Here is a 55,831-nt window from a genome sequence, read left to right on the forward strand (position 1 = left end):
CGATCCAGCACCTGGCCGGCATGAAAGACTCCAAGGTGATCGTTGCGATCAACAAGGACGAAGAAGCGCCGATCTTCCAGGTGGCCGATTACGGCCTGGTGGCAGACCTGTTCGAAGCCATCCCTGAGCTGGAGAAGCTGGTCTAATCCGGCGGCTTCACTTATAAAGAGCCCGACCTTTTGGTCGGGCTTTTTTTTGCCTTTCCTGTACCTCTAGGGGCTGGCTTGCCAGCGAAGAGGCCGTCACATTCAACATCATTGTTGCCTGTGACACCGCCTTCGCTGGAAAGCCAGCTCCTACAGGTATAACCGGACATGAGTGGGAGTGTATTGCCATGGATCTGCGTCGCGTGTGTAGCTGGTCATTGCTATTGGGGCTGACGGTATTCCCGGCGCTGTCCAATGCCGCTGGCAAATGCGAACGCCTGGTAGTCACCGGCAGCCCGGATGCGCCACCGTACCTGTGGCAAGACCCGCAAGATCCCAAGCACCTGATTGGCGCCAGTGCCGACTTGTTGCAGCAGGTAGCGGGGCAGCTGGGCATCAAGGTCCAATTGCTCTACGCCGGCAAACGCGCCCAGGCGCTGGACGAAGTACGCAGCGGGCGCATGGACATGCTGGCCGACGCCCCGTTGATGGTCGGCGAGCTGGAATCCCTGGACTACATTCATCCAGCGTTGCTGGAGAACGATTATCTGGTTTGGACCCGCAAGGATTCGTCGCTGGTCTACAACGAAGTCGCGGACCTGCACGGTCATCCCGGGGCGTTGTCGGAAAAGTCTCGATTGACCTCGCAATTCGCCATTTTCGCCGAGCAGCAATTGACCCTCACCCGTACGCCAAACCTGACCCAGGCCTTTCAGAGATTGCTCTTGGGGGAGGTGGAGTTCGTTCTGGCAGGGCGCTACTCCGGCATGGCGATGACGCAGGCACTGGGCATGGCCAATGACCTGGTCGCCCGCGCGCAACCAGTCGACAAACCGGGACTGTTTCTGGCGGTTTCCCACAACTCCGCCTGCAACGATCCGTGGTTGCGCGGACAGTTGGCCAAAAAGATGACAGAATTGCCCGCGTCCGGACTGACGGAGGCCGTGCTGTTGCGCAATATCGAGCGCTGGAACGCACAACTTTCTCAACGGCAGAAACAACCTGTCAGTACCCCAAAACAGTAGGGATTTTTAGTGAGTATTCGACCTCTTTTCGCTGCCCTGGCCGTTCTGGCTCTGGCGGGTTGTGCAGCCGATCCGGCGCCGAATGAACAAATGCGCCTGACCGCACAGGCTGTCGATCAGGCCAGGGCCGTGGGAGCCACTGCCGATGAAGTGCCGCAAATGAAACTGGCCGAAGACAAGTACAACCGGGCCAAAGGCAGCATGGCTGACCAGTCTTTCAGGAATGCGCGGATGCGCGCCGAGCAGGCCGAGCTGGACGCGCGCCTGGCTGAAGCCCGGGTCCTGACCCTCAAGAGTGAAGAACAACTGAACGTGCTCAATACCCGCATCGCCCGCCTGCAAAAGCAGTTGGGAGCTGCCCAATGAGCCTCAGGTCCAAGTTTCTCGGCGCTTTGATCCTGGCGGGTACTGTCAGCCTTGTCGGCTGTGCCGGCCAGCAAGGCGAAGCGGCGCTGCAACAGGCGGGCGCCGACTTCCAGAAGGTCAAGGAAGATTCCAACGTGCTGCGTATCGCCCCCAAGGACGTGATTCGCGCCGGTGAGTCCCTGGCCCGCGCCGACCGTTTGTCTACCTATTGGGGCAGCGGCTCGGATGTGGTGCATTACGCTTACCTGAGCCAGCGCTACAGCGAAATCGCCAGGGAGCACACCAATCTGGTGCTCAACGAAGAGCGCGCCGCCAAGCTTGAGCTGGAACGCCAGCGCCTGCAACTGGCCCTGCGCGAATCCAAGTTGCTCAGCGTGCAGCAGCAGGGCAAATGGCTGGAAGAACAGATCCTTGCCCTGGCCACCACCCAGACCGACCGTGGCCTGGTGATGACCCTGGGCGATGTGCTGTTCGACACCGGCAAAGCAGAGCTGAAAAACTCGGCCAATCGCGTGGTGCTGAAGATTGTGCAGTTCCTGCAGCTTAACCCCAAACGCGTGGTGCGCATCGAAGGCTACGCCGACAGTACCGGCGGCAAGCAGGAAAACCTCAAGCTGTCCCGCGACCGGGCGCAATCGGTGGCGGATGTGCTGATGGACCTGGGCATCGACGACAAGCGCATCCGGGTTGAAGGCTATGGCGACGAGTATCCGGTTGACGCGAACGCCTCCGAACGGGGCCGGGCCCAGAACCGTCGGGTGGAAATTGTGTTTTCCGACGAAAAAGGCCAGCTCGGCGCTGCCCGCTAAAGGGTAGCGTCTCTGGAAAGCCCGGCCTGCCAGACAGCGCCGGGTTTTTTTTCGCCTGCCGATTACCGCACAAAACAGTACAGTTTTTGCTGACACTGCACTGTACTGTCGACTATTGTGGCAACTGTCCCCGTACACTTCTAAACTGTTCCGGTATTGTTTCACACAAGAATAAAATGCCCGTGAAATCGAGTGCTGCGTCATGACCAACCTCTTGCTCTACCAACGTATTGCTCAGCAACTGGCCGAAGACATCCGCCGTGGTGTCTATCAACCGGGAGAGCGCGTGCCTTCGGTGCGCAAGATGAGTTCGCAGCTCAATGTCAGCCATGCCACGGTGCTGCAGGCGTATGCCAATCTTGAAGATCAGGGGCTGATCCGCGCGCGGCCGCAGTCCGGTTACTACGTGCACCAGACCCCGGCGCTGACTGCGCCGACACCAGATATTGCCCGGGTCGAACGTCCAGGCCTGGTCACCCGCAGCAGCATCATTCAGCAGGTGTTGGTCGAATCCCGTCGCGAAGGCGTTTTTCCGCTGGGTGCCGCGGTGCCCAGCGTCGACTATTTGCCGGTGCGGGCCCTGCATCAGCAACTGGCCAAAGTCACCCGGTTCCATAGCCCGCGGGCTTTCAGCTACATGTTCAGCCCCGGTTTCGAACCCTTGCGCCGACAGGTGGCGATCCGCATGCGCGATGCCGGCGTGGTGGTCGACCCTTCGGAAGTGGTGATCACCCACGGCTGCGTCGACGCCTTGCAGATGTCACTGCGGGTGCTGACCCGGCCTGGTGACCTGATAGCGGCCGAGTCGCCGACTTACTACGGGTTGTTGCAGCTGGCCGATCTTTTGGGTCTCAAGGTCATCGAAATCCCCAGCGATCCGTCCACCGGCATGAGCCTCGAAGCCCTGCAATTGGCGGCCAACCAGTGGTCGATCAAGGCGCTGGTACTGACCACTCGTCTGAGCAATCCGTTAGGCGGCACCATGCCAGAAGAGCGGCAGAAGCAGTTGCTGCGCCTGGCGTCGGACTTCGACATCCAGGTCGTCGAAGACGATATCTACGGCGAGCTGATGTTCGAGCAGGGCCGCACCAAATCGCTCAAGGCCTATGACCGGCTGGACCGGGTGATCTATTGCTCGAGCTTCTCCAAGACCCTGTCGCCGGGGGTGCGGATCGGCTGGATGATTGCCGGCAAGTACCAGCAGGAGATCCAGCGCCTGCAGACTTTCAGTACCCATTCGGCCTGCAGTGTCACGCAGATGGGCATTGCCGCCTATCTGGAAAACGGTGGTTACGACCGTCACTTGCGTTACATCCGCCAGGAGTACCGCAAGAACCTCAGCGCCTTCCAGCTGGCGGTGCAGCAGTATTTTCCCGAAGGCACGCAGATGACCCGGCCTACCGGCGGTTTCATTTTGTGGGTGAGCCTGCCGGGACGGGTCAACACCCAGGAACTGCATGTGCGGGCGTTGCAGCAGGGCATCAGTATCGCGCCGGGGCTGATTTTCAGTAACACCGAGCAGTTCAACCACTGCATCCGGCTCAATTGCGGGATCCCGTGGAACCGCGAAGCCGAACGTGCGTTGATGACCCTGGGCATGCTCGCCACACAGCTCTGCCAGGAGATGGCTGGCGGCTTTTGACCGGGCAGACTCTGTCCGTGCTTGTCACGGGGCGTGCAACAGGCGAGCATATGCACCTCTGTCGTTTTCGCCGTTTGCGTCGTTGGGTACATGAAGCCGATTTTTCCTGCCGTCTGGCTGTTGATCTGCCTGTTAGCGAGTGTTCAGCCGGCGTCCGTGAAGGCCGAATCCGCGCAGGAAAAACCCGCCGCCAGCGCTGCCAAGGCAACCCCGAAAAAAACCGCACCAGTCAAAAAGCCCGCCGCGGTAAAAAAGCGCGCACCGATTGCCTCCAAGTCCAAACCGGCCAGCGAAGTGGTGAAAACCCCGGTGCCTTCAGCCGACCTGGATTTGAGCCTGCCCAAGGACATGGTTGAAGAGCTGAAACCGGTCGGTACCGTTCCATTGCCCAAGCGTGAACCGGTATTGCCGCAAATGTTCGGTGACAAAAGCAGCCAATTCCAGCTCAACGGCAGGCTGATCAACAACGAAATGCAGTTGCAAATGCGTAACGAAGAGCGCCGTGAAGTCGAAGGCGCAGCGCTGGAATTCGAGTTCAAGCGGTAAATCCCGTCGTTAGCAGACCTCCCAGTCAGACGCTTGGTCGGAGACTGGTCGGTCACGCCCGTTTACAGGCAAATACCCAGTCCAGGGTAATTTAAAACAACTGTTTTAGCGGTTACTCTGTGCCCCGTCCTTTAACACATTGCACGTCGCGAGGAGCTTTTCGTCATGAAATGCCGTGAGGGCTGTGGCGCCTGCTGCATTGCCCCTTCCATCAGTTCACCGATTCCCGGTATGCCCCATGGCAAAGCCGCCGGGGAACGTTGCCTGCAATTGTCAGCTGAAAATCTGTGCAACATTTTCGGCAAACCCGAGCGCCCGGCGGTGTGTTCGGCCTTCGAGGCTGACATCGAGGTGTGTGGCAACAGCAGCGAAGAGGCTATCCGCTTGATTGGTTGGTGGGAGCAGATGACCGCGGCGTGATGTGTTCAGAACGGAACTTCAACAATAAGGAATAAAATTATGGGTTCGCTGCATCGTATCGCTGTGTTGTGTGGTTTGACGGCTGTACTGGCCACTTCGGTCGCCCAGGCCGAAGACTGGAAAGTCGCCAAAAACGAAGACGGCATCAAGATCTCGCTGAGTGAAGTGGCCGGCTCCGACTACAAGGCCTACCAGGGCGTCACCCTGATGAAGACCACCGTGGCCAAACTGCGCGCGCTGCAGGACGATGTGGCCGGTGCCTGCGCCTGGATTCACGAGTGCAAGACCCAGAAGTTGCTCAAGCACGAAGGCGACCAGAGCTGGACCTACACCCAGTTCAATACGCCATGGCCGGTCACCCCGCGTGATTCGGTGCTGCACATCACCACGATCACAGGCGCCGATGGCAGCCTGACGCGCAAGCTCGAGGGCGTGCCGAAATACCTTCCTGAAGAAAAGGGTTTTGTCCGGGTCGCCAAGGTCGATGGTTTCTGGAAGTTCGTCCCCAAGGGCGATCAGGTCGAAGTGACCTATCAGGTGCATACCGAGCCGGGTGGTAGCGTGCCATCGATGGTGGCCAACAAGTTTGTGGTGGATGCGCCGTTCAATACCTTGAAAAACCTGAAGGCGCTGGCCGAGAAATAAAAGCGGGTGCCACCCATTCCCTGTAGGAGCGAGCCGGCTCCGGGCGCCGTTCCGACGAAAAAACTGGGAGCGCCGCGGGGTGCCAGATACCCCGCGTTAACTTTGGCCTCCATCGCGACCAAGCATCGCTCCTACAGAAACCTTTATTGTGTTTCCGAATATTCGTTGCACAAAATTTTCACAGAGCCTCCAAGACAATTCCCCTCCCGCGAGGCCATCGACGATCAGTAATCAATGGCAATGCCGCGTTTGATCGTGCACCATTTGCGCACCGCGCAAACCCCGGGGCCGAGTACTGGCCAACAGAGGGCAGGGCGCAGCTGTATTTTCGAAACTTCAACTTCCAATGGGTCCTAAAAACGACATGGCAATTCCGGACGCCCTGAGCCAGAAGCGAGCAACGAGTCGCTTGCTGCAACCGACCGTCAAATCGCATCTGGCCTACACGCTATTTTGCGCTCTGGTCATGATGGTGATGTTTTCCGTGCTGCGCCTCGCGCTGCTGGTCTACAACCGCGAAATGATCCTCGATACACCGGCCGCGACCTTTCTCGAAGCATTCGCCAATGGCTTGCGTTTCGATCTGCGCCTGGTGGTCTACCTGAGCGTTCCGCTGGTGCTGGCGCTGTTCAGTGCCCGGGCCATGGCGGCGCGGGGAATTTTCCGCCTGTGGCTGACAGTCACCTCCAGCATCGCGCTGTTCCTGGGCCTGATGGAGATGGACTTCTACCGTGAGTTCCACCAGCGCCTCAACGGGCTGGTCTTCCAGTATGTGAAGGAAGATCCGAAAACCGTGATGAGCATGCTCTGGTACGGTTTTCCGGTAGTTCGCTACCTGCTGGCCTGGGCCCTGGGTACCTGGATCCTGAGTCTCGCGTTCAAGGGTGCAGACCGTGCCACGCGTCCTCGTGGCCCTTTCAGCGGCGGCAGTATCAGTACCCGGCAAGTTGCCCCCTGGTACTCGCGTGCGATGGTGTTCGTGGTGTGCCTGCTGATCTGCGTGGTCGCGGCCCGCGGTACCTTGCGTCAAGGTCCGCCCATGCGTTGGGGTGATGTCTATACCACCGATTCCAACTTCGCTAACCAACTGGGTCTCAACGGTACCCTGTCCCTGGTGGCTGCGGCGAAGAGCCGGATGTCCGAAGATCGCGACAACATCTGGAAAGCCACGTTGCCTCAACCGATGGCGCAGCAGACCGTGCGCGACCTGCTGGTGATGAAGGACGAAAAACTGGTGGATGCCGACACCGCCGCCGTGCGTCGTGACTACATGCCGCCGGCGGACAAGACCTTGCCAATCAAGAACGTCGTCGTGATCCTGATGGAAAGCATGGCCGGTCACTCGGTGGGTGCACTGGGCGCACCGGGCAATATCACGCCGTACCTCGACAAACTGTCGAAGGAAGGCCTGCTGTTCGACCACTTTTTCTCCAACGGTACCCACACCCACCAGGGCATGTTCGCCACCATGGCCTGCTTTCCGAACCTGCCGGGTTTCGAATACCTGATGCAGACTCCGGAAGGCAGCCACAAGCTGTCCGGCCTGCCGCAGTTGCTCAGCGCTCGTGAGTACGATGACGTGTATGTCTACAACGGCGATTTCGCCTGGGACAACCAGTCGGGTTTCTTCAGCAACCAGGGCATGACCAACTTCATTGGGCGTAACGACTTCGTTAACCCGGTGTTCTCCGACCCGACCTGGGGTGTGTCCGACCAGGATATGTTCGACCGTGGCCTGGTGGAGCTCAAAGCCCGCGATGGTAAGGACAAGAAACCTTTCTATGCCTTGCTGCAAACTCTGTCCAACCACACGCCCTATGCGTTGCCGACCCCCTTGCCGGTCGAGCGCGTAACCGATCGTGGCAGTCTGAATGATCATTTGACCGCCATGCGCTACTCGGATTGGGCGTTGGGTCAATTCTTCGAAAAAGCGCGCCTGGAGCCTTACTTCAAGGAAACCCTGTTTGTCATCGTCGGCGACCACGGTTTCGGCAACGAGCGTCAGATCACCGAAATGGACCTGGGCCGTTTCAACGTGCCGATGCTGATGATCGCACCGGGCATCCAGGAAAAGTTTGGCACGCTCGACCACACTGTTGGCACTCAAGTCGACATCGTGCCGACCATCATGGGCCGGATCGGTGGCGAAGTGCGTCATCAGTGCTGGGGCCGTGACTTGCTCAACCTGCCGGAAGGCGACACCGGTTTCGGTGTGATCAAACCGTCGGGCAGCGAGCAGACCACCGCGATCATCACCGCGGACCAGATCCTGGTCTTGCCCAAGGACAAGGACATGGCGCCGAAGATGTACCAGTACGAACTGGGCGCTACGCCTCGTGCCGTGGTTGTTCCTGATGCACCGCGTACCGCTGAGCTTAAAACCAAGCTCGAAGCGTTCCTGCAAACGGCGACCAAGAGCCTGATCGACAACACCGCCGGTGTGGTCGACGGCAAGCCGGATTAAACTGGCAAGACCGAGCAAATAGCGATGCAATAAAAAAGAGGCTCTTGTAGAGCCTCTTTTTTTTGCCGGTCAGAACTTCATATCTTGCCGAGCAACAACAGGATCAGGATCACCACCAACACCACGCCGATGATACCGGACGGGCCATAACCCCAACTTCTGGAGTGCGGGAAGACCGGTAGACCACCGATCAGTAACAGGATCAGAATGATCAGAAGAATTGTGCCCATGTCTGTTTCCTTGCTTTAAGTATTCAGGAATGACCTAGCCGTTATCAGTCAGCGGGAATGTCATTTATTCGAGCTGCTTAAAAAATCCGACCGCAGCGCAGGGCAGAAAATTCCAAGTTTTTTTGCTGTTTTTAGAACTATTGCCTATTCCGTCTGATGTTGCGTTAGTTGGTTGAGCCGCGCCGGCGGTTTGCTCGGGGCATTCAGCAATCTGATAGAGCGTGGGACGGCCAATATCCTTCGCTACACTCGACGCATCTTCCCCGGAACAACAAGGCTGTTTGCTATGCAAAATCGCATGATGATCACTGGTGCGGGCTCCGGCCTGGGTCGCGAAATCGCGCTGCGCTGGGCGCGCGAAGGCTGGCAGCTGGCCTTGTCGGACGTCAGCGAACCAGGCCTGCAGGAAACCCTGAAACAGGTGCGCGAAGCCGGTGGCGACGGTTTTATCCAGCGTTGCGATGTGCGTGATTACAGTCAGCTGACCGCGTTTGCCCAGGCCTGCGAGTCGAAGTTCGGTGGTATCGACGTCATCGTCAATAACGCGGGCGTGGCCTCGGGCGGGTTCTTCAGCGAACTGTCCCTGGAAGACTGGGACTGGCAGATCGCAATCAACCTCATGGGGGTGGTCAAGGGCTGCAAGGCTTTCCTGCCGTTGCTGGAGAAGAGCAAGGGCAAGATCATCAACATCGCGTCGATGGCGGCGTTAATGCAAGGCCCGGCCATGAGCAACTACAACGTGGCCAAGGCCGGCGTAGTGGCGTTGTCCGAAAGCCTGCTGATCGAACTCGGGCATCAGGAAGTCGGCGTGCATGTGGTTTGCCCGTCGTTTTTCCAGACCAATCTGCTGGACTCCTTCCGCGGCCCGACGCCGGCCATGAAAGCCCAGGTTGGCAAGTTGCTTGAAAGTTCGCCCATCAGTGCCGCCGATATTGCCGACTATATCTACCAGCAGGTCGCCGCCGGCGAGTTCATGATCCTGCCTCACGAACAGGGCCGCCAGGCCTGGGCGCTCAAGCAGAAGAACCCGCAACTGCTCTACAACGAAATGACCCTGATGGCCGACAAGATGCGCGCCAAGGCCAGGCAATCGGCAAGCTGAACTTGCCCGCACGTAACAGCCTCGCTAGGGTGGCCGCCATCGGCCATCCTCGCGAGACGTTCGCATGCTCAATTACCTGTGGTTTTTCCTCGCCGCGTTGTTCGAAATCGCCGGCTGCTTCGCCTTCTGGATGTGGTTGCGCCAGGGTAAAAGCGTCTGGTGGGTTGTGCCGGCGTTACTCAGCCTGACGTTGTTCGCGTTGTTGCTCACGCGAATAGAGGCGACTTACGCAGGCCGTGCCTATGCCGCTTATGGCGGTATCTACATTATTGCTTCGATTGGCTGGCTGGCGGTGGTCGAGCGGATTCGTCCACTGGGCTCCGACTGGCTCGGCGTGGCGCTGTGCGTGATCGGGGCAAGCGTTATCCTGTTCGGCCCACGCTTCTCGGCTTCCTGACGAATCGGCCTTCGATTGAGGTGCGTGTCAGGCATTTCCTTCAGCAAGGCAACCCAGTGGTTGTAGGTTCGGTCTGGATTACCCTGGCTGTCTTGTAGGCCCGTCGTGCACCGGGCATCTTCAAGGCCCGGTAACCCTGAAGGACCAAAGCCATGCTTGTACTGAGTCGCGTAGTCGGCGAATTGATTTCCATCGGCGACACCATTTCGGTGCGCATCATTGCCGTCAATGGCGGTAACGTGCGCTTCGGCATCGAAGCCCCGAACCATGTCAACGTGCACCGCAGCGAGATCTACGAGCGAATCCAGCGCAAGCTGGCGCGCAACAAGAAATCAGTCGAATAGATGCTTGGGCACCTCGTGCTTGAGCATCAACTGGCATTGCTCGCTCTCCGGATCGAAGACAATCAGGGCCTGGCCCTTGATCAATGCCTGGCGAACACGCAATACACGGGTCTCCAGCGGCGTGTCATCGCCATTGTCGGTACCGTCCCGGGTCACGAAGTCTTCGATCAGGCGGGTCAGGGTATCGACTTCAAGTTGGTCGTGGGGAATCAGCATAGGCACCTCGGTCAAATCAATGGCGCGATGCTACGGCGGTTATGAAAACATCACCAGTAGGAGCTGGCGCATTCCCTTACCTGTCGTTGCGTTGGCCTACGAGGCTATCCACCGAAGGCACCCGCGTATCGCTTTCCATCTGCGTCTCGTGTTCGATCTGGTGACTGAACCGGTCCAGCGAACCCTTGGCCGGTTGCGCGTCGCTGGCGAACACCGGCGGGCTGAGGATGTAGGCGCCGAGCAGGCGGCTGAGGGCGGCGAGACTGTCGATGTGGGTGCGTTCGTAGCCGTGGGTGGCGTCGCAGCCGAAGGCGAGCAGGGCGGTGCGGATGTCATGGCCGGCGGTGACGGCCGAGTGAGCGTCGCTGAAATAGTAGCGGAACAGGTCACGGCGAACCGGCAACTCGTTATCACTGGCCAGGCGCAGCAGGTGTCGCGACAAGTGATAGTCGTACGGCCCGCCGGAATCCTGCATCGCAATGCTCACTGCGTGCTCGCTGGAGTGCTGGCCGGGCGCGACGGGCGCGATGTCGATGCCGACGAACTCACTGACGTCCCAGGGCAACGCCGCCGCGGCGCCACTGCCGGTTTCCTCGGTGATGGTGAACAGCGGATGGCAATCGATCGCCAGCTCTTCGCCGCTGTCGACGATGGCTTTCAACGCGGCCAGCAACGCCGCGACGCCGGCCTTGTCGTCCAGGTGACGGGCGCTGATGTGCCCACTTTCGGTGAACTCCGGCAACGGGTCGAAGGCGACGAAATCGCCGACGCTGATGCCGAGCGAGTCACAATCGGCGCGGGTGGCGCAATAGGCGTCCAGGCGCAGTTCGATGTGATCCCAACTGATCGGCATTTCATCGACCGCGGTGTTGAACGCGTGTCCGGAGGCCATCAAGGGCAGCACACTGCCACGGATTACACCGTTGTCGGTAAACAGGCTGACGCGGCTGCCCTCGGCAAAACGGCTGGACCAGCAACCCACGGGGGCCAGCGTCAGGCGGCCGTTGTCCTTGATGGCGCGCACGGCGGCGCCAATGGTGTCCAGGTGCGCGGAAACGGCACGGTCCGGGCTGTTTTTCTTGCCCTTGAGGGTGGCGCGGATGGTGCCGCGACGGGTCATCTCGAAGGGAATGCCCAGCTCTTCGAGCCGTTCGGCGACATAGCGCACGATGGTGTCGGTGAAGCCGGTGGGGCTGGGGATGGCGAGCATTTCCAGCAGGACTTTTTGCAGATAGGTCAGGTCCGGTTCCGGGTATTGGCGAGTCATGGAAACTCCTGATGAGTTGGGGGATCGTTTTCACGCGCAGCAAAGGAATGAATCAACGGACGCTCTGCGTTCGGCTCCTGAGGGACGCGGAGCGTCCCGGGCTGCATTCCCACGCAGAGCGTGGGAGCGATCGGGCGCTACACGGCCGGCTGACTGTGCGGAAACAACAGATCCACAAACCGCTCGGCCGTCGGTTGCGGTTCATGATTAGCCAGTCCGGCGCGCTCGTTGGCTTCGATAAACACGTACTGCGGTTGATCGGCGGCAGACACCATCAGGTCGAGGCCGACCACGGGAATATCCAGCGCCCGCGCCGCGCGCACCGCGGCGTCCACCAGCGTGGGATGGAGGATCGCGGTGACGTCTTCGAGAATCCCGCCGGTATGAAGATTCGCCGTACGCCGCACGAACAGATGCTCACCCGCCGGCAATATGCTGTCGTAGTCGTAACCGGCTGCCTGCACGGTGCGCCCGGTCTCAGGGTCCAGCGGGATCTTGCTTTCGCCGCCTGTAGCCGCCTGGCGCCGTCGACTCTGGGCTTCGATCAGCGCGCCGATGGAGTGCTGGCCATCGCCCACCACCTCGGCCGGTCGACGAATCGCCGCGGCAACCACTTCAAAGCCGATCACCAGAATCCGCAGGTCGAGGCCGTCGTGGAAGCTCTCCAGCAGCACCCGAGTGTCGAATTGACGGGCGGCTTCGATGGCGTTCTGGAGCTCTTCGATGGTCTGTAGATCCACCGCCACCCCTTGCCCCTGTTCACCGTCCAGCGGCTTGACCACCACCCGCTGGTGTTCGTCGAGAAACGCCAGATTGTCATCGGCATTACCCGCCAGTTGTTGCGCGGGCAGGTTCAGGCCGGCGGCCGCGAGCACTTTATGGGTCAGGCTTTTGTCCTGGCACAGGCTCATGCTGATGGCGCTGGTCAGGTCCGTCAGCGACTCGCGGCAACGTACCCGCCGTCCGCCGTGGCTGAGGGTGAACATGCCGGCCTCGGCATCATCGACCTGTACATCAATGCCGCGACGATGGGCTTCCTCGACAATGATCCGCGCGTAGGGGTTGAACTCGGCTTCAGGACCGGGGCCGAGAAACAATGGCTGGTTGATGCCGTTCTTGCGCTTGATCGCAAAGGTCGACAGGTTGCGAAAACCAAGCTTGGCATAAAGGTTTTTTGCCTGGCGATTGTCGTGCAGCACGGACAAGTCCAGGTAACTCAGGCCACGGCTCATGAAGTGTTCGATCAAATGCCGCACCAGCACTTCACCGACGCCGGGCCGCGAACAGTGCGGATCGACCGCCAGGCACCACAGGCTGCTGCCGTGTTCCGGATCGTTGAAGGCCTTGTGATGATTGAGGCCCATGACGCTGCCGATCACCGCGCCGCTGTCGTCGTCCTCGGCCAGCCAGTACACCGGGCCACCCAGGTGACGCGGGGTCAGCAAACTGGCGTCGATCGGCAACATGCCGCGCGCCTGATACAACTGATTGATCGCCTGCCAGTCGGCATCGCCTTGCGCACGACGAATGCGAAAACCGCGAAACACCCGGGTTGCCTGGCGGTAATCGCTGAACCACAACCGCAAGGTGTCAGAGGGGTCGAGAAACAGCTGGGCCGGCTCCAGCCCCAGCACTTGCTGGGGCGCGGCAACATAGAGAGCGATGTCGCGCTCGCCCGGTTGCTCATTGAGCAATTCATGGGCAAGGCTCACCGGGTCGGGGAACGTATGGCCGATCAGTAACCGGCCCCAGCCGCAATGCACGGCAATCGGCGCGGTAGCGAGTTCGCTGCCGTCTTCGGCCAGACGCGCCTGCAAGCGTTCGTAGGAGGGCGCCTGACCACGCAATAGGCGTTGGCTGTACGCCGTGGCTTGAGGTTTCATCGATCAGATTCCTTGTTCACTGAGCCACAGGTTCAGCGCCGCCAATTGCCACAGCTTGGAGCCGCGCAACGGGGTCAATTGACCTTGTGGATCGGTCAGCAAACGGTCGAGCATCGCCGGGTTGAACAGGCCACGATCCTGGCTCGGATCCAGCAGCAATTCGCGCACCCAGTTCAGTGTGTCGCCCTGCAAATGCTTGAGGCCCGGCACCGGGAAGTAGCCTTTCTTGCGATCGATGACTTCGCTCGGAATCACCAGGCGCGCCGCTTCTTTCAGTACTTGCTTGCCGCCATCGGGCAGTTTGAATTTGCCCGGCACCCGGGCTGACAATTCCACCAGGCGATAGTCGAGAAACGGCGTGCGCGCTTCCAGGCCCCAGGCCATGGTCATGTTGTCGACGCGCTTGACCGGGTCATCCACCAGCATCACCGTGCTGTCCAGGCGCAAGGCTTTGTCCACCGCCGCATCGGCGCCGGGCTGTGCGAAATGTTCCTTCACGAAGTCGCCGGCGGCGTCATTCGCGGTCAGCCATTTCGGCTGTACGGTGGCGGCGTAATCCTCGTAGCTGCGGTCGAAGAACGCATCGCGATAGGCCGCGTAGGGATCGGCTGCGCCATCGACCTGCGGATACCAGTGATAACCGGCGAAGAGCTCGTCCGCACCCTGGCCGCTTTGCACCACTTTGCAATGCTTGGCCACTTCGCGGGATAACAGATAGAAAGCGATGCAGTCATGACTGACCATCGGCTCGCTCATCGCGCGGAAGGCGGCGGGAAGTTGCTCGATGATCTCTTTTTCGTCGATGCGCAATTGGTGGTGCCGGGTGCCGTAATGCCTGGCGATCAGGTCCGAATACTGGAACTCGTCACCGCGCTCGCCGCCGGCATCCTGGAAACCGATGGAGAAGGTCGACAGGTTTTCCACGCCGACCTCACGCAACAGGCCGACGAGCATGCTCGAATCGACACCGCCCGACAGCAGCACGCCGACGTCCACCGCCGCCCGTTGACGAATCGCCACCGCCTCGCGGGTGCTGTCGAGGACGCGGTCGCGCCAGTCTTCGAGGGTCAGATTCTTCTCATCCTCGTGTGGGCCGTAGGGCAGGGTCCACCAGGTTTTCTGCTCGGTGGCGCCGTCTGCTTCGATGCGCATCCAGGTGGCGGGCGGCAGTTTTTCGATGCCGGCCAGCAGGGTGCGTGGCGCCGGGACTACGGCATGGAAATTCAGATAATGATTGAGGGCCACGGGATCGAGGACCTGGTTGATGTCACCGCCCTTGAGCAGCGCCGGCAAAGCGGAAGCGAATCGCAGGCGCTGGCCGGTGCGCGACAGGTACAGCGGCTTCACGCCGAGACGGTCACGGGCGATGAACAGGCGCTTGGCGTCGCGCTCCCAGATAACGAAGGCAAACATGCCGTTGAGCTTGGGTAACAGCGCCTCGCCCCAGGCGTGATAGCCCTTGAGCAGCACTTCGGTGTCGCCGCCGGAATAAAAGGCATAACCGAGGCTTTCGAGTTCGCTGCGCAGTTCCGGGAAGTTGTAGATCGCGCCGTTGAAGGCCAGGGACAGGCCCAGTTGCTGGTCGATCATCGGCTGCGCCGAGCCGTCCGACAGGTCCATGATTTTCAGGCGGCGATGGCCCAGGGCAATCGGCCCCTGGCTATGAAAACCCCAGGCGTCAGGGCCTCGAGGTGCCAGGTGATGGGTGATTCGCTCGATGGCTGCAAGGTCTGCAGGTTGATTGTCAAAACGTAACTCGCCAGCTAATCCGCACATAAGTTCCTTACCGGTTTTTCCGTTGGGGAGGGGAATCCGTACCGCGCCTGAAAGGGCGGGTACTCAGAAACTGACCCAGTGAGATCGTGGGAGTTTTAGATCGATAAGTTATATGCGTGATGGGTGGGCTAGCGCTGAAATGCCACCCGTATGGATTTTCTCGATATATAGAAGACCGTTTTCACTCTCGAATGAGTGACTCAAGTCTTGCCCCGGATCAACCGACGCAAGACAAAGCGATTCGGATGACAGGCCTCAGCCACGGCTCTGGGCAGCGGCAGCGGTTCGTCATCCAGCCACGCGGCGATCAGTTCGCCTGACAATGGTGCGGTGATCAGCCCTCGCGAACCGTGGCCGCTATTGACGTACAACCCATCCAGCCAGGGGCAAGGGATGTCCGGGGTTTGCCGGGCATCCTTGCTCAGTGCACTGTAGGCGTCGACGAATGCCTGGCTGTCGGCCAATGGCCCGACAATCGGCAAGTAATCCGGGCTGGTACAGCGAAACGCTGCGCGGCCTTCAAGCTCATCGGCTTGCAGGGTGCGCGCGCCGAGCCGAGCGACCAGGTCTTGCGAGATTTCTTCGAGCATCTGCAAGTTGCCCAGATGCTCGGCAGTGGTCGGAGTCAGGTCGTCGCTGTTGAAATCGAAACTCGCTCCCAGGGTGTGTTCGCCCAGGCGTGCCGGCGCGACATAGCCTTCGGCGCACACCACGGTACTCAGCGCCCGGCTTGAAGGTGTTTGCGGCAAGCGGGTGATTTGTCCGCGAATGCGCTTGAGCGGCAAGTCGCTGCTGAAGGTGAATCGCTTGATCTCGGCAGCGCCGGCCAGCACCACGGCGGGCGCGTCGGCCAGCAACCTGTCGCCCTCCCACGCTTGCCAACTTCCGTCCACACGGCGCAGCTCCAGCACATCGTGATGGGTCAGCAACTCGATGTTCGATTGCGCAGCCTGCCAGTGGCATAGCGCAGGCGGATGTACCCAACCGCCTTCGGGGTAAAACAGGCCCCCCGCGGGCAGTGCGATACCGGCGCGGGCCTCGGCGTGTGCCTGATCGAGTGTGTGCAGCAAGTCCCTGGGAAACGCCGTCGCCAACTGCGCCTGACGCTCGGCCTCCCTGGCATTGAAGGCCAGTTGCAAGACCCCGCAATCGTCCCAGTCAACGCCCCGTTGCAAATGCTCAAGCAAGCGCCGGGTGTAGCCGAACCCGCTGACAATCAATTGCGACAATGCTGTGCCGTGGGAGGAAAGCTTGAGGTACAGCACACCCTGGGGGTTGCCCGAGGCTTCCTGCGCCAGCGCAGCATGACGCTCCAGCAAGCTCACCTGCCAGCCGCGTGCAGCCAGGCTGGCGGCCGTCGCACAACCGGCCAGCCCGGCGCCGATCACCAGCGCGCGACGCTCGCCGGTTGGAGAGGTCGGGCGGGCAAACCACGGTTTCGCCACAGTGGGCATAGGGGTTTCTGCTGGCCAACCGAGGAAGGTACCTCGCAGGATTTCCCATTTGTGGCCGATGCCGGGCGTGCGTTTCATCTTGAAGCCCGCGGCATTGAGCAGCCGGCGCACCCAACCGGTGCTGGTGAAGGTGCTGATGGTCGAGCCGGGCGCCGCCAGGCGGGCCAGCTCGGCAAACAATTCGGCGGTCCACATCTCGGGGTTTTTTGCCGGGGCGAAACCGTCGAGAAACCAGGCGTCGATCTGCGCATCCAGTTGCGGCAGTTGCTCCAGTGCATCGCCGATCAGCAAGGTGAGCGTGACGCGGCCGTTATCCAGGACCAGGCGCTGGAAACCCTGGTGGATTGCCCTGTATTGCGCCAGCAGTTGATCGGCGAACGGCTTGAGTTCCGGCCACAACGCCAGCGCCCGTTGCAGGTCGGGCAGACTCAGCGGGTATTTTTCGACACTGACAAAATGCAGTCGCGCACCCGCTACAGCGTGCTGCTCGAACAACTGCCAGGCGCACAGGAAATTCAACCCGGTGCCGAACCCGGTTTCGCCAATCACCAATCGCCCGCCCGCCGCAAGCGCGGCGAAACGTTCACCCAAAGCGTTCTGTTCCAGGAACACATAGCGGGTTTCGTCCAGCCCCGACAGGTCGGAAAAATAAACATCATCGAACACCCGCGAGCGCGGGAGCCCTTGGTCGTCCCAGTCGATCTGGGCGTGGGGCATTACAGGTTTCATGGCAGGCTCGGTAACGGCAAGGTCGCCATTCTATCCGATCGCGGCAGGGGGCATGACCCATGGCAAGGCCTGCAACGGCCAAAGCGATGAAAATGGGATTTCTGCCCCGCGGGAGCGGTCAATCCACTAGTCTTGCTCACATCTGCCAGGGAGCCGCCCATGTTCGAATCCGCTGAAATCGATCACGCCATCGACAAAGAAACCTACGACGCCGAGGTACCGGCCCTGCGTGAAGCCTTGCTTGAAGCGCAATTCGAACTGCGCCAGCAGAGCCGGTTTCCGGTGATCATCCTGATCAACGGCATCGAAGGCGCCGGCAAGGGCGAGACGGTCAAGCTGCTCAATGAATGGATGGACCCGCGTTTGATCGAGGTCCGCACCTTCGATCAACAAACCGACGAAGAACTGGCGCGGCCCCCGGCCTGGCGCTATTGGCGGATGCTCCCGGCCAAGGGTCGCATGGGGGTATTCTTCGGCAACTGGTACAGCCAGATGCTGCAGGCCCGGGTGCACGGCGTTATCAAGGACCCGAGGTTCGATCAAAGCATCAACGCCGCCGAACGCCTGGAGAAAATGCTGTGCGACGAAGGCGCACTGATCTTCAAGTTCTGGTTCCACCTCTCCAAGAAACAAATGAAGGCGCGCCTCAAGGCGTTGGCCGATGACCCGCTGCACAGCTGGCGGATCAGCCCGCTGGACTGGCAGCAGTCCGAAACCTACGACCGCTTTGTGAAGTACGGTGAACGCGTCTTGCGCCGTACCAGCCGTGACTATGCGCCGTGGCATGTGATCGCGGGAAAGGATGCGCATTATCGCAGCCTGGTGGTGGGGAAAATTTTGCTCGAAGGCCTGCAGGGCGCCCTGAAACGGCCGAAAATCCACCCGGAAAAAGTCAACGCCGCACCCGTATTCCCAAGCGTCGATCAACTGAACCTGCTGGACAGCCTCGACCTGACCTTGAATCTGGCCAAGGGCGATTATGAAGAGCAACTGATCACCGAACAGGCCAGGTTTTCCGGGTTGATGCGCGACAAACGCATGCGCCGACACGCGTTGATGGCAGTGTTCGAAGGCAATGACGCGGCGGGCAAGGGCGGCGCGATTCGCCGGGTTGCCGCGGCACTGGATCCGCGCCAATACAACATCGTACCGATTGCCGCGCCCACCGAAGAGGAACGGGCGCAACCCTATCTCTGGCGTTTCTGGCGACATGTTCCCGCACGGGGGAAATTCACCGTGTTCGACCGCTCCTGGTATGGCCGGGTGCTGGTGGAACGCATCGAAGGATTCTGCACCCCGGCGGACTGGCTGCGCGCCTACAGTGAAATCAACGACTTTGAGGAACAGATAAGCGACGCCGGGGTGATTGTGGTCAAGTTCTGGCTGGCCATCGACAAACAGACGCAACTGGAACGTTTCCAGGAGCGCGAAGAGATCCCGTTCAAACGCTTCAAGATCACCGAGGACGATTGGCGCAACCGCGACAAGTGGGACGACTATCGCACCGCCGTCGGCGACATGGTTGACCGCACCAGCACGGAAATCTCGCCCTGGACCCTGGTGGAGGCCAATGACAAGCGCTGGGCGCGGGTCAAGGTCTTGCGCACCATCAACCTTGCATTGGAAGAGGCGTTCGAAAAGTCGGACAAGCGCAAGGGCAAGTAGCCAGGCGATGGTTACGCATACGCGAGGTGAATGATTGTCGCGGTCGGTTATTGGGTGGGCTTATGCTCGGTCCACTCTCAACCGACAACAACAATGAGGTATGCCATGCGTGAAGTGGTGATCGTCGACAGCGTGCGGACCGGCCTGGCCAAATCCTTTCGCGGCAAGTTCAACATGACCCGTCCCGACGACATGGCGGCGCATTGTGTCGACGCCTTGCTGGCGCGTACCGGCATCGACCCGGCCAGCGTCGAGGACTGCATCGTCGGTGCCGGCTCCAACGAAGGCTCCCAGGGCTATAACATCGGGCGCAACGTCGCGGTGTTGTCGCGCCTGGGCATCGGCGTCGCCGGCATGACCCTCAACCGCTTCTGCTCGTCGGGCCTGCAGGCGATCGCCATCGCCGCCAACCAGATCGCATCCGGTTGCAGCGATATCATCGTTGCCGGTGGCGTCGAGTCCATCAGCCTGACGATGAAAAGCATCAACACCGATCACCTGATCAATCCACTGCTCAAGGAGCAGGTGCCGGGGATCTACTTCCCGATGGGCCAGACCGCCGAAATCGTCGCTCGACGTTACGATGTCAGCCGTGAAGAACAGGACCTGTACGCCCTGCAAAGCCAGCAGCGCACTGCCAAGGCACAAGCGGCTGGGTTGTTCGACGATGAAATCGTGCCGATGGCGGTGAAGTACCGGGTTGAAGACAAGGCCAGCGGCCAGGTGCAGATTCTCGAAGGCGTCGTGGATCACGATGACTGCAACCGTCCTGATACCACCCTGCAAAGCCTGGCCGGGTTGAAACCGGTGTTCCTCGAAGATGGCTCGGTCACCGCCGGTAACTCGTCGCAACTGTCCGACGGCGCCTCCATGACCCTGGTGATGAGCCTGGAAAAGGCCCTGGCGCTGGGCTTGCAGCCCAAGGCGTTCTTCCGCGGATTCACCGTGGCGGGCTGCGAACCGGACGAGATGGGTATCGGCCCGGTGTTCTCGGTGCCCAAGCTGCTCAAGGCCAAGGGCTTGCACCTGGGCGACATCGATTTGTGGGAACTGAACGAAGCCTTCGCCTCGCAGTGCCTGTACGCGCGTAATCGACTGGAAATCGACAACGACAGGTACAACGTCAATGGCGGCTCGATCTCCATTGGCCACCCGTTCGGTATGACCGGTTCGCGTCAGGTCGGGCACATCGTTCGCGAGTTGCAGCGGCGCAATCTGCGATACGGCATCGTCACCATGTGCGTGGGCGGCGGGATGGGGGCTACCGGGTTGTTCGAGGCGGTGCGCTGATCTGACACTTATGCATGAACCCCTTGCGCGGCCTGATCAGCTGAGCGGCGGCGTCTCGCCAGAAAATGGTTGCGACCTGCACAGTTTCATTCGCGGCCAAGCGTTAACTGTCCCTGTGTGCCACCCGGCTTAACGCCTAGAATGACGCGACTTGTTTTCCGGATTGGGGTTCGCATGCACGTTTCATCGGGTCGCTGGGTTTATGGGCTGTTCCTGGCCTTGCTGACCGCGCTGTTGTGGGGAATCCTGCCGATCAAGCTCAAACAGGTGCTGCTGGTGATGGACCCGGTCACGGTGACCTGGTTTCGTCTGATGGTGTCTGGTGGCTGCCTGTTCATTTACCTGGCGGCGACCAGGCGCCTGCCGAGCCGCAAAGTGCTCGGGCCGCGGGGTGGCTGGCTGGTGCTGATGGCGGTTCTCGGCCTGGTGGGCAACTACGTGCTGTACCTGATGGGGTTGAACCTGCTCAGCCCCGGCACCGCGCAACTGGTGGTGCAGATGGGCCCGATCATGTTGCTGATCGCCAGTGTGTTCGTGTTCAAGGAACGGTTCAGTCTGGGGCAGGGGATTGGCTTGCTGGTGTTGTTGATCGGCTTTGCGTTGTTTTTCAACCAGCGCCTGACTGAGCTGCTGACCTCGTTGAGCGACTATACCGCCGGTGTTTTGCTGGTGTTGCTGGCGTCCACGGTCTGGACCTTTTATGCGCTGGGGCAGAAGCAGTTGCTGACGGTGTGGAATTCGCTGCAGGTGATGATGGTGATCTACCTGTTTTGCGGGCTGCTGCTGACCCCTTGGGTGCATCCACTGCAAGCCCTGCAATTGAACCCGTTGCAAGGCTGGCTGTTGCTGGCGTGCTGCATGAACACCCTGATTGCCTATGGCGCATTTGCCGAGGCGCTGGCGCATTGGGAGGCGTCGCGGGTCAGTGCGACATTGGCCATTACACCCTTGGTGACTTTTGCTGCCGTTGCACTGGCTGCCTGGTGGTGGCCGGAGTACGTGCACGCCGAAACCATCAACGGTTTGGGTTATGGCGGGGCGGTGTTGGTGGTATTGGGGTCGGCATTGGTGGCGTTGGGGCCGTCGATGATTGCCGGGCTCAAGGCGCGCAAGGTGCGGATGGCGGCCAGTTAGATCGCGTTATCGTTCTTCGCGAGTAAGCCCGCTCCCACATTTGACCGAGTTCCTTCAGGGAAAACACAATCGAATGTGGGAGCGGCTTGCTCGCGAAGACTGACTGTCAGGCGCTACAGGAGCTCAACCCTTGGCCCCAGCCTCCAGCATATTCTGCGGCCTTACCCAGGCATCAAACTGCTCATCGGTCAGATACCCCAGCTGCAACGCCGCCGCACGCAACGTCAGCCCTTCGCTGTAAGCCTTCTTGGCGATCTCTGCCGATTTGTCATAACCAATGTGCGGGTTCAGCGCCGTCACCAGCATCAAGCCTTGTTCCAGGTGTTCAGCCATTTTTCCGGCGTCCGGTTCCAGGCCGGCGATGCAATGCTGCTGGAAGTTGCTGCAGCCATCGGCCAGCAGGCGAATCGATTGCAGCAGGTTGTGGATGATCACCGGCTTGAACACATTCAGCTGCAGGTGACCCTGGCTCGCCGCGAAGCCGATGGTCACGTCGTTGCCCAGCACCTGGCAGGCCAGCATCGACAGCGCTTCGCACTGGGTGGGGTTGACCTTGCCCGGCATGATCGAACTGCCTGGTTCGTTGGCCGGCAGTTTGACTTCGGCGAAGCCGGCGCGCGGGCCGGAGCCGAGCAAGCGCAGGTCATTGGCAATTTTCATCAGCGTCACAGCGAGGGTTTTCAGCGCGCCGGATAAGGTGGTCAGCGGCTCGTGGCCGGCCAGCGCCGCAAACTTGTTCGGCGCGGTGATGAACGGCAAGCCGGACAAGGCGGCCAGTTCCGCGGCAATGGCTTCACCGAAGCCGTGGGGTGAGTTCAGCCCGGTGCCGACCGCCGTACCACCCTGGGCCAGTTCACAGACCGCCGGCAGCGCGCTGCGGATCGCCCGTTCGGCGTAGTCGAGCTGTGCGATGAACGCCGAGACTTCCTGGCCAAAGGTGATCGGCGTCGCGTCCATCATGTGGGTGCGCCCGGTCTTGACCAGTTTCATGTGGCGGGCCGACAGCTCGGCCAGGCCACCGGACAGTTCGCTGATCGCCGGCAGCAAGTGCTGTTGCACTGCCTGTGCGGCGGCGATGTGCATGGCCGTGGGGAAACAGTCGTTGGAACTCTGGGAGCGGTTGACGTGATCGTTGGGGTGCACCGGGGACTTGCCGCCACGCGGGTTGCCAGCCAGTTCGTTGGCGCGTCCGGCGATCACTTCGTTGACGTTCATGTTGCTCTGGGTGCCGCTGCCTGTCTGCCAGACCACCAGCGGGAACTGATCGTCATGCTCGCCGTCGAGCACTTCATCGGCCGCCTGCTCGATCAGCCTGGCGATGTCCGCAGGCAGATCGCCGTTACGGTCGTTGACCCGCGCCGCCGCTTTCTTGATCAGCGCCAAGGCGTGCAGTACCGCCAGCGGCATGCGTTCGTCGCCGATGGCAAAGTTGACCAGCGAGCGTTGTGTCTGAGCCCCCCAATAGGCCTCATCCGGGACTTCCACCTGGCCCAGGCTGTCGGTTTCGATTCGGCTCATCGTGCACACTCCTGTAGGTCTGATTGCGCAGTTTAGGCCGTGATCGGCGGCCGTGGTTCCATCAGTCTGGATTCTGCCCATTCAACCCCTCTAAATCAGGCGCGACAAGGCGTGGGGTTGAGCGACAGAGTTTTTTAGGCGCAGAATGGTCGTCCTTGGGGTTTTACCTCGCCTGCTAGAAAAGGAAACTCGATGACTCGTCTTCGTGCCATCTGTACCGCGGTTGCACTGGTCTGCGCCAGCGGCCCTGTTTTTGCCGATACCGCCAGCCACAACGCCAGTGCCGAGGCTTTCCTGACCCTGGCGCATGCTGACAAACTGGGTACTCCGGTGTACATGCAAGTACAGCAGATGTTCGCCCAGCGCTTCCAGCAAACCAAAGCCCCCGAGTCGAAAAAAGCCGTACTCGAAACCTACCAGGCCAAGGCCAACGCCGCCCTGGACCAGGCCATTGGCTGGAACAAGCTGAAGCCGGACATGGTCAAGCTCTACACCACCAACTTCACCGAGTCGGAGCTCAAGGACCTGGTCGCGTTCTACCAGTCGCCACTGGGCAAGAAAGTCCTGGAGAAAATGCCGCAGCTGACCCAGCAATCGGCCCAGATGACCCAGGCCAAGCTGGAAAGCGCGGTGCCTGTGGTCAACAAGCTGCTGGCTGACATGACCGCCGAGCTGGAGCCTAAAGCCGCCGCTCCAGCCAAGAAAAAGCCTTGAGCCGGAGTTGGGCATGACCATGCAACAACGCATTGAATCGACGCTGGGCCTGCTACAGCCCGAGCATTTGCAGGTGCTGGACGAAAGCCACATGCACAGCCGTGGGTTGCAAACCCACTTCAAGGCCGTGGTGGTCAGTGCACAGTTCGAAGGCCTGAACCGGGTCAAGCGCCACCAGAAGGTCTACGGCACGCTTGGCGAGCTGATGGGCGAGTTCCATGCCTTGGCGCTGCATACCTACACGCCTGAGGAATGGGCACAAATCGACGCGGCCCCGGCTTCTCCGACCTGTGCCGGTGGCAGCAAACACTGACCCCCCCCTGTAGGAGCTGGCTTGCCAGCGAAGGCGATCTCAAGGACGCCATCGCTGGCAAGCCAGCGCCTACAATTATTTGTTAGAATGTCCAACGCGTCGCTCTAGCGGCGCGTTTTTTTTCGCATCCGGTTCACCCCTTACGAGGGTAGCCACCTGGAGATTTACCCATGACACAACAGATTGTCGTGGCGGCACTGTATAAGTTCGTCACCCTGCAAGATTACGTCGCCCTGCGCGAGCCCCTGCTCAAGGCAATGGTCGACAACGGCATCAAAGGCACGCTGCTGATCGCCGAAGAAGGCATCAACGGCACCGTGTCCGGCAGCCGCGAAGGCATCGACGGGCTGATGGCCTGGCTCAAGAACGACCCGCGCATGGACGACATCGACCATAAAGAGTCGTACTGCGACGAGCAGCCGTTCTACCGCACCAAGGTCAAACTCAAGAAAGAGATCGTGACCCTGGGCGTTGAAGGCGTGGACCCGAACAAGAAGGTCGGCACCTACGTCGACCCGCAGGACTGGAACGCGCTGATCAGCGACCCGCAAGTGCTGTTGATCGATACCCGCAACGACTATGAAGTCTCGATCGGCACCTTCGAAGGCGCGATCGACCCGAAAACCACCAGTTTTCGCGAATTTCCCGACTACATCAAAGCCAACTTCGACCCGGCCGTGCACAAGAAAGTGGCGATGTTCTGCACCGGCGGCATTCGTTGTGAAAAAGCCTCGAGCTACATGCTCAGCGAGGGCTTCGATGAGGTCTATCACCTCAAGGGTGGCATCCTGAAATACCTCGAAGAGGTGCCTCAGGAAGAAACCAAATGGCAGGGCGACTGCTTCGTGTTCGATAACCGCGTGACGGTTCGCCACGACCTGAGTGAAGGCGACTACGATCAATGCCATGCCTGTCGCACACCGGTCAGCGTCGACGACCGGGCCAGCGAGCATTACGTGGCCGGGATCAGTTGCCCGCATTGCTGGGATACGCTGAGCGAGAAAACCCGTCGCAGCGCGATCGACCGGCAAAAGCAGATCGAACTGGCCAAGGCTCGTAACCTGCCGCACCCGATCGGCTACAACTACAAGCAAGCATCCACTGAGGCCTGAACCATGTCTGCACGCCTGCTCTATGTGATGGACCCGATGTGTTCCTGGTGCTGGGGTTTCGCCCCGGTGGCCAACGCGTTGGTCGAGCAGGCGCAAGCCGCAGGCGTGGACGTGCACTTGGTGGTGGGTGGTTTGCGCACCGGCAGTGGCTCGGCGCTGGAGCCGAGCACCCGTCGCTACATCCTTGAGCACTGGCAGGCCGTCACCGAGGCCACGGGGCAACCCTTCAAGCTTGAGGGTGCGTTGCCCGACGGCTTCGTCTATGACACCGAGCCGGCCTGTCGGGCGTTGGTGACTGCACGGGGCCTGGCGTCGGATTGCGCGTGGAAGCTGCTGGGGTTGATCCAGCATGCGTTTTACGCCGAAGGTCGCGATGTCACCCGCGCCAGCGTTCTGGTTGAGTTGGCGGAACAGGCCGGGCTGCCGCGCATCGAGTTCGCCGCCGCTTTCGACCGTGCCGACACGCACGCCGCGACGGCTGCCGATTTCACCTGGGTCCAGGACCTGGGCATTGCCGGTTTCCCGACGTTGCTGGCTGAACGCAATGGCCAGTTGGCGTTGCTGACCAATGGCTATCAGCCCCTCAGTGTCCTGTCCCCCTTGCTCGGCCGCTGGCTGGAGCGTGCTGCCTGTGCATGATCCGGCCAACGACACCCCAACCGTTAAACGTGTCGACCGGCTAAGCTGGGCAGAAATCCGTCGCCTGGCCCTTCATCACAAGAAATCCCTGTGGATCGCCAACGGCGTGGCCGTGTTGGCGACCCTGTGCAGCGTACCGATTCCCTTGCTCCTGCCGCTGCTGGTAGACGAAGTGTTGCTGGGGCACGGCGACACCGCGCTGAACATCATGAACCACGCGTTGCCCCAGGCCTGGCAGAAAGCCGCGGGCTACATCGGCCTGATGCTGGTGGTGACCCTGGCCCTGCGTTGCGCGGCATTGCTGTTCAACGTGGTGCAGGCGCGCCTGTTCGCCGCCTTGGCCAAGGACATCGTCTACCGCATTCGCATCCGCCTGATCGAGCGCCTCAAGCGTATTTCACTCGGGGAATACGAAAGTCTGGGCAGCGGCACGGTGACCACGCACCTGGTGACCGACCTCGACACCCTGGACAAATTCGTCGGCGAAACCCTCAGTCGTTTCCTGGTGGCCATGCTGACGCTGGTGGGCACCGCGGGCATCCTGGTGTGGATGCACTGGCAACTGGCGCTGCTGATCCTGTTGTTCAATCCCTTGGTGATCTACGCCACGGTGCAGTTGGGCAAGCGGGTCAAACACCTGAAGAAACTCGAGAACGACAGCACCTCGCGCTTCACCCAGGCGTTGACCGAAACCCTGGACGCGATCCAGGAAGTGCGGGCCGGTAACCGCCAGGGCTTTTTCCTCGGCCGTTTGGGGCAACGCGCCCGGGACGTTCGTGATTACGCGGTGAACTCGCAATGGAAAACCGATGCCTCGAACCGGGCCAGCGGTTTGCTGTTCCAGTTCGGCATCGATATTTTCCGTGCCGCCGCCATGTTGACCGTGCTGTTTTCCGACCTGTCCATCGGCCAGATGCTCGCGGTATTCAGCTACCTGTGGTTCATGATCGGTCCGGTCGAGCAGCTGCTCAACCTGCAATATGCTTACTACGCCGCCGGCGGCGCATTGTCGCGGATCAACGAGCTGCTTGCCCGGGCCGATGAGCCGCAACACCCGGGCGGTGTCGACCCGTTCAAAGGTCGTGAAACCGTTGGCATCGAAGTCCAGGGATTGAGTTTCGGTTACGGCGACGAACTGGTGTTGAACCAGATGGACCTGTCGATTGCGCCCGGCGAAAAGGTCGCGATCGTCGGCGCCAGCGGTGGCGGCAAGAGCACCCTGGTGCAGTTGCTGCTGGGCTTGTACACGCCGCTGGCCGGGACCATCCGTTTCGGCGGTTCGACCCAGCAGGAGATCGGCCTGGAAACCGTGCGGGAAAACGTCGCGGTGGTCCTGCAACACCCGGCGCTGTTCAATGACACCATCCGCGCGAACCTGACCATGGGACGTGAGCGCAGCGACGAGGCGTGCTGGAATGCCCTGGAAATCGCGCAATTGCACAACACGGTGCGCGAGTTGCCCAATGGCCTGGACAGCATCGTCGGGCGTTCCGGCGTGCGTTTGTCCGGCGGCCAGCGCCAACGCCTGGCCATCGCGCGGATGGTGCTGGCCGATCCCAAGGTGGTGATTCTCGACGAGGCCACCTCGGCGCTGGATGCTGCCACCGAATACAACCTGCACCAGGCCCTGGCGCGATTCCTCAGCCACCGCACCACCTTGATCATTGCCCACCGCTTGTCCGCGGTGAAACAGGCCGATCGGGTGCTGGTGTTTGACGGTGGGCAGATCGCCGAGGATGGCGACCACCAGCAGCTGATTGCCGAAGGTGGCCTGTACGCCAAGCTTTATGGGCATTTGCAGCAGCATTGAGGCAGTGCCAAGGCACCTTGAGTGAACTTTCCCGTAATGGGAGGCGGGGGCCGCTTGCCGGGATGCGGAAGGCCCCCTAGTCTAGCTGTAGCGATCACGTGGATGATGATCTGGTAGTGCTAAAACAAGGGACCTCATGAATCAAGCGCGGATTCTCGGAACGCCACGGTTGCTGGGCATCGTCTGGCCATTTATCGCCGTTGTGTTATTTCAGGCCCTGTTGGGGGGCGTCAGCCTTTATGTATTGTCGGCGGTCCGTGGATATGTTGCCGGTGAAAGCCTATGGTCCAAGGGCCAGAAGGACGCCATCTATTACCTCAATCTGTATGCCGACAGTCGCGACGAGAGCAAATTCGTCAAGTACCAGGAGGCCATTGCGGTCCCTCAGGGAGGGCATGAGCTGCGACTGGCACTTGACCAGCAGCCACCCGATATCGAGGCGGCCAGGGTGGCGATTCTCAAGGGTGGCAATCATCCCGATGACGTCCCCAGCCTGATCTGGCTGTACCTCAATTTTCGCCATTTCAGCTACCTCGAAAAAGCCATCGATCGCTGGACGGTGGGTGACGCATACCTTGATCAACTCGATGATGTCGCCAGGGACATGCACCGGCACATCAGCGTCAAGCCGGCCGACCCCGCTGACATCTATCGCTGGAAGGAACAGATTTTCGCCATCAACAACGAGGTGACGCCAGCGGCGAAGGCCTTCAGCGATGCCCTGGGCGAGGGTTCGCGGATGATCCTGCGACTGTTGCTGGCGACGAACCTGGCCACCGCCCTCGGCCTGATCGCCCTGGCGCTGCTGCGCACGCACAAACTGCTCAAGCAGCGGCACGCGTTTGCCGACGCCCTGCAACTGGAGAAGGAGCGGGCGCAAATCACTCTGCAATCGATTGGCGACGCGGTGATCACCACCAATGTCGAGGGCGCAATCGCCTACATGAATCCGGCCGCCGAAGCCTTGACCCACTGGAAAGCCGAACAGGCGACCGGGCTGCCGTTGGCGGCGCTGTTCAATCTGCTGGACGACAATGCCCAGGCCGATGGCTTTACCTTGATAGAGCACATCTTGAGTGGTCAGCTCAGTGGCGGCAGCGAACATTCCAAGCTCATTCAGCGTCTCGATGGCAGCACGGTGTCGGTCACGCTGGTGGGGGCGCCGATCCGCAATGCCGGCAAGGTCAGCGGTGCCGTGCTGGTGCTGCATGACATGACCCAGGAGCGGCAATACATTGCCAATCTGTCCTGGCAAGCGACCCATGATGCGCTGACCGGGCTCGCCAATCGCCGCGAGTTCGAATTCCGTCTGGAACAGGCGCTGCAGGCCCTGACGCGAACGCCTGGGCGCCACGCCTTGATGTTCCTCGATCTGGACCAGTTCAAGTTGGTCAACGATACCTGCGGACACGCGGCGGGTGACGAATTGCTGCGGCACATCTGTGCGCTGTTGCAATCCGGATTGCGCGAGAGCGACACCCTGGCCCGGTTGGGCGGTGACGAGTTTGGCATCCTGCTGGAAAACTGTGCACCGGAGGCGGCCGAAAAAATCGCCGAGGGCTTGCGCCAGACCGTGCAGAACCTGCACTTCGTGTGGAAAGGACGGCCGTTCGTGACTACCGTGAGCATCGGGCTGGTGCATATCAATGCGCATCCGACCACCCTGGAAGTCTCGTTGCGCGCGGCTGACATGGCCTGCTACATGGCCAAGGAAAAGGGCCGCAACCGGGTCCAGGTGTATCACGCCGACGACTCGGAGCTGTCCCTGCGCTTTGGCGAAATGGCATGGGTGCAGCGCTTGCACATGGCTCTGGAAGAAGATCGTTTTTGCCTGTACGCCCAGGAAATCGCCCCGCTCGGTCAGGTCGAACAGGGTGGTGGGCATATCGAAATTCTGCTGCGTCTGCATGACGAAGCCGGGCGCATGATATTGCCCGACAGTTTTATTCCGGCAGCCGAACGTTATGGCTTGATGACTTCCCTGGATCGTTGGGTTGTACAAAACGTATTCAAGATCATTGCCCAATGTATAGCCGAGAAGCACAAAGAGCCTTTAGCAATGTGTGCGATTAATCTGTCAGGCACAACTATAGGAGATGAAGCGTTCCTGGACTTCCTGCGTCAACAGTTCATTAGTTACTCCATACCACCTGAAATAATTTGTTTTGAAATCACTGAAACCAGTGCTATTTCCAATCTTGCCAGTGCAATTAAATTCATCAATGAACTCAAAGGCTTAGGGTGTCTGTTTTCCCTGGACGACTTTTGCGCCGGTATGTCCTCGTTCGCCTACTTGAAACATTTGCCTGTAGACTTCCTGAAGATCGACGGGAGTTTCGTAAAGGATATGCTGGACGACCCGATTAACCGCGCCATGGTCGAAGTGATCAACCACATCGGTCATGTCATGGGTAAGCGTACGATTGCCGAGTTTGTTGAAACGCCCCAGATCGAGCAGGCATTGCTGGAGATCGGGGTTGATTACGCTCAAGGGTATGTCATTGAACGCCCGCATCTGTTTACCTGCGACAGCTTGAAAAGTCGTCCAGCCAGGCCGCAGCCTCTGTTATTTAAGGCGCCCGGCACGTTCCGTTGAAGTCTCTCGTTGATCGGAACAATCACAATCAAAAGGAGCCCGACAGTGATCGAGACATTCAACCGAACCGGACCACTCATGGAAGCTGCAAGTTATCCTGCCTGGGCCCAGCGCCTGATTCAGGATTGCAGCGCGAGTAAGCGCCGGGTTGTAGAGCACGAGCTGTATCAGCGCATGCGAGATAACAGACTCAGCGCGAAGACGATGCGCCAGTACCTGATCGGGGGCTGGCCCGTGGTCGAACAGTTCGCGTTATACATGGCACAGAACCTGACCAAGACCCGTTTTGCCCGCCACCCGGGCGAAGACATGGCGCGTCGCTGGTTGATGCGCAACATTCGTGTCGAACTCAACCATGCCGACTACTGGGTGAACTGGAGCCGTGCCCACGGCGTCAGCCTGGAAGATCTGCAGGCGCAGCAGGTAGCCCCTGAACTTCACGCATTGAGCCATTGGTGCTGGCACACCAGTTCCGCCGATTCGCTGATCGTTGGCATTGCCGCCACCAATTACGCCATCGAAGGCGCGACCGGTGAGTGGTCGGCGGTGGTCTGTTCCAATGGTCTTTATGCGGCAGCCTTCCCCGAGGAGGATCGCAAGCGGGCCATGAAGTGGCTGAAGATGCATGCCCAGTATGACGATGCCCACCCCTGGGAAGCGCTGGAAATTATCTGCACCCTGGCCGGCATGAACCCGAGCAAGTCATTGCAGGTGGAATTGCGTCAGGCCGTGTGCAAGAGCTACGACTATATGTTCCTGTTCCTGGAACGTTGCATGCAGCTGGAGCATTCGGAAAAGGCCCCGGTAATGCGTGAGCGATTGGAGATGGCCGAAAGCTGATCGTTAAACGCCCATGAAAAAGCCCGCCCCTGGTGACAGGGGCGGGCTTTTTTACAGGTGTCAGGCGCTTACTTTGAGCCCCACCAGCCCGGTGATGATCAACGCCACGCTGGCCAGGCGGACCAGTGCCATGGATTCGCCAAACAGAATGATGCCGGCAATCACGGTGCCGACTGCGCCCACTCCAGTCCAGATTGCATAGGCCGTGCCCAGCGGCAATTCCTTCATGGCCAGGCCCAGCAAGCCAAGGCTGACGGCCATGGCCGCTACCGTGAGCACAGTGGGCAACGGGCGGCTGAAACCATCGGTGTACTTGAGGCCAACGGCCCAGCCCACTTCGAACAGGCCGGCGAAAAACAGAATGATCCAGGACAAGGAAGACCTCCATCGATTGACGGGGTCGTCCCCAGGTTAATGACTCGATCGAGCCGCGAGGTCGTCCTCGCGTTTGCGCAATATAGTGCCCAGCATTAACCCGGGGATCAAGTTTTCACGTATCAGTCGGTCGCTTGCCGAGCTGCGATGCGCCCATCTTCTTTCTCGCTCATGCGGCGGAAATACGTCGAGAGCAACGCCCCGGAAATGTTGTGCCACACACTGAACAGTGCGCTCGGCACTGCCGCCAGCGGTGAGAAGTGCGCGCTGGCCAGGGCCGCGCCCAGCCCGGAGTTCTGCATCCCGACTTCCAGCGCCAGGGATTTGCGCTGGGCCAGTGGCAACTTGAACAGGCGCCCGGTGAAGTAACCCAGCAGGTAACCGAAGCTGTTGTGCAGCATGACCACGGCCATGATCAACAGCCCCGACTCGGCAATTTTCGCCTGGCTGGCGGCCACTACGGCGGTGACGATGATCACGATGCTGACCACCGAGACCAGAGGCAGCACGTCCACCGCGTGGCGAACCTTGTCGCCGAGCACGCGCTGGGCAACGACACCCAACACGATCGGCAGCAACACCACCTGCAGGATCGACCAGAACAGCTCCATGAACGACACCGGCAACCAGGCCGAAGCCAGCAGCCAGATCAAGGCCGGGGTCAGCAGCGGAGCGAGGAGGGTGGTCACGGCAGCGATGGCCACCGACAACGCCAGGTCGCCGCTGGCCAGCCAGGTCATCACGTTAGACGAGGTGCCGCTTGGGCAGCAGCCGACCAGAATCACGCCGACGGCAATCTCTGGCGGCAAATGCAACGCCTGGCAGAGCAACCACGCCACGCCGGGCATGATCACGAAATGCGCCACCACGCCCAAAGCCACGCGCCACGGGTGGCGGGCGACTTCGGCGAAGTCTTTGAGCTTGAGGGTCAGGCCCATGCCGAACATCACCAGCCCCAGCAACGGCACGATGGCGCCCTTGAGGCCAATGAACCAGGCCGGTTGCAGGAACGCCACGACGGCGAAAATCAGTACCCAGTACTGTAGGAGCTGGCTTGCCAGCGAAGGCGTCGCAATGGCCTGCGCATGACTTGATGGCCCCTTCGCTGGCAAGCCAGCTCCTACAATAGATCACCGTGGAGTTAGATGCCCTGAGGTGTCTCCTCCCCACCCAACGCCTCAACCAATGCCGGCAGGAAATCACCAAAGGTCAGCATCATCAGCGTGAAGCTGGCATCCAGTTGGCCGAGGGCTTCATCGCCACCGTCCTGTTCCGCCTGGTCTTGCAGCAGGTCTTCGAACTTCAGGCGCTTGACCACCATCTTGTCGTCGAGGACGAAAGACAGTTTGTCCTGCCAGGCCAGCGATAGCTGAGTGACCACTTTGCCAGTGCTCAGGTGCAGCTGGATTTCTTCGCTGGTCAGGTCCTGACGCTTGCAACGCACGATGCCGCCGTCTTCGTGGGTGTCGCGCAGTTCGCACTCGTCCAGCACAAAGAAGTCGTCCGCGGCTTTTTGCGTGGTGACCCACTCGGTCATGGTCGCGGTCGGGGACATCTTCACGGTCAGCGGGCGCACCGGCAGGGTGCCGATCACTTCACGCAGGGTGGACAACAGGTCCTCGGCGCGTTTCGGGCTGGCCGAGTTGACCAGGATCAGGCCCTGTTTCGGCGCGATGGCGGCGAAGGTCGAGGAGCGACGGATAAAGGCGCGCGGCAGGAAGGCCTGGATGATTTCATCCTTGATCTGGTCGCGTTCCTTCTTATAGACCTTGCGCATTTGCTCGGCTTCGATCTCTTCGACCTTTTCCTTCACCGCGTCACGCACGACGCTGCCCGGCAGGATGCGTTCTTCCTTGCGTGCGCTGATCAGCAGGAAATCACCGCTGACGTGCACCAGCGGGGCATCTTCGCCCTTGCCGAACGGCGCGACGAAACCGTAGGTGGTCAACTCCTGGCTTGCACATGGACGCGCCAGCTTGGTGGCCAGTGCAGTCTCCAACGCCTCGGCATCAACAGGCAGATCTTGGGTCAGGCGATAGATAAGCAGGTTTTTGAACCACATGGGGTGAGTCTCTCCTTTATACAAAGGGGGGCATTATTGTCTTCCGTGTGTCATAGGCCAACCCTTCTCTAAGCCTTTGGAAGGCATGAGAAAATTAATTAAAAAAGTGCTTGCCAGAGGTGGGGGCGCTCCGTAGAATGCGCGCCACACCGAAGCGAAGGGTGATTAGCTCAGCTGGGAGAGCGTCTGCCTTACAAGCAGAATGTCGGCGGTTCGATCCCGTCATCACCCACCATTCGTTTCAAGCGTTTCGCGCAGCGGTAGTTCAGTCGGTTAGAATACCGGCCTGTCACGCCGGGGGTCGCGGGTTCGAGTCCCGTCCGCTGCGCCATATTCGGTAACCTGGAACACTGAACGCCAGGTCACCACAGAAAGCCCGCTCAATGCGGGCTTTTTGCTGTCTGGGTTTTGGATTTTCTTCCCATTGTATCCCTATTGCCCGGCATTACGAGCATGGCGGTAATCGCTCACAGCTTCGTAAACGGCCTTGCGCAGCCGGTTGATGCCGCCGATGGGGCGGTGCGCCTCAAGCCCGAACCAAGGGTTGAATGACTGATTGTCGCATTGCAGGTTCAACGCCGGGGTGTCGAAATCCTGGGCGGGCAGGGTGATCCGTGCCACCGTCTCGAAGGGCGCATCGCTTTCCTGCCACTTAATGCTGGTGTCCTCGATCGGCATGTACTTGCTCGCGTCCTGCCGCTGTATCTGCAAGACGAAACACGCGGGCATCCGGTCGGTCGATAACTGCTGGTACAGCGCATTGCGCAGGAAATTCGGCAACTTTTGGTTCTGCGCGGGCAGGGCATAGGCCGGGCAGCTGCCAGGATCCGGCATGACCCGAAACTTGGCATTGGCCTCACCGAACTTGTAGGGCGACACCGAAAAGTAAGTCGTGCGCGTAGGGCTTTCCGGGGCGGGGGCGAGTGTCGCCAGGGCGATGAACAGATGGCGGACCTGCCAGGTGCGCGGGTCCCAGTTCGGGAAGAACGCCAGCACCTTTTTGCCGTCCGCCTGGGCGGCCACATTCTGACGATACTCGGCGACATCGCTGACAAAGAAGTTCGGATGACTGAACATCACGAAGTCCTGTTCAGCTCGACCCGGTTGATCGCTCAGCAGCTGTTTGCCGGGCACATCGTGCAGCTTGATCGCCATGCCCCGTGCATCGCGGATACTGTCGAATTGAGGGTAGGCGTTGCCGTTGGACAGGCGCATCGTCGCCTGCCAGGTTTTGCCTGGTTCGCTGAACACACCCTGACGCAGTTCTCCCGCCAGTTCCGGCAACACCTGCACCTCGGCCTTCACGCAGCCGTGGGCCTTGGCGTGGGCATCGCGCAGGTAGCGGGTGTTTTCACGGTGCTGGTCGACGATACGTACTGCCGTCTGGATGATGTCCTGGGTCATAGCGGCTTCGCCATCGGGGATCAACTCTTGCGCTGACACTGGTCCACGGTGCTGCCAGGCGAACCACGCCGTAGCCAATGCCCAGCCGAGCAACCCCAGGCCCAGCAACCAGAGCAGGGTCTTACCGAGAAAAGCGCCCAGGCGCGTCCACAGACGATTCATGGCAGTTGAGCCTCAAGAGGGCTGCCCAGCACTTTCAAATACTCCAGCAAGGCCCAGCGCTCTTCGGGTTGCAGCAAGCGGCCGATCACGCCGTTGCCACGCTTGCCGGCGCGGAATTCGTGGCCGCTGTTGTGATTGCCGGTAATGCGTGTGTCGAACACAAAGCCATTGGTAAAGGCTTCGGTGCGATAGCCCAAGTGCCTCGGATCGTACTCGAAAGTGCCTTTGTAAAAGGTGGTGGCGCGTTCGTCCTGGGGCGACAGCAATTGATAGATGCTCGGCACCGAACCGTTGTGCAGGAACGGCGGCGTCGCCCATACGCCCGCCAAGGGCCGGGCCTTGTAGGCGCGCAATTCCTGGACCCCGATCGGCAGGCCGAAGCCATCCATGTCCGCGCGCTCGGTCGGCGTGACGGCGGCCTCGCGATAGGCGCGGTTGCCGACAAATGCCGTGACGTAGGCCAGCCCCTTGGCGACTGACAGCTGGCTCAAGTCCAAAGGTTCGGTAGGCGCTGGATGCAGTTGTACGTCCAGTTGCGCCAGCTCGGCCGGGTCCCACTGCAAGGCTGTCAGGTCGAAGCGGTGATCGGCGATATTGTTGGCGGCGCCAGGGTCGGTGCCGATCACCTCCACGGGCAGCATTTTCAGCTGTTGCACCGGGCGCCCTGCGCTGAGGCTGACGCGCGGTACGTGGCAGCCGGCGCAGTTCTCGGTGAACAACGCGCGCCCTTTGGCGGCCAGCGGCTTGTCAACCGCGCCTAGCCATTCTTCCGGCCAGGCGGGCGGCTTGAGGCCTTGCAGGGTTTGTTCGATCAGGTGCAGATCACGCACCCGGACGCTGGACGGATAGCGATTGTCGCCCTTGAGTGGCTGCCCGCTGCCATCGAAAAAATTCAGCGTGGCACCCACCCCCAAGGCTTCACCGATATTGCGCGCCATGGGCTGCTGCGCCGAGCCGTTCCACTGCACCCAGTCGAAGGTCCACATGTCCCACAACTGTGGGTAGTCGACGGGGGCGTTGGCCACGCGGTAGTTGGGAGGGGAAATCGCGTCGCCGAAGCTGGCGTTGGCGATGCGCCCGAACGCGTCGGCACGTCCGGGACCCTCTTCGGTCGGGTAAAGCCCGCGATGCGTGTCGTTCCAGGCCACCTTGAGGAAGGTGTCGAGGGAACCCTTGAAGGCCTCGCGCAGCACCTGGTGTCCGGTCTCGTAGTCAGGGCCCAGGACCTTGCGCGCGAAACGCTCGAACTTCCAGGGGTTGTAGTAAGTGGAAGCCAGGCTCGCCACCAGCGCCTGGCCAAAACTGCCACCCTGCAGGGTGGGCACGCTGGAGGGCAGGACATGCTGCGCAGAGCCACCGTCGATGCGCACGGCTTGACCGTTCAGGCGCAGTTCACCGGTATGACAGGCCGCGCAGGTAATATCCAGAAATGTATCCGCACTGCCGGGATTCTGATGCCGGGCGAAGCCCACGGGCAGGTTGCCGGGGTTGTTCGGTGTGGGTTTCTGCTCGGGGTCGATCAGGAAACCGAAGCGCGCGAGGTACTCCGGATCGGCGAATCGTCGTTGCGAAAAGGGCAGTTCCAGGGCGGTGAACCAGTCGTAGTGCAAGCCCTTGACCTGAGTGCCCTGGGGCGTGAAATAGTAACGCTGGCGGTCGTCGCTGCTCCATTGGTCCAGGTAATGCACCTGTTGCGCGGCCGCGTGGCGCGGCAGTTTCGGGTTGGCGACGTAGTACAGGAGCACGGCCAGGGCGAGGGCCGCCAAGGCAACAATCAGGCCCAGAAAGCGGAGCAAGAGGCGCATGCTGACCATCCGTGTCGAGTTTTCTACCGTTATGCCCCAGGGCCAGGGTTGCGGCAAGAGGCCATTACGCCAGATGTTCAGCCTCGCGGCGTGCAAGATGACAGAAGTTTCATCACCAACATGGCGAAATGCGTTTAAACACCTGAACTTATCGCCAGTTTGCGGCTCTCATGCCGGTAGCCATTGGTCGTGGCCGCCTGATAAGCTCGCGACTTTACTCGATTGCCCTTTAGGCGCATGAACAAGGAAATAGCATGAAACAGCATCGGTTGGCGGCGGCGGTGGCCCTGGTTAGCCTGGTACTTGCGGGTTGCGACTCGCAAACCAGCGTAGAGCTGAAAACCCCGGCGCAGAAAGCTTCCTACGGAATTGGCCTGAACATGGGCAAGAGCCTGGCTCAGGAAGGCATGGATGATCTGGACTCCAAAGCCGTTGCCCAGGGCATCGAAGATGCGGTCGGCAAGAAAGAACAGAAACTCAAGGATGAAGAATTGGTAGAAGCCTTCGCTGCGCTGCAAAAGCGTGCCGAAGAGCGTATGGCCAAGATGAGCGAAGAGTCGGCAGCCGCCGGCAAGAAATTCCTCGAAGAAAACGCCAAGAAAGCTGGCGTCGTGACGACCGCTTCGGGCCTGCAGTATGAAGTGGAAAAGAAAGCCGATGGCGCCCAGCCAAAGCCGACTGACGTAGTGACCGTCCACTATACCGGCAAGCTGACCAATGGCACCGTTTTCGACAGCTCCGTCGAGCGCGGCAGCCCGATCGATCTGCCGGTCAGCGGTGTGATCCCGGGTTGGGTCGAAGGCCTGCAACTGATGCACGTCGGCGAGAAGTACAAGCTGTACATTCCTAGCGAATTGGCTTACGGCGCGCAAAGCCCAAGCCCGGCGATCCCGGCCAACTCGGTGCTGGTGTTCGACCTGGAACTGCTGGGAATCAAAGATCCAGCAAAAGAAGACGCTGCCAAGTAATTCGCGTCTGCTTTAACGACAACGCCTCGCTCATGCGGGGCGTTGTTGCATCTGGCGTTGATTGCACGAACCTGCGTGCACAGGTAAACAAAGCGAACAGTTGCCGTACACTGAAGTCATAGTCAGTGTGGGGGGGCGTGCCTAACCTTCGGCAGACCTCCAAGTCAATGAAATATTAGGTTTTTTTAGATGGGTAAAAAACGCCCGATCTGAGTTCAGCCCTTATGCAGCGGGCCTTTCAGCCATGAAAAGTGGCTCTGTTCACAAGGTTATCCACAATTTGTGTGGATAACATTCCTGTCGGAGGCGTCATGAAAGCACCCTGGAATTTTGCTCGTTTCCTGCCCTTGGCCGGACGCCTGCTCGCCCGTGGGCGCTTGCCGACCTTACTGTTTGCGGTGGCCAGCAAAAGTGCCAGCCAGGGTAACCGGTTGGGCAAGCTCAAGGATGATCTTCGCCTGTTACAGGCGTTGTGCCTGGCGTACTGGCGTGGCGAATACCGGGCCATCAGTCCCAAGGCGCTGATATCGGTGGTCGCCGGCCTGATGTATTTCCTCAGTCCGGTCGATGCCATTCCGGATTTTCTGCCGCTGTTCGGCATGATCGATGACATCGCTGTGCTGGCCTGGCTGATGAAAGTCCTCGACGATGAACTCAACGCCTTCCGCGCCTGGCGCAAACGCCAGGTCCCGGAAAAACTCGCCGTGGTCGAGCGCCTGCCCGACACCCCTGAGCAACTCAGGCTGCAGAAGCCGAAAAAAACCTGATTCGATCCCGTCTGTGCTTCAGATAGATAGCCCCCGCGACCTTGGCCGCTGTTAGGATTACACTTCTAGGGAAAAGTGCCGACTCGCTAAGTGTTGTTGTCCTACGGGGTAATCATGGATATTCAGATAATTACACGCGAAGGCGAGCCCGAATACGCGGTTCTGCCGTGGGCTCAGTATCAGGCTCTACTGAAAGCAGCAGGCATCAACGAAGCACCGTCACGTCCGGCTCCGACGCCGCTCGCGACAACGCCAGACACCATTCTTCCGGGTCTGGATCAATTACGCAGTTTGCGCGAAGGGAAGGGCATCGCCATCGAGGCGCTCGCCCGCACGGTAGGCATCAGCCCGTCTTACCTGGCCATGATCGAAAGTGGCGAGCGTCTGCCCGACGCCGCGATTCGACGCAGCCTGGCCTGGGAATTGACGGTGCCAGGATGGAGGGATGAATCGTGAGCGTACGCATCAGTCGTCAACACTGGGACGGATTGCTGGGCGAGCTGGATCAGGCGCGCCGACAGCGTCACCTCCTGACCTATCGGGCATTGCTGGAGCGATTGCAGCTTCCTACGCCCGCCATGCAAACCCTGACCGCCGCACTTGAACATCTGGCCGCGCTGGATGCCAAGGCCGAACAGCCGCTGCGCAGTTCCCTGGTGATCAGCCAGGGTGCCAGCCGCTTGCCGCGTACCGGATTCTTCGAATGCGTCGAGCGCTTGGGGCGCTTCACCGGCCCGTCCGACGGCGTCGCCGCCGCCTCATGGCATGCCTCGGAAGTGGTTCGCGTATTTGAATACGAGTACCCCGAATCGGCGGAAGCCTGAGTGTTCCTGAAGCTCAAGGCGCGGGCCGGCTACTGGCTGGCCCGCCGGTTGTTTCACTGGCCGTGGTTCGTGCGCCAGCCTCGCGGCTGGAGCTGGATGGAGGGTCAATTCGCACGCATGGCCAACCTGGGCGATGTCGGCGCGCAGAGTTTCTATGGGCACATCCTGACCTTTCGTGGCGTCGGCCTGGGCGCGCGGGAAGAGGGTATTCGGCTGTTGCGCCTGGCCGCACTGGCCGGTGATGGCAAGGCGGCCTACCAGGTGGGCGTGATCAGCCTGGCCGGCAGTCCGAGTAAGGCGCCGGACCCGGCAGAAGCTGCGCGGTTCTGGGAAATAGCCGCCAAGGCCGGGCATCCATTGGCCGAGATCAAACTCAAAGAGTTGGCGGCTGGAGGCTCTTCGCAGTAATTTGTTTATTTTTCGATAAGCAAACGAGGGCATCTGCCGCCCGCGTTGGTGAGTTACTGACAGCTATCACTTGGTAGCCCATCGACGAGGAAGTCCACTTAAGTCTTCACCCTTCGGATCGGCGTGCCAACGATAGTGACCTAGAGAGGCGACTTAATGTTGTGTTGGATCTCCAGCATCCTGAACGTCACTCTTGCGCCCTCGGTGGGATAGCCGGTGTTGTCCTGCACATACGCCCCTGCTTTGAAATAAAGTGGTTTGGTCTTCCAGCTCGGGTCGATGGTGGTTCTCCAGTTGTATCCTGCTGCGCTGATACCCAGTGCGCCCTTCGGGCTGAGGTGGATCTGGTAGGAAAAGTTGCGGTCGAGCGGCACACCCGTCGCAATGGTAATGACCCGGCCCTCTTCATCGTCGGGGCGCATGCGCACCTTGGCGACAATGTTTCCCGTCGAAGCCGACGTTTTGTATTGGTATTCCAGCTTCACCATGGGTTTGTTGCTGTCCTTGTTGTGAATCTGTCCAATCACGATCTTGCCGGTGCTGGGGACCTGATTGACTGTCAGGCTCGCCCGCAGGATGTTATCTGCCGCTGAATACTGCCAGTTGCGCAGCGTTCCATCACTATAGGTTTCCCGCAACTCGCTGCGCGGATAAATAGCGTTGGCCGTCCTGGAACCGGTCACAGGTGCCCAGAAGGAAAGCGTATCGGCTTCGGAACTGAAATACTGGTCCTTGAAGCCTTGCGCCAATCGAGGTGTTTCTATGGTGGCCGGTGGGCTGCCTTCAGGGATGCTTAAATTCCAGGTGGCGAGGTCGATCATGTCAATAATCCTGTATGCGGGGGAGTGTTGCGGCCACAGTTGCACTCGAACCGACGCTATTGAGCTGTATCAATTGGGTCTGCTAATCAGGCAAATCCGTATGGCGCTAGATTGACGTCAAATGTTCGTCCAGGTGTTTAGTGCAGGCTTTGTGCCTACGGGGTTTACCGTTAGTCGGCTATTTTTGTAGTGGATGGAACTAATCCGGGTTGCTCAGGCGCTGCAGCGAAGGGACCTAGGCCAACACCGGCATTCGGATCGGACAGGACGAGTGCATGCACTGTATGAAGAACACGCGCAGAATCCTGTTCTAAATAATCGGCCGCCGCGCCATAAAGACAGGAGACCGTTCATGAGCCGCCGAAGCAATTTTGCGCTGTTGAGCTTTGATCCGGAGTTTGCGTCGTTGCGCGATGGCCTTTCGGTCGCTCAGCAGATTGACGACACACTCTGGGTTGCGAACGACGAAACCACGAGCCTGGAACGCCTGAAAATCCAGGATGCTGCGCCCGGCGGTGTTGTAAGGTGCGACGAGCACCATTCGTTTGCGCTCCTGGAATATCTGGATCTGCCCATACCGAAACAAGACACCGAGATCGATATCGAGGGCTTGGCCTATGTTCCTGACAGTGGTTACCTCTGGGTGGTGGGTTCCCATAGCCTGAAGCGCAAGAAGTCCGAGGCCGGCACTTCTGCACAGAAGAATATCAAGCGCCTGTCGACGGTAGAGGCGCACGGCAATCGTTTTCTGCTGGCCCGCATCCCTGTCGTGCAGCAGAACGACAGCTATGTACTCGCCAGGAAAGTGGATGCCGATGGACGTACAGCGGCGCAGCTGCGGGGCAACGAAGTCGGTAACGACTTGACCGCGGCTATTGCTGAAGATCCTCAGCTACGCGACTTCCTGTGTATCCCGGGTAAGGACAACGGCTTCGATATCGAAGGGATGGTGATGATCGGCTCGCGCCTGCTGCTGGGGCTGCGTGGGCCGGTGCTACGCGGCTGGGCCGTGTTGTTGGAGATCGAACCCGAGATGAACGACGCCTCGTCTGACACCCTGGTGCTGAAGAAGATCGGTCCGGATGGGTGCCGCTACCGCAAGCACTTCTTCGCGCTCAATGGCCTGGGCTTGCGTGACCTGTGCACCCGCGGTGACGATCTGCTGATCCTGGCGGGCCCCACGATGGAGCAGGACGGTCCGGTAACGGTCTTTCGCTGGCGCGGCGGTTTCGCGTCCGAGGAGCAAAGCGTGGTTTTCACCGATCAATTGGAGAAGGTGCTGGAGGTGCCTTTCGGGCAAGGCAACGATCACGCTGAGGGCATGTGTCTGTTTCAATCGGGCGGGCAGCCTGGGGAGGTTCTGATGATCGTCTACGACTCTGCGGCGCAGAGTCGTAAACACGGCGACACGGATGTGGAAGGGGACCTGTTCATCCTGGATTAGCTACGCACATCAACGTCAACGCGGCCGTCACCCATCATCGGCACCGTCTCTTCATCGTCGTGCTGCCGGCAGAGGAATTCGCGTATCGCTTCGGCGGTTCGCCTGGCGCTGGTCACCACGAAAAAATGTCCCTCGCCCTGCAGGACGTGCAGTTCGGCACGGCGAATGGTGCGGCGCAGGATGTGCGCGTTGTACAGCCGTACCAAGGTGTCGCGTTCGCCGGTAAGGATAAGTGTGCGATGGCGCAGACGGAACAGCCGCAGCAGGCTGGTCCAGCCGACCAAGGCGGTGAGCTGGTGGTAATAGGTTCGCGGGTTGGCCGTGAGCATGCCGTTCACCACACCGAAGCGCAGCAGCGTCTGTATCGAATTGCGCGAGCCTTCTTTCTTGCGCTGCTTGGGGCTTTTGCTGCTGGCAAAAAAATCCAGGATGTCGGCGGGCTTCACCAGCATCGCCGGGCCGGCCGAGGTCGCCGCGAGGATCAGCCGGCGTACCATGCCCGGGTAACGGAGGGCGAATTCCTGCGCCAATGCACCGCCCCAACTCACGCCGAACACATCGACCTGGTCGATTCCCAATTGCTTGAGCAGCTCGGCGATCACGTCGGCATGGCGCGGCAGACGCATTGGCCAGCGGGGCATTTGCGATTTGCCGACCCCGGGCACGTCCAACGTAATGGTCCTGTAGTCCGCCAGTTCATCGCGCAGGGGGTCGAAGGTACGGATCAAACCACCCAGGCCGTTGAGCAAGAGCAGCGGTGAGCCTTGGCCGCGGATTGAAACGTTCAACTGCAGGTCATCAATGGTTAATGTGTGCCTTGTCATGGTTTCCCCCTTGGCCCTGCCCGCTGTTAAGACAGCGGCGAGGGGGCATATGATCCCTGGCCGTTTACCCGAGGGCGCACTCCGTCAGAATGGGCTAGCCGTCGGCCGAACGATCAGCTCGCTTACATCCACATCCGCAGGTTGCTCAATGGCATAGGTGATTGCTCTCGCTATGGCGTCGGCCGAAATCGCGATCTTGCGAAACTCTTTCATCTCTGCGCGCCCCCCCTCATCAGAGATGCTCTCGGCTAGTTCCGACTCAGTGACACCAGGCGCGATGACGGTAACCCGAATATCGCCTCCCACTTCTTGTCGCAGGCCTTCGGAAATGGCCCGGACGGCGTATTTGGTGGCGCAATAAACGGCCGCGGTCGGGCTCACTGCGTAGGCACCAATAGAGGCAATATTGATGATCTGCCCCGCCCGTTGGCGCTGCATCAGCGGCAATGTGGCAGCGATACCGTGCAGCACTCCGCGGATATTCACGTCAATCATACGGTCCCACTCATCCACCTTGAGTGCCTCGAGTCTGGAAAGAGGCATCACACCCGCGTTATTCACCAGCACATCGACCCGATCGAACCGGGTAATGGCGAAGTCGATGAAGTCCTGGACATCCTTTCTGTCTGTGACGTCCAGGGCACGGAATTCAGCCCTGCCGCCGCACGCGTTGATATCGCCAGCAATCTTTTCAAGTCGGTCGGTACGACGCGCGCCGAGTACTACTTTCGCGCCTTGGCTAGCCAGCAGTCGCGCGGTAGCCTCACCGATACCGCTGCTTGCACCGGTGATTGCGATGACTTTGTCCTTGATGTTCAACATGATCGGTTTCCTCTTATGTTCGCCCAGGAAGCGGGTCTGGAAACAAGGTTAGGGACGGGCAACAAGTTTCCGTTAGTCGAATACTGCGTAACTTTTGCCTATTTCTGCGGTGAAGCTTTTGCACTAAGGTTCAGCTCACCAGTGCATAGGGCATCTGTTGCCGCGCAGCCTTCAGGGCTCTCGCCCACCAGTTCAGCTGTACCAGCATTCGAGCCATTGGAAGCCTGGCTTGATCAGGCCGACGTATTACCCCATTCCCATCGATTAGCGCCCAAGGATCAGGGAAGGACACGGAATTGCAGATGGGTACCGCGTGCTGTCCGGCCAGTATCTGGCGAAGCTGATCAATCGCACACAGTCCACCCGACGCTGCGCCGTAGCCGATGAATGCCACCGGCCTTGCGTGCCAACGATCCGAAACCCGGTCAATGAATGCTTTCAGCTCGCAGTGATGCACATTGCGGTGTTCCGATGTAATGATCAGGAACGCATCAGCGTCGGCCAAATGACGAAGACTTTCCTGAACGACTGCATTGTCAGACCTGGCCATGAGGTGGGCGGGTTCTACCCACCAGGGTTCGAATTCCGCACGTTGCGCTAGAACATCAGCAACCCATTTCACCAGCGCAGGCTGTAGTCCTTCTTCATCCTCACCACTGTGAATCAGGACCAGTTTCATCTCGTTATTCATCTCATCCTCCAGACTTGGTATCCAAGTGGTGGCAGGTCATTTGCTGAATTTCACCTGCGCCTTTCAGGCTCTGGATTAGAGTATGAGCGTGAGTGCGGCAGATATAGCCGGTACTGGGGCATACAACTTGTGACGTGAATTCATATGAGACGGTTGGACATAAACTGCTTCGCCGAAATGAACGTGTTCGTCAGGGTCGTTGAAGATGGCGGATACACGGCTGCCGCCAGGAACTGTGCGATGACCCCATCAGCGGTCAGTAAGCTGGTTTCAAGACTGGAAAACCGCCTGGGGACGCGTCTGCTCAATCGCTCGACAAGACGGCAGTTGCTCACCCCTGAAGGGGCCGCGTTCTATGAGCGCAGCCTGACTATCCTGGCCGCGCTCGATGAGGCGGAGCAGGAGGCGGCGGCAAGCAGCGCACCTCAGGGAACAGTGCGGGTCAACTGCAATGTCGACATCGGGCGTTTGTACCTGCTGCCCCTGTTGAAGACGTTCTTGCGAGACCACCCAGGGGTATCAGTGGAGGTTTTCCTCAGTGACGAAGTCGTCGACCTGATCAGCGCACGCGCTGACGTGGCCATCCGCAGCGGCCCGCTCAAAAGCTCCAATCTGGTGGCCAGGCGCTTGGGCGAGACGCGAGCTCTCATCGTGGCATCACCGGACTACCTGGCAGCACGCGGCCTACCAAAAACTCCGGCCGATCTCGTAGACCACAACTGTCTGGGGTTCACCTTTGGCCAGCCCATGATGGAGTGGAACTTCTTGGGCGATGACGGCCTACCTGTTCCGGTATCCGTTTCCGGCAATGCACGGGTCAGTGACGGCAATGGAGTACGAGAACTTGCAATCCTCGGGATTGGCCTTGCGCGCGTAGGATTTTGCCAGGTCGAACACGATCTTGCGGATGGCCGGCTTCTCCCGGTATTACAGGACTTCATGCCCATTGCGAAAACTGAAGTGCATGCGGTTTACGTAGGGCAGGGAGGAAAGTTGCCCACACGCGTCAGAGTCTTCATGGATTTTCTGGCGGCAAACCTCACGATCCACTAATCGCGAACTTGTAGGGCATGTCACGCTTGGCGCAAAGCGCTAGGCGTGACACCCACCTCACGACGAAAAACCTGGGAGAAATGGCTGGGGCTGGAATAACCCACTTCCAATCCAACATCAATAATGCTGCGATCGGTCTCAAGCAGCAGATGGCGGGCGCGACTCATGCGCAGACGGATGAAGTACTGCGATGGCGCCAACCCGGTGGCGCGTTTGAACATCCGACTGAAGTGATACTCGCTCAGTTCGGCGATATCAGCCAAGTGCGCAAGGCGGAATTCATCGGCCAGATGCTCGTTCATCGCATCGATGACGCGTCGCAGCTTGTAAGCCTGCAGTGCGTTACTGCGTCGGGGAGCGCTGTGCAGATCGAGATAACGGCGTATCAGGTGAACAGTCAGCGCCTGAGCCAGGCTGTGTACGAACAATAGGCTGGGCTCAGGTTCCTCGATCAACTCCAGGCGCAACTGCTCAAGCATGAAATTCACGCGCTCATCCTGGGCACCGGAGACATCGAGGAAAGTCACCGCAGCAGTGTGCTCGCCCAGAAGATCACGGGCAGCCTGGTCGATCAGTGGAAGGCCGAGATAAAGATGCATCACTTCGAAGGTGTCACACCCGATTGTCTGCCAGCGCATCTCGTAAGGCTCGCTTGTATTGGTGAGAAAGAAGTCGCCAGCCTGCACCTGGACGGCTTTCCATGCGCCACCGAGGGAGCGTTCTTCGACCCTGGCCGTTCCACCCAGGACCAATACCAGCAGCGGCTCCACCACGGCAGGCACCAGTATCGGCTCGACGGTGCTCTGATGGTTAAACAACTGCACCACCACATCCGGCATCTGCGGGAGCCGCGGCACCACCTGCGGTGTTCCCGGCAGATGACGTGGCATCGATTCGGCCGTGATGCGCTGTGCATCGAGCGGCGTCAGGTCTTCATATTCGTGCGGATGCACTGGAGGCTCCATCGAAAAAGCTGGGGTCGGTATTAACGTTAGCGCAAAACTCCGACAGCTTCGGCAAGCCTGCGAAAGCTCAAACCATCCCAACGCGAGACAGTGAAGCCGTCGATAACGACAGCGCCTCACGGGCGCTGAGCCGCCGAATATCTCGGTGGCTTGCAATGCAGGAGAGCACCATGACTGAGATCAACCACAGCATCCCCAACGAAGTCGAAGGCAAAGTCGCGCTGGTCACCGGCGCTGCCAGCGGCATCGGCAAGGCTATCGCACTGTTGCTGCATGCGCGCGGCGCCAAGGTCATAGCTGAAGACCGCAATCCCAGCGTCGAAGAACTCGCCCGCCCCGGGTTAGTGCCACTGGTGGCCGATATCACCGAAGACGGCGTCGCCGAGCGTGCAGTCGGTTTGGCCGTCGAGACGTTCGGTCGGCTGGACATTCTGGTCAACAACGCCGGGATCATCATCAACAAGTTGGTCATCGACATGACCCGCGAAGACTGGGAGCGCATCCAGGCGGTCAACGCAACCGCGGCCTTCCTGCATTGCCGCGAAGCGGTCAAGGCGATGATGCCCAATAAATCGGGGGCGATAGTCAACATTGCCTCTTACGCAGCCTATTTCGCATTCCCAACCATTGCCGCTTACACCGCATCAAAGGGCGCACTGGCCCAGTTGACCCGCACGCTGGCGCTCGAGGCAATCGAGCATGGCATTCGAGTCAATGCCATTGGCGTCGGCGATGTGGTGACCAACATCCTCAACGACGTGGTTGACGATGGCCCTGGCTTCTTGGCCCGGCACGGCGAAGCCGCTCCCATTGGCCGTGCCGCGCAGCCTGAGGAAATCGCCGAAGTGGTGGCATTTCTCGCCTCGGACCGCGCGAGCTTCATCGTCGGTTCCGTGGTCATGGCGGACGGCGGCATGACCGTTACCGCTGGTTGATCAGATGACCTGGCGTTAAGGGAAAAAGGGGACGTATTTACTTCCAAAAAGGGAAGAAAAAATAAATCCGTCCCCCTTTTTCCGGAAACCGACCCAAAGCAACATCATGTGTCTAGCAAATCCGGCCATGCGCGGGCCTGGGCACAAGGTTTTAGAAAATGCGTAAGCGATGGGCTTGAAACTGGAAGCAGCCCGCAGCTTCCGTTTCCCAGATGCTTACAGTTCAGTTGGAAGAATTGTTCAGCTGCTGAAGCTCAAGTTGCTTGGCAGCACTGGCTTCGAGGTTTGCACGCTCTTCATCCAGATACCGATAAATGCTTTGGAAGTTGGCGATTTTCTGTTTGATTTCTGCCATCTTCTTTTCAATTAGCTTCGCGCCGTCAGCACAATCGATCAGCTTGTTCCGCTGCGCATCCAGAATCTCGCCTATTTCCCCCAGGGAAAACCCCATGCTTTGCGCGCGCTGGATAAAGTCCAGATCCTGCAGTGTTTGCGCTGTGTAAACGCGATAGTTGTTAGTTTGCCGCAGCGGTGAGATCAGGCCGATTTGCTCGTAGTAACGCAGCGTATGGCGGCTGGCGCCGCTGCGGGCCTCGAGTTCGCCGATTTTCATGAAAACACCGCTTGACTATAGAGTTGGGTCGATAGTTTACGCTTGATTTCTCACCTTAACCAAGGAGCAGGGAAATGAGCGTGGAGTGCTTTGTCACGGGGGGTACCGGCTTCATCGGTCAACATTTGGTGGCGTACCTGAGTGCAAAAGGTCACACCATTCGGGTGATGATGCGTCGCCCAGAGCGACTAGCTGCACTGCGCCAGCAAGTCGACAATCTGGGAGGGTGCGCAACCCGGGTATTCGCCGTAGCTGGCGATCTGGAACGGGACAACCTCGGGCTGAGTCTTGCGGACCGAGAAGTGCTAAGGCACGCCAGAGTCATCTTCCACCTAGGTGCCCACTTCGCATGGGGGCTTTCAGTGGAGCATTCTCGTGCGGTGAATGTGGAAGGGGCAAAGCGCGTGGCGCTGTTGGCGGCTGAGCAAAAAAGCCGGTTAGTGATGATCGGCGGCTACATGCTGAAAAATCTTGAACATCTGCAACGCATCGGAATTGATCCTCGTTATCCGCAGCTGACGAATTGGCCTGCCGTCTACCGACATGTCGGTGGTCACGAGGGGAGCAAGCTGGAGGCGCATTTTGCAACCCTGGAGGTCATGTCCGCCAAGGGCGGGGAGATTATCGTTGTCCACCCCGCGACGGTTTGTGGCCACAGCCGCACGGGGCATATCCTTGACGGTCAGCCGCTGGTGCAGCTGATACGCAACCTTGTGCAGGGAAAGCTGACTGCAGTGCCCGGTACCGCCGAGCACTGGCTGCCACTGGTCACCGTGGATTACCTCGTTGAGCTGGTGGCGGTTTGTGCTTTTGATCCTGCCATGGTGGGCCAGGAGCTGCTGGCGCTTGATGACCAAACTCCCAACTTGCGAGAACTCCTGGTACAGGTGGCACAACCTTTGGGCTTAAAGTCTCCCAAGCATTACATTTCACTCCGATTGCTGAAGTGGTTACTGAGTATTCCTCCCGTCGCGCGTTTTTTGAATACAAAACCCGAAGCCTTGGACTTTATCCAGATCACTCGTTTTGATACAGCGCCAGTCGAGCAATTTGCCAACAGGCATGGAATAGCCAAACCGGATATACGTCAGTCTTTGGAGCACACTGCAACGTTCGTCAACTCATATTGCATAGCCAAGAGCCAGGCCCTCTGACTTCTCCCTTGGGGGCGACAAAGTCGTTAGCCCCGATTAAATGGACTTCCTAAGACAAAAAAGGGGAGCGACAAAAAGGGGGACGGATTTATTTTCCAAGTATCGATGCAACCAGATGGTCAAGTAGAGTGCAATTGCCCAATCAACGCTCCACTCTCTCGCCCGTCCCCACCAGACTATCAATCACATGCACGCTATACCCCGACACATTCTTCGCATGATGCTTAGCCTGCGAAGCCATCTCCGCCAACTGGCTCGCATCGAGTTGCCCACACGCCTGTGGGTGTAGATGCACCACGCCGATCGACAGTGACAACAAGGGAAATTCCTGGCGCAGGCCTTGGCGGTTGGGGGCGGTGAAGCAGCCGGCTTCCAGGTGTTCGCTACGGTAGAAGCGTCGGCACTGGCTGTGGAAGTCGTCGAGCAACTGGTTCAAACGTTTGCGCCAGTCGTGCGGGCCCAGTACCAGCAGGAAGTCATCGCCGCCGATATGGCCGACGAAGTCGCGGGAGGGGTCGATGCGGTCGTTCAGGCATTGCGCCAGGCACAGCAGGACTTCATCGCCACGGCCGTAGCCGTAGATGTCGTTGAAGGGTTTGAAGCTGTCAATGTCCACGTAGCAGATCAGCGATTCGCGTTGCTGTTGCAGCAGTCGGGTCAGGCATTGCTGGATCGGTACGTTGCCCGGCAGCAGGGTCAGGGGGTTGGCGTAGCGCGCTTGCTGGATTTTCAGTTCGGTGATCAGCTTGAGTACATCGATCACCCGGCCCAGGCCCAGGTAATTGCCGTCGAGGGTGATGATGAAGTCTTCTTCGATGCGTTGTCGGGCGCGGCTGGTGATCAGCCGGCTGACCTGCTGCAACGACTGGCCTATCTCGACGGCGAGGAAGTCGTCGCTCATCAGGCGACTGATCGGTTTACGGGCGAACAGGTCGGTGGCAAACGGCTTGAGCAGGGCATCCGAGAGCGAATGCCGATGGACGATCCCGCACGGCTGGCCTTGTTCATCCAGCACCGCCAGCGAGTTCAGGTTGGCCTGGCGACGGAAGGCTTCGAGCACCGTGGCGGTCGGGGTGTCGCGGGCCACCGCGGGCTGTTCGTTGAGCAGGGCACTCAGGTCGCTGCCGTCGTCGCCCAACACCACGGCGCTGCTATCGCGCCTGGGCATCAAGGCACGGGCATCGTGCGGCGGGTGCTCCTGTGGCCGACAGAGCAGATAGCCCTGGACCAGGTCGACGCCCATTTCGGTCAACACCGCCAGTTCTTCCGGCAATTCGATGCCTTCGGCGATCACCTGTGCCCGCGAGGCGTTGGCAATTTGCAGGATCGAGCCAACGAACTCACGCTTGAGGGCATCCAGGTGAATGCCGTCGATGAAGTGGCGGTCGATCTTCACGTAGTCGGGGCGTAATTCGGACCACAGGCGCAAGCTTGAGTAACCCGCGCCCAGATCGTCCAGCGCTATGGAAAACCCCATGGCCCGATAGTGATGCAGGGCGGTGTGCAGCAGCTGGAAGTCGTCGGTTGGGGTCTGCTCGGTGAGTTCGATCACCACCTGGTTCGGTTCAATGCCGAAGTCCTGCAGCAACTGCAAGGTGCGACCGGGCTGGTGGGCCGCTTCCAGCAAGGATTCCGGGGAGACGTTGAGGAACAGTTTGCCGGGCAGTTGTTGTTCGTTGAAGCGTCGGCACGCGCTCTGCCGGCAGGCGATTTCCAGTTCGCTCAGGCGACCTGCCTGGCGGGCGACGGCGAACAGGGCGACAGGGGAGTGTAACGGACTGTTGGAGGGGCCGCGGCTCAGGGCTTCGTAACCCAGGATGCGTCGCTCGGAGAGGCTGATGATGGGTTGGAACAGGCTGTGCAAACCGCTTTGAGCCAGGATTGAACTCAAGGCACTCAGCTGTTCGGTTGTGGTCATGGCGATCTCTGGCGAAAAAAAAAGGACCGGCGTGCTCTTGATTGAAAGAGGCGCTACCGGTCCGTTATTTCACGACAGAATGATGACTATTTGATGACGCTCCGGGGAGCGTCAGCATTCAATTGCCATCAGCTTAGTGCTTGGCTACCGCGGTATTGAGCTTCAAGTAATCCAGCAGAATGCGCCCGGTCTCGCTCAGGTAGGCATCGTCTTCCGGCTTGGTCTTGTCGTCCTCGGCCGCGATAGCGTCTTCGTCTTCTTTTTTCAGTTCCTTGAGCGGCTCTTCGCCCTTGGCCTTGCGGCGGATGTTTTCCATCGCCAGCTGCTTGGCTTCGATATCGGCGTGCTGGGCACGACGCTCGGCTTCATTGAGGCTGACGGTTTTTTCTGCCATCAGTTTCTGCGCCAGGGCCAGTTTGTCGCGAATGAACACGAACTCCGCGTCTTTGTTCGTACGCACGTCATGCTCGGACTTGAGCTGGGAGATGTACGGTTTGAACGGATCGACCGCAGGCTTGATCGCCGCACGGATGGTGTCCCACGGCATGGCTTCCGGCAGGGCGCTTTCGCCGATTTCCTTGGTGTCGATGATCGACGGGTAATCGATGTCCGGCAGTACGCCCTGATGCTGGGTGCTCTGCCCGGATACCCGGTAGAACTTGGCCAGGGTCAGTTTCAGTTCGCCATGGTTCAGCGGCTGGATGGTCTGCACGGTGCCCTTGCCGAAGGTCTGGCCGCCGATGATCAGTGCGCGGTGGTAGTCCTGCATGGCGCCGGCGAAAATCTCCGAAGCCGAGGCGGACAGGCGGTTGACCAGCAACGCCATCGGGCCTTTGTAGAACGCGCCTGGGTTTTCATCTTCGAGCACATCGACACGGCCATCGGCGTTGCGCACCAGTACGGTCGGGCCTTTGTCGATGAACAGGCTAGTCAGCTCGGTTGCTTCCTGCAAAGAGCCGCCGCCGTTGTTGCGCAGGTCGATGACCACGCCGTCGACCTTGTCTTTCTGCAACTCGGTCAGCAGTTTCTTGACGTCGCGGGTGGTGCTCTTGTAGTCCGGATCGCCGGCACGGAAGGCCTTGAAGTCCAGGTAGAAGGCCGGGATCTCGATGACGCCGAGCTTGTAGTCCTTGCCATCCTGCTTGAGGTTGAGCACCGACTTCTTCACTGCCTGGTCTTCCAGCTTCACCGCTTCGCGGGTGATCGGCACGATCTTGCTGGTCTGGTCGTTCGGCGCGTTGCTGGCCGGAATCACTTCCAGGCGCACCACGGTGCCTTTCGGGCCGCGGATCAGCTTGACCACTTCGTCCAGGCGCCAGCCCACCACGTCGACCATCTCTTTGTTGCCCTGGGCAACGCCGATGATCTTGTCGGCCGGTGCGACCTGCTTGGTCTTGTCCGCCGGGCCTGCCGGCACCAGGCGCACGACTTTCACTTGATCGTTGTCGCTCTGCAACACGGCGCCGATACCCTCAAGGGACAGGCTCATGTTGATGTCGAAGTTTTCCGCGTTATCCGGCGACAGATAGTTGGTGTGCGGGTCGTAGGACATGGCGAAGGTGTTGATGTACGCCTGGAAGATGTCTTCCGCGCGGGTCTGGTCCAGGCGTGCCAGCTGGTTCTTGTAGCGCTTGGTCAGGGTTTCCTGGATTTGCTTGGAATCCTTGCCGGCGATCTTCTGCCGCAGCACTTCATCCTTGACGCGTTTGCGCCACAGGTCGTCGAGTTCCGCGGTGGATTTGAGCCAAGGGGCATCCTTGCGGTCGATCAGCAGGGTTTCCCTGGTGGTGAAGTCCATCTTGTCGACGCCTTTGTTCAGCTCGGCAAGGGCAAAGTCCAGACGCGATTTGACGCGGTCCAGGTAGCGCTTGTAGATGGTGAACCCGGCGTTGAGGTCGCCGCTCTTGAGGAAGTCGTCGAACTGGGTCTTCCACTTGTCGAATTCGGCAATGTCGCTGGCCATGAAGTAGCTGCGTGACGGGTCGAGCAACTTCAGGTAGCTGTCGTAGATGATCACCGAGCGCGCGTCATCGAGCGGCGGCTTGCTGTAGTGGTGGCGCTTGAGCAACTCCACGACGTTCAGACTGGCGATGACTTCGTCACGGTCGGGCTGAAGTTTGTCCCAGCTATTGGCTGCAAAAGAACTGCTCGACATCGGCAGCAGGCCGATACCGATGAAAAGGGCGAGGGCAGTGCTGGGGAACAAACGCTTCATGTTGATTCGACGCGGGGACAATTGATAACGCATATTAGGCCGTCTTTGAAGTCGCCGGTTCCACAAGGGCCGGTCGCATAATGCAAAAAGCCCGGCGCTACAGCTTCGGGCTCAGTCCAGACTCACTATGGAGGCACTGTGAAAGCATTGCAAGGCGTTGACGGTCAAGTGGAGTGGGTTGAAGAGCCCAGTCCTGCGTGTGATGTAGGGCAAGTTCGTATTCGAGTGGCGGCAGCGGGTCTCAATCGAGCCGATTTGTTGCAGAAGGCTGGCCTTTATCCACCACCGCCGGGTGCCAGCCAAGTGCTTGGTCTAGAGTGTTCGGGGGTGATTAGCGAGGTTGGGCCGGGTTCGTCCTGGCAGGTGGGCGATCGGGTTTGCGCCTTGCTGGTCGGGGGCGGGATGGCTCAGGAGGTGGTGGTCGACGGGCGGCACGTGTTGCCGGTTCCCGACGAAATGTCGTTGGCCGAGGCGGCGGCATTACCTGAAGTGTATGCAACTGTCTGGTTGAACCTGTTTCAACTGGCTGCGCTCAAACCAGGCGAAAAAGTGCTGCTGCACGCGGGAGCAAGTGGAATTGGTTCAGCTGCCATTCAGCTGTGCAAGGCGTTCGGCAATCCGTGCTGGGTCAGTGTCGGCTCCGCTGAGCGCCTGGCCTACTGCGAAGCGCTCGGCGCCCAGGGCGGTGTGGTGCGCACTGACGATCTGGACAGCCTGCGCGACCTCGGGCCGTTCGATGTCATCCTCGACCCGGTAGGCGGCAACTATGCAGCGCTGAACCTGAAACTGATGGCGACTGATGGTCGCTGGGTGTTGATTGGCCTGATGGGAGGACGCGAGGCGAAGCTGGACCTGGCGCAGGTGCTGGCCAAGCGCGTGCAACTGCTGGGTTCGACCCTGCGCAGTCGCGATGATCAGTTCAAGGCGGATCTGTTCAGCGATCTACGCCAGCACGTCTGGCCGCTGTTTGCGGACAAACGCTTGAGTCCGCAACTGGCCAGGGCTTTCCCGATCAAGGATGCCGAAGCGGCGTTTGCCGAGTTGGCGAGTAATACCGTGGCGGGAAAGTTGGTGTTGGTGATTGACCAGAGCCTCCTCTGATACCGATCGTTCCCACGCGCAGCGTGGGAACGATCAGGGCGAGGTACTATTTCCAGATGTGGATCGGCCAGCCGGCCTTTTCCGCCTGCTCAAGCAATACAGGGTCTGGATTGACCACGTGCGGGAAATCCACCTTCAGCAACAACGGCAGATCATTGCGTGAGTCGGAATAGAAACTCGCACCTTCCAGGTTCTCCTCTTCGGCATCCAGCCATTCCAGCAACCGGGTGATCTTGCCTTCGCGGTAGGTCAGGGTACCGACGGTCTTGCCGGTATAGCTCCCGTGCGCCACTTCCAACTCGATACCCAGTATTTCATCGATGCCCAGGCGTTCGGCAATCGGCTTGACCAAATGGACACCCGAAGCCGAGATCACCAAAATCCGGTCGCCGGCCTTGCGGTGGGCGGCGATGGTTTTGGTGGCGTCGCTGAAGATGATCGGCTCGATGAAGTCCTCCACCCAGGGGCCGACCAGGTGCTCGACTTCGGCGGGCGTGCGGCCGATCAAGGGCTCCAGGCTGAAGGCCATGTAGTCCTCCATGGCCAGGTGACCCCTGCCGTAGGCATCCATCAATTCCTTGTCGCGACGCAGGAAGGATTCGCCGTCGACCCAGCCGAGGCGGACCATTTGCTCACTCCACAACGAGGCGCAGTCGCCGTGGATCAGGGTTTCGTCCAGATCAAAAATTGCCAGGGCCATCAGTGCAGTTCTCTCTTCAACGTCAGCAAGGGCATCAGGCTACCTCACACAGGGCCGTCGGATCGATGGAAAGCGCCAGGCGCTGACCATCGGGATGCAGGTCGGAGGCCGAGCGGTTGAGCACATCCACCACCAGTTCCACGCCGCGGGCTTCAATCCGGTAGCGAATCACGTTACCGAGCAGGCTGTGGCTGCGTACCTGGGCGTCGAGATCGCCTTCGAGGCTCAGTTCGATGGCCTCCGGGCGAATGGCGATGCGGTGGTTGATCGGCCGTTGCAACAGCCTCGACGCGCTGTCGGCATCCAGCAGGTTGTAGTTGCCGATGAAGCCGGCGGCGAAAACATCCACGGGTGCCGTGTACAGGGTTTCAGCGTCACCGCTTTGTACGATCTTTCCCTGGTTCATCAGGAAAATGCGATCGGACATTGTCAGCGCCTCTTCCTGATCGTGTGTGACGAAGATCGTGGTCAGGCCCAGTTCGCGCTGGATCGCACGGATCTGTTCGCGCAGGTGCTTGCGAATCCGTGCGTCCAGGGCCGACAGCGGTTCGTCCAGCAGCAACAGCCGGGGCCGGGTCACCAGCGAACGGGCGAGGGCGACGCGCTGGCATTGGCCACCGGACAACTGATGCGGGTAACGGGCGGCGAAATCTTGCAGCTCCACCAGTTTCAATACTTCGGCGACGCGCTTCTGGCTGTCGTCAGCGT

General features: G+C 59.9%; 53 protein-coding genes, 2 tRNA genes and 1 pseudogene (1 of these 56 cut by a window edge). 34 read left to right on the forward strand and 22 right to left on the reverse strand.

The window, feature by feature from the left end:
* The 9 genes and pseudogenes from ACIO0C_RS20425 to ACIO0C_RS20465 all read left to right on the forward strand — a co-directional run.
* Window positions 1-146 (forward strand): annotated as a pseudogene (locus ACIO0C_RS20425) (electron transfer flavoprotein subunit alpha/FixB family protein); the annotation flags it as partial.
* Between the two features lie 188 nt (window positions 147-334).
* Window positions 335-1,171 carry a substrate-binding periplasmic protein gene (locus tag ACIO0C_RS20430; protein WP_401314834.1) on the forward strand — a complete coding sequence of 279 codons (837 nt, stop codon included), beginning with the start codon at window positions 335-337 and terminating at the stop codon, window positions 1,169-1,171.
* A gap of 9 nt (window positions 1,172-1,180) precedes the next feature.
* A complete protein-coding gene (locus tag ACIO0C_RS20435) occupies window positions 1,181-1,537 on the forward strand; it encodes a DUF4398 domain-containing protein (protein ID WP_401314835.1) in 357 nt (118 codons plus the stop codon).
* Window positions 1,534-2,346 (forward strand): OmpA family protein, encoded by an 813-nt coding sequence (locus tag ACIO0C_RS20440; protein WP_401314836.1) that lies wholly within the window; start codon window positions 1,534-1,536, stop codon window positions 2,344-2,346. Before ACIO0C_RS20435 ends, ACIO0C_RS20440 begins: the two co-directional genes overlap by 4 nt.
* A 202-nt stretch (window positions 2,347-2,548) precedes the next feature.
* Window positions 2,549-3,988: a PLP-dependent aminotransferase family protein gene (locus tag ACIO0C_RS20445; protein WP_008060827.1), complete on the forward strand. Its 1,440-nt coding sequence runs from the start codon at window positions 2,549-2,551 to the stop codon at window positions 3,986-3,988.
* A gap of 90 nt (window positions 3,989-4,078) precedes the next feature.
* Complete coding sequence (locus ACIO0C_RS20450) at window positions 4,079-4,534, forward strand: translation initiation factor 2 (RefSeq protein WP_401314837.1); 456 nt, start codon at window positions 4,079-4,081, stop codon at window positions 4,532-4,534.
* Between the two features lie 165 nt (window positions 4,535-4,699).
* Window positions 4,700-4,954, forward strand: a complete 255-nt coding sequence (locus ACIO0C_RS20455; protein ID WP_272603243.1) for a YkgJ family cysteine cluster protein — start codon at window positions 4,700-4,702, stop codon at window positions 4,952-4,954.
* A gap of 39 nt (window positions 4,955-4,993) precedes the next feature.
* A complete protein-coding gene (locus ACIO0C_RS20460) occupies window positions 4,994-5,599 on the forward strand; it encodes an START domain-containing protein (RefSeq protein ID WP_401314838.1) in 606 nt (201 codons plus the stop codon).
* Window positions 5,600-5,963: 364 nt separating this feature from the next.
* A complete protein-coding gene (locus ACIO0C_RS20465; protein WP_401314839.1) occupies window positions 5,964-8,063 on the forward strand; it encodes an LTA synthase family protein in 2,100 nt (699 codons plus the stop codon).
* A gap of 77 nt (window positions 8,064-8,140) precedes the next feature.
* Here ACIO0C_RS20465 and ACIO0C_RS20470 read toward each other — a convergent pair whose 3' ends face one another.
* Window positions 8,141-8,293, reverse strand: coding sequence for a DUF3309 family protein (locus ACIO0C_RS20470; RefSeq protein WP_008060837.1), 153 nt, complete (start codon window positions 8,291-8,293; stop codon window positions 8,141-8,143).
* Window positions 8,294-8,579: 286 nt separating this feature from the next.
* On the opposite strand from ACIO0C_RS20470, the gene ACIO0C_RS20475 reads away from it, so the two are divergent.
* From ACIO0C_RS20475 to csrA, 3 genes are all read left to right on the forward strand, one after another.
* Window positions 8,580-9,395: an SDR family oxidoreductase gene (locus ACIO0C_RS20475; RefSeq protein ID WP_401314840.1), complete on the forward strand. Its 816-nt coding sequence runs from the start codon at window positions 8,580-8,582 to the stop codon at window positions 9,393-9,395.
* A 64-nt stretch (window positions 9,396-9,459) separates the two neighbouring features.
* Window positions 9,460-9,792, forward strand: a complete 333-nt coding sequence (locus ACIO0C_RS20480) for a YnfA family protein (RefSeq protein ID WP_008060845.1) — start codon at window positions 9,460-9,462, stop codon at window positions 9,790-9,792.
* Window positions 9,793-9,944: 152 nt separating this feature from the next.
* Window positions 9,945-10,136, forward strand: coding sequence for a carbon storage regulator CsrA (gene csrA, locus ACIO0C_RS20485; RefSeq protein WP_008060847.1), 192 nt, complete (start codon window positions 9,945-9,947; stop codon window positions 10,134-10,136).
* On the opposite strand, the gene ACIO0C_RS20490 is transcribed toward csrA, so the two are convergent.
* From ACIO0C_RS20490 to mnmC, 5 genes are all read right to left on the reverse strand, one after another.
* On the reverse strand, window positions 10,125-10,352 hold the full coding sequence (locus tag ACIO0C_RS20490; RefSeq protein WP_401314841.1) for a YheU family protein: 228 nt from the start codon (window positions 10,350-10,352) through the stop codon (window positions 10,125-10,127). The two genes, csrA and ACIO0C_RS20490, sit on opposite strands and share 12 nt — an antisense overlap.
* A 76-nt stretch (window positions 10,353-10,428) precedes the next feature.
* Window positions 10,429-11,619 (reverse strand): osmoprotectant NAGGN system M42 family peptidase, encoded by a 1,191-nt coding sequence (locus ACIO0C_RS20495; protein WP_401314842.1) that lies wholly within the window; start codon window positions 11,617-11,619, stop codon window positions 10,429-10,431.
* A gap of 137 nt (window positions 11,620-11,756) precedes the next feature.
* Complete coding sequence (gene ngg, locus ACIO0C_RS20500; protein WP_401314843.1) at window positions 11,757-13,502, reverse strand: N-acetylglutaminylglutamine synthetase; 1,746 nt, start codon at window positions 13,500-13,502, stop codon at window positions 11,757-11,759.
* A 3-nt stretch (window positions 13,503-13,505) separates the two neighbouring features.
* Entirely contained in the window at window positions 13,506-15,278 is a 1,773-nt protein-coding gene (locus tag ACIO0C_RS20505; RefSeq protein ID WP_401314844.1) for an N-acetylglutaminylglutamine amidotransferase, read from the reverse strand.
* Window positions 15,279-15,478: 200 nt separating this feature from the next.
* Window positions 15,479-17,461: a bifunctional tRNA (5-methylaminomethyl-2-thiouridine)(34)-methyltransferase MnmD/FAD-dependent 5-carboxymethylaminomethyl-2-thiouridine(34) oxidoreductase MnmC gene (gene mnmC / locus ACIO0C_RS20510; protein ID WP_401314845.1), complete on the reverse strand. Its 1,983-nt coding sequence runs from the start codon at window positions 17,459-17,461 to the stop codon at window positions 15,479-15,481.
* A 159-nt stretch (window positions 17,462-17,620) separates the two neighbouring features.
* Here mnmC and pap point away from each other — a divergent pair, with 159 nt between their 5' ends.
* The 3 genes from pap (at window position 17,621) to ACIO0C_RS20525 (ending at window position 21,550) form a co-directional block, all read left to right on the forward strand.
* Window positions 17,621-19,126: a polyphosphate:AMP phosphotransferase gene (gene pap / locus ACIO0C_RS20515; RefSeq protein WP_401314846.1), complete on the forward strand. Its 1,506-nt coding sequence runs from the start codon at window positions 17,621-17,623 to the stop codon at window positions 19,124-19,126.
* A 105-nt stretch (window positions 19,127-19,231) separates the two neighbouring features.
* Entirely contained in the window at window positions 19,232-20,416 is a 1,185-nt protein-coding gene (locus tag ACIO0C_RS20520; protein WP_401314847.1) for a thiolase family protein, read from the forward strand.
* A 174-nt stretch (window positions 20,417-20,590) separates the two neighbouring features.
* The gene (locus tag ACIO0C_RS20525) at window positions 20,591-21,550 is read left to right on the forward strand and encodes a DMT family transporter (protein ID WP_401314848.1); all 960 of its coding nucleotides are present in this window, start codon (window positions 20,591-20,593) and stop codon (window positions 21,548-21,550) included.
* A gap of 123 nt (window positions 21,551-21,673) precedes the next feature.
* On the opposite strand, the gene ACIO0C_RS20530 is transcribed toward ACIO0C_RS20525, so the two are convergent.
* A complete protein-coding gene (locus ACIO0C_RS20530; protein WP_401314849.1) occupies window positions 21,674-23,068 on the reverse strand; it encodes a class II fumarate hydratase in 1,395 nt (464 codons plus the stop codon).
* A 192-nt stretch (window positions 23,069-23,260) separates the two neighbouring features.
* Between ACIO0C_RS20530 and ACIO0C_RS20535 the strand changes: the two genes are divergently transcribed.
* From ACIO0C_RS20535 to ACIO0C_RS20565, 7 genes are all read left to right on the forward strand, one after another.
* Window positions 23,261-23,782, forward strand: coding sequence for a DUF2059 domain-containing protein (locus tag ACIO0C_RS20535; RefSeq protein ID WP_272603232.1), 522 nt, complete (start codon window positions 23,261-23,263; stop codon window positions 23,780-23,782).
* A 13-nt stretch (window positions 23,783-23,795) separates the two neighbouring features.
* Window positions 23,796-24,095, forward strand: a complete 300-nt coding sequence (locus tag ACIO0C_RS20540) for a BolA family transcriptional regulator (RefSeq protein WP_057713758.1) — start codon at window positions 23,796-23,798, stop codon at window positions 24,093-24,095.
* Window positions 24,096-24,265: 170 nt separating this feature from the next.
* A complete protein-coding gene (locus tag ACIO0C_RS20545) occupies window positions 24,266-25,207 on the forward strand; it encodes a rhodanese-related sulfurtransferase (RefSeq protein WP_401314850.1) in 942 nt (313 codons plus the stop codon).
* Between the two features lie 36 nt (window positions 25,208-25,243).
* On the forward strand, window positions 25,244-25,846 hold the full coding sequence (locus ACIO0C_RS20550) for a DsbA family protein (protein WP_401314954.1): 603 nt from the start codon (window positions 25,244-25,246) through the stop codon (window positions 25,844-25,846).
* Window positions 25,839-27,656 carry an ABC transporter ATP-binding protein gene (locus ACIO0C_RS20555; protein ID WP_401314956.1) on the forward strand — a complete coding sequence of 606 codons (1,818 nt, stop codon included), beginning with the start codon at window positions 25,839-25,841 and terminating at the stop codon, window positions 27,654-27,656. Before ACIO0C_RS20550 ends, ACIO0C_RS20555 begins: the two co-directional genes overlap by 8 nt.
* A gap of 136 nt (window positions 27,657-27,792) precedes the next feature.
* Entirely contained in the window at window positions 27,793-30,252 is a 2,460-nt protein-coding gene (locus tag ACIO0C_RS20560) for an EAL domain-containing protein (protein WP_401314851.1), read from the forward strand.
* Between the two features lie 78 nt (window positions 30,253-30,330).
* Complete coding sequence (locus ACIO0C_RS20565; RefSeq protein ID WP_401314852.1) at window positions 30,331-31,092, forward strand: TenA family transcriptional regulator; 762 nt, start codon at window positions 30,331-30,333, stop codon at window positions 31,090-31,092.
* 60 nt (window positions 31,093-31,152) lie between these two features.
* Here ACIO0C_RS20565 and sugE read toward each other — a convergent pair whose 3' ends face one another.
* The 3 genes from sugE to rdgC form a co-directional block, all read right to left on the reverse strand.
* Window positions 31,153-31,467: a quaternary ammonium compound efflux SMR transporter SugE gene (gene sugE, locus ACIO0C_RS20570; RefSeq protein ID WP_401314853.1), complete on the reverse strand. Its 315-nt coding sequence runs from the start codon at window positions 31,465-31,467 to the stop codon at window positions 31,153-31,155.
* Window positions 31,468-31,589: 122 nt separating this feature from the next.
* Entirely contained in the window at window positions 31,590-32,543 is a 954-nt protein-coding gene (locus tag ACIO0C_RS20575) for a bile acid:sodium symporter family protein (protein WP_401314957.1), read from the reverse strand.
* A 65-nt stretch (window positions 32,544-32,608) separates the two neighbouring features.
* Window positions 32,609-33,529 carry a recombination-associated protein RdgC gene (gene rdgC / locus ACIO0C_RS20580; RefSeq protein WP_008060875.1) on the reverse strand — a complete coding sequence of 307 codons (921 nt, stop codon included), beginning with the start codon at window positions 33,527-33,529 and terminating at the stop codon, window positions 32,609-32,611.
* A 159-nt stretch (window positions 33,530-33,688) separates the two neighbouring features.
* Between rdgC and ACIO0C_RS20585 the strand changes: the two genes are divergently transcribed.
* Window positions 33,689-33,764 (forward strand) — tRNA-Val (locus ACIO0C_RS20585).
* A 19-nt stretch (window positions 33,765-33,783) separates the two neighbouring features.
* Window positions 33,784-33,860 (forward strand) — tRNA-Asp (locus ACIO0C_RS20590).
* 101 nt (window positions 33,861-33,961) lie between these two features.
* Here ACIO0C_RS20590 and ACIO0C_RS20595 read toward each other — a convergent pair.
* A complete protein-coding gene (locus ACIO0C_RS20595; protein WP_401314854.1) occupies window positions 33,962-35,095 on the reverse strand; it encodes a catalase family protein in 1,134 nt (377 codons plus the stop codon).
* Window positions 35,092-36,900 (reverse strand): di-heme-cytochrome C peroxidase, encoded by a 1,809-nt coding sequence (locus ACIO0C_RS20600; protein WP_401314855.1) that lies wholly within the window; start codon window positions 36,898-36,900, stop codon window positions 35,092-35,094. The genes ACIO0C_RS20595 and ACIO0C_RS20600 overlap by 4 nt, the downstream gene beginning before the upstream one ends.
* 254 nt (window positions 36,901-37,154) lie before the next feature.
* Between ACIO0C_RS20600 and ACIO0C_RS20605 the strand changes: the two genes are divergently transcribed.
* The 5 genes from ACIO0C_RS20605 to ACIO0C_RS20625 all read left to right on the forward strand — a co-directional run bounded on the left by ACIO0C_RS20605 (window position 37,155) and on the right by ACIO0C_RS20625 (window position 39,867).
* On the forward strand, window positions 37,155-37,868 hold the full coding sequence (locus ACIO0C_RS20605) for an FKBP-type peptidyl-prolyl cis-trans isomerase (RefSeq protein WP_020796775.1): 714 nt from the start codon (window positions 37,155-37,157) through the stop codon (window positions 37,866-37,868).
* Between the two features lie 311 nt (window positions 37,869-38,179).
* Window positions 38,180-38,635 carry a YkvA family protein gene (locus ACIO0C_RS20610; RefSeq protein WP_401314856.1) on the forward strand — a complete coding sequence of 152 codons (456 nt, stop codon included), beginning with the start codon at window positions 38,180-38,182 and terminating at the stop codon, window positions 38,633-38,635.
* A gap of 114 nt (window positions 38,636-38,749) precedes the next feature.
* Entirely contained in the window at window positions 38,750-39,091 is a 342-nt protein-coding gene (locus ACIO0C_RS20615) for a helix-turn-helix transcriptional regulator (RefSeq protein ID WP_179057468.1), read from the forward strand.
* Entirely contained in the window at window positions 39,088-39,459 is a 372-nt protein-coding gene (locus ACIO0C_RS20620) for a hypothetical protein (protein ID WP_020796778.1), read from the forward strand. The genes ACIO0C_RS20615 and ACIO0C_RS20620 overlap by 4 nt, the downstream gene beginning before the upstream one ends.
* Window positions 39,460-39,867 carry a sel1 repeat family protein gene (locus ACIO0C_RS20625; protein ID WP_401314858.1) on the forward strand — a complete coding sequence of 136 codons (408 nt, stop codon included), beginning with the start codon at window positions 39,460-39,462 and terminating at the stop codon, window positions 39,865-39,867.
* A 140-nt stretch (window positions 39,868-40,007) separates the two neighbouring features.
* Here ACIO0C_RS20625 and ACIO0C_RS20630 read toward each other — a convergent pair whose 3' ends face one another.
* Entirely contained in the window at window positions 40,008-40,688 is a 681-nt protein-coding gene (locus ACIO0C_RS20630; RefSeq protein WP_401314860.1) for a polysaccharide lyase family 7 protein, read from the reverse strand.
* 352 nt (window positions 40,689-41,040) lie between these two features.
* Here ACIO0C_RS20630 and ACIO0C_RS20635 point away from each other — a divergent pair, with 352 nt between their 5' ends.
* Window positions 41,041-42,132, forward strand: a complete 1,092-nt coding sequence (locus tag ACIO0C_RS20635) for a DUF3616 domain-containing protein (RefSeq protein WP_401314959.1) — start codon at window positions 41,041-41,043, stop codon at window positions 42,130-42,132.
* Here the strand turns inward: ACIO0C_RS20635 and ACIO0C_RS20640 are convergent.
* The 3 genes from ACIO0C_RS20640 to ACIO0C_RS20650 all read right to left on the reverse strand — a co-directional run bounded on the left by ACIO0C_RS20640 (window position 42,129) and on the right by ACIO0C_RS20650 (window position 44,469).
* On the reverse strand, window positions 42,129-42,956 hold the full coding sequence (locus tag ACIO0C_RS20640; RefSeq protein ID WP_401314861.1) for an alpha/beta fold hydrolase: 828 nt from the start codon (window positions 42,954-42,956) through the stop codon (window positions 42,129-42,131). The two genes, ACIO0C_RS20635 and ACIO0C_RS20640, sit on opposite strands and share 4 nt — an antisense overlap.
* Window positions 42,957-43,040: 84 nt before the next feature.
* On the reverse strand, window positions 43,041-43,778 hold the full coding sequence (locus ACIO0C_RS20645) for an SDR family oxidoreductase (protein ID WP_401314863.1): 738 nt from the start codon (window positions 43,776-43,778) through the stop codon (window positions 43,041-43,043).
* A gap of 130 nt (window positions 43,779-43,908) precedes the next feature.
* Window positions 43,909-44,469, reverse strand: coding sequence for an NADPH-dependent FMN reductase (locus ACIO0C_RS20650; RefSeq protein WP_401314865.1), 561 nt, complete (start codon window positions 44,467-44,469; stop codon window positions 43,909-43,911).
* A 144-nt stretch (window positions 44,470-44,613) separates the two neighbouring features.
* On the opposite strand from ACIO0C_RS20650, the gene ACIO0C_RS20655 reads away from it, so the two are divergent.
* Window positions 44,614-45,522: a LysR family transcriptional regulator gene (locus tag ACIO0C_RS20655; RefSeq protein WP_401314867.1), complete on the forward strand. Its 909-nt coding sequence runs from the start codon at window positions 44,614-44,616 to the stop codon at window positions 45,520-45,522.
* A gap of 20 nt (window positions 45,523-45,542) precedes the next feature.
* On the opposite strand, the gene ACIO0C_RS20660 is transcribed toward ACIO0C_RS20655, so the two are convergent.
* Window positions 45,543-46,487, reverse strand: coding sequence for a helix-turn-helix domain-containing protein (locus ACIO0C_RS20660; RefSeq protein ID WP_401314869.1), 945 nt, complete (start codon window positions 46,485-46,487; stop codon window positions 45,543-45,545).
* A gap of 170 nt (window positions 46,488-46,657) precedes the next feature.
* Here ACIO0C_RS20660 and ACIO0C_RS20665 point away from each other — a divergent pair, with 170 nt between their 5' ends.
* A complete protein-coding gene (locus tag ACIO0C_RS20665; RefSeq protein ID WP_083349620.1) occupies window positions 46,658-47,422 on the forward strand; it encodes an SDR family NAD(P)-dependent oxidoreductase in 765 nt (254 codons plus the stop codon).
* 223 nt (window positions 47,423-47,645) lie between these two features.
* Here the strand turns inward: ACIO0C_RS20665 and ACIO0C_RS20670 are convergent, their stop codons facing one another.
* Window positions 47,646-48,035 carry a MerR family transcriptional regulator gene (locus tag ACIO0C_RS20670; protein ID WP_401314870.1) on the reverse strand — a complete coding sequence of 130 codons (390 nt, stop codon included), beginning with the start codon at window positions 48,033-48,035 and terminating at the stop codon, window positions 47,646-47,648.
* 74 nt (window positions 48,036-48,109) lie between these two features.
* Between ACIO0C_RS20670 and ACIO0C_RS20675 the strand changes: the two genes are divergently transcribed.
* Window positions 48,110-49,189 (forward strand): SDR family oxidoreductase, encoded by a 1,080-nt coding sequence (locus ACIO0C_RS20675; RefSeq protein ID WP_401314871.1) that lies wholly within the window; start codon window positions 48,110-48,112, stop codon window positions 49,187-49,189.
* A gap of 142 nt (window positions 49,190-49,331) precedes the next feature.
* Here ACIO0C_RS20675 and ACIO0C_RS20680 read toward each other — a convergent pair whose 3' ends face one another.
* Together ACIO0C_RS20680 and ACIO0C_RS20685 are read right to left on the reverse strand one after the other, a co-directional pair.
* Entirely contained in the window at window positions 49,332-51,107 is a 1,776-nt protein-coding gene (locus ACIO0C_RS20680; RefSeq protein WP_401314873.1) for a bifunctional diguanylate cyclase/phosphodiesterase, read from the reverse strand.
* Between the two features lie 133 nt (window positions 51,108-51,240).
* Window positions 51,241-53,322, reverse strand: a complete 2,082-nt coding sequence (locus ACIO0C_RS20685; protein WP_401314874.1) for a carboxy terminal-processing peptidase — start codon at window positions 53,320-53,322, stop codon at window positions 51,241-51,243.
* A gap of 138 nt (window positions 53,323-53,460) precedes the next feature.
* Here ACIO0C_RS20685 and ACIO0C_RS20690 point away from each other — a divergent pair, with 138 nt between their 5' ends.
* The gene (locus ACIO0C_RS20690) at window positions 53,461-54,423 is read left to right on the forward strand and encodes a zinc-binding dehydrogenase (RefSeq protein WP_401314876.1); all 963 of its coding nucleotides are present in this window, start codon (window positions 53,461-53,463) and stop codon (window positions 54,421-54,423) included.
* A 46-nt stretch (window positions 54,424-54,469) separates the two neighbouring features.
* On the opposite strand, the gene ACIO0C_RS20695 is transcribed toward ACIO0C_RS20690, so the two are convergent.
* Window positions 54,470-55,123, reverse strand: a complete 654-nt coding sequence (locus ACIO0C_RS20695; RefSeq protein ID WP_401314877.1) for an HAD family hydrolase — start codon at window positions 55,121-55,123, stop codon at window positions 54,470-54,472.
* 34 nt (window positions 55,124-55,157) lie between these two features.
* Window positions 55,158-55,831, reverse strand: partial view of an ABC transporter ATP-binding protein gene (locus ACIO0C_RS20700; protein WP_401314879.1) — the 3' portion only. Its footprint extends 316 nt past the window's final position; only the last 674 of its 990 coding nucleotides appear in the window; its start codon lies beyond the right edge, outside the window; its stop codon occupies window positions 55,158-55,160.

The organism is Pseudomonas sp. NPDC087336 (assembly GCF_044744285.1).
Taxonomy (GTDB): Bacteria; Pseudomonadota; Gammaproteobacteria; order Pseudomonadales; family Pseudomonadaceae; genus Aquipseudomonas.

Coding starts and splice junctions, on each gene's coding strand:
- ACIO0C_RS20430 (WP_401314834.1), top strand. CDS start 335: ATGGATCTGCGTCGCGTGTGTAGCTGGTCATTGCTATTGGGGCTGACG.
- ACIO0C_RS20440 (WP_401314836.1), top strand. CDS start 1,534: ATGAGCCTCAGGTCCAAGTTTCTCGGCGCTTTGATCCTGGCGGGTACT.
- ACIO0C_RS20445 (WP_008060827.1), top strand. CDS start 2,549: ATGACCAACCTCTTGCTCTACCAACGTATTGCTCAGCAACTGGCCGAA.
- ACIO0C_RS20450 (WP_401314837.1), top strand. CDS start 4,079: ATGAAGCCGATTTTTCCTGCCGTCTGGCTGTTGATCTGCCTGTTAGCG.
- ACIO0C_RS20455 (WP_272603243.1), top strand. CDS start 4,700: ATGAAATGCCGTGAGGGCTGTGGCGCCTGCTGCATTGCCCCTTCCATC.
- ACIO0C_RS20460 (WP_401314838.1), top strand. CDS start 4,994: ATGGGTTCGCTGCATCGTATCGCTGTGTTGTGTGGTTTGACGGCTGTA.
- ACIO0C_RS20465 (WP_401314839.1), top strand. CDS start 5,964: ATGGCAATTCCGGACGCCCTGAGCCAGAAGCGAGCAACGAGTCGCTTG.
- ACIO0C_RS20470 (WP_008060837.1), bottom strand. CDS start 8,293: ATGGGCACAATTCTTCTGATCATTCTGATCCTGTTACTGATCGGTGGT.
- ACIO0C_RS20475 (WP_401314840.1), top strand. CDS start 8,580: ATGCAAAATCGCATGATGATCACTGGTGCGGGCTCCGGCCTGGGTCGC.
- ACIO0C_RS20480 (WP_008060845.1), top strand. CDS start 9,460: ATGCTCAATTACCTGTGGTTTTTCCTCGCCGCGTTGTTCGAAATCGCC.
- csrA (WP_008060847.1), top strand. CDS start 9,945: ATGCTTGTACTGAGTCGCGTAGTCGGCGAATTGATTTCCATCGGCGAC.
- ACIO0C_RS20490 (WP_401314841.1), bottom strand. CDS start 10,352: ATGCTGATTCCCCACGACCAACTTGAAGTCGATACCCTGACCCGCCTG.
- ACIO0C_RS20495 (WP_401314842.1), bottom strand. CDS start 11,619: ATGACTCGCCAATACCCGGAACCGGACCTGACCTATCTGCAAAAAGTC.
- ngg (WP_401314843.1), bottom strand. CDS start 13,502: ATGAAACCTCAAGCCACGGCGTACAGCCAACGCCTATTGCGTGGTCAG.
- ACIO0C_RS20505 (WP_401314844.1), bottom strand. CDS start 15,278: ATGTGCGGATTAGCTGGCGAGTTACGTTTTGACAATCAACCTGCAGAC.
- mnmC (WP_401314845.1), bottom strand. CDS start 17,461: ATGAAACCTGTAATGCCCCACGCCCAGATCGACTGGGACGACCAAGGG.
- pap (WP_401314846.1), top strand. CDS start 17,621: ATGTTCGAATCCGCTGAAATCGATCACGCCATCGACAAAGAAACCTAC.
- ACIO0C_RS20520 (WP_401314847.1), top strand. CDS start 19,232: ATGCGTGAAGTGGTGATCGTCGACAGCGTGCGGACCGGCCTGGCCAAA.
- ACIO0C_RS20525 (WP_401314848.1), top strand. CDS start 20,591: ATGCACGTTTCATCGGGTCGCTGGGTTTATGGGCTGTTCCTGGCCTTG.
- ACIO0C_RS20530 (WP_401314849.1), bottom strand. CDS start 23,068: ATGAGCCGAATCGAAACCGACAGCCTGGGCCAGGTGGAAGTCCCGGAT.
- ACIO0C_RS20535 (WP_272603232.1), top strand. CDS start 23,261: ATGACTCGTCTTCGTGCCATCTGTACCGCGGTTGCACTGGTCTGCGCC.
- ACIO0C_RS20540 (WP_057713758.1), top strand. CDS start 23,796: ATGACCATGCAACAACGCATTGAATCGACGCTGGGCCTGCTACAGCCC.
- ACIO0C_RS20545 (WP_401314850.1), top strand. CDS start 24,266: ATGACACAACAGATTGTCGTGGCGGCACTGTATAAGTTCGTCACCCTG.
- ACIO0C_RS20550 (WP_401314954.1), top strand. CDS start 25,244: ATGTGTTCCTGGTGCTGGGGTTTCGCCCCGGTGGCCAACGCGTTGGTC.
- ACIO0C_RS20560 (WP_401314851.1), top strand. CDS start 27,793: ATGAATCAAGCGCGGATTCTCGGAACGCCACGGTTGCTGGGCATCGTC.
- ACIO0C_RS20565 (WP_401314852.1), top strand. CDS start 30,331: ATGGAAGCTGCAAGTTATCCTGCCTGGGCCCAGCGCCTGATTCAGGAT.
- rdgC (WP_008060875.1), bottom strand. CDS start 33,529: ATGTGGTTCAAAAACCTGCTTATCTATCGCCTGACCCAAGATCTGCCT.
- ACIO0C_RS20595 (WP_401314854.1), bottom strand. CDS start 35,095: ATGAATCGTCTGTGGACGCGCCTGGGCGCTTTTCTCGGTAAGACCCTG.
- ACIO0C_RS20600 (WP_401314855.1), bottom strand. CDS start 36,900: ATGCGCCTCTTGCTCCGCTTTCTGGGCCTGATTGTTGCCTTGGCGGCC.
- ACIO0C_RS20605 (WP_020796775.1), top strand. CDS start 37,155: ATGAAACAGCATCGGTTGGCGGCGGCGGTGGCCCTGGTTAGCCTGGTA.
- ACIO0C_RS20610 (WP_401314856.1), top strand. CDS start 38,180: ATGAAAGCACCCTGGAATTTTGCTCGTTTCCTGCCCTTGGCCGGACGC.
- ACIO0C_RS20615 (WP_179057468.1), top strand. CDS start 38,750: ATGGATATTCAGATAATTACACGCGAAGGCGAGCCCGAATACGCGGTT.
- ACIO0C_RS20630 (WP_401314860.1), bottom strand. CDS start 40,688: ATGATCGACCTCGCCACCTGGAATTTAAGCATCCCTGAAGGCAGCCCA.
- ACIO0C_RS20635 (WP_401314959.1), top strand. CDS start 41,041: ATGAGCCGCCGAAGCAATTTTGCGCTGTTGAGCTTTGATCCGGAGTTT.
- ACIO0C_RS20640 (WP_401314861.1), bottom strand. CDS start 42,956: ATGACAAGGCACACATTAACCATTGATGACCTGCAGTTGAACGTTTCA.
- ACIO0C_RS20645 (WP_401314863.1), bottom strand. CDS start 43,778: ATGTTGAACATCAAGGACAAAGTCATCGCAATCACCGGTGCAAGCAGC.
- ACIO0C_RS20650 (WP_401314865.1), bottom strand. CDS start 44,469: ATGAATAACGAGATGAAACTGGTCCTGATTCACAGTGGTGAGGATGAA.
- ACIO0C_RS20655 (WP_401314867.1), top strand. CDS start 44,614: ATGAGACGGTTGGACATAAACTGCTTCGCCGAAATGAACGTGTTCGTC.
- ACIO0C_RS20660 (WP_401314869.1), bottom strand. CDS start 46,487: ATGGAGCCTCCAGTGCATCCGCACGAATATGAAGACCTGACGCCGCTC.
- ACIO0C_RS20665 (WP_083349620.1), top strand. CDS start 46,658: ATGACTGAGATCAACCACAGCATCCCCAACGAAGTCGAAGGCAAAGTC.
- ACIO0C_RS20670 (WP_401314870.1), bottom strand. CDS start 48,035: ATGAAAATCGGCGAACTCGAGGCCCGCAGCGGCGCCAGCCGCCATACG.
- ACIO0C_RS20675 (WP_401314871.1), top strand. CDS start 48,110: ATGAGCGTGGAGTGCTTTGTCACGGGGGGTACCGGCTTCATCGGTCAA.
- ACIO0C_RS20680 (WP_401314873.1), bottom strand. CDS start 51,107: ATGACCACAACCGAACAGCTGAGTGCCTTGAGTTCAATCCTGGCTCAA.
- ACIO0C_RS20685 (WP_401314874.1), bottom strand. CDS start 53,322: ATGAAGCGTTTGTTCCCCAGCACTGCCCTCGCCCTTTTCATCGGTATC.
- ACIO0C_RS20695 (WP_401314877.1), bottom strand. CDS start 55,123: ATGGCCCTGGCAATTTTTGATCTGGACGAAACCCTGATCCACGGCGAC.